The sequence below is a fragment of the Desulfosporosinus cupriresistens genome (assembly GCF_001707885.1).
Classification (GTDB): domain Bacteria; phylum Bacillota; class Desulfitobacteriia; order Desulfitobacteriales; family Desulfitobacteriaceae; genus Desulfosporosinus.
Map to the genome: position 1 here is coordinate 57,529 of NZ_MASS01000010.1, position 44,744 is coordinate 102,272.

General features: G+C 42.8%; 39 protein-coding genes and 1 pseudogene (1 of these 40 running past the window's edge). 6 read left to right on the forward strand and 34 right to left on the reverse strand.

Features of this window, described 5'->3' with window-relative positions; all coding sequences use genetic code 11:
• The 20 genes and pseudogenes from DSBG_RS06010 to speD all read right to left on the reverse strand — a co-directional run.
• Positions 1 to 355: the 5' portion of a precorrin-2 dehydrogenase/sirohydrochlorin ferrochelatase family protein gene (locus DSBG_RS06010; RefSeq protein WP_068963284.1), read on the reverse strand. It extends 284 nt beyond the left edge of the window; the window shows 355 of its 639 coding nt (coding positions 1-355); it begins with the start codon at positions 353 to 355; the stop codon falls past the left edge of the window.
• 132 nt (positions 356 to 487) lie between these two features.
• Positions 488 to 1,340, reverse strand: a pseudogene (gene ccsB / locus DSBG_RS06015) (c-type cytochrome biogenesis protein CcsB).
• Positions 1,341 to 1,355: 15 nt separating this feature from the next.
• Positions 1,356 to 2,669 carry a cytochrome c biogenesis ResB family protein gene (locus DSBG_RS06020; protein ID WP_068963285.1) on the reverse strand — a complete coding sequence of 438 codons (1,314 nt, stop codon included), beginning with the start codon at positions 2,667 to 2,669 and terminating at the stop codon, positions 1,356 to 1,358.
• 93 nt (positions 2,670 to 2,762) lie between these two features.
• Complete coding sequence (locus tag DSBG_RS06025; RefSeq protein ID WP_068963286.1) at positions 2,763 to 3,356, reverse strand: TetR/AcrR family transcriptional regulator; 594 nt, start codon at positions 3,354 to 3,356, stop codon at positions 2,763 to 2,765.
• Between the two features lie 291 nt (positions 3,357 to 3,647).
• Positions 3,648 to 5,426, reverse strand: coding sequence for an Ig-like domain-containing protein (locus tag DSBG_RS06030; RefSeq protein ID WP_068963287.1), 1,779 nt, complete (start codon positions 5,424 to 5,426; stop codon positions 3,648 to 3,650).
• Between the two features lie 64 nt (positions 5,427 to 5,490).
• Positions 5,491 to 6,765: a cytochrome c3 family protein gene (locus tag DSBG_RS06035; RefSeq protein WP_068963288.1), complete on the reverse strand. Its 1,275-nt coding sequence runs from the start codon at positions 6,763 to 6,765 to the stop codon at positions 5,491 to 5,493.
• A gap of 131 nt (positions 6,766 to 6,896) precedes the next feature.
• Positions 6,897 to 7,988: an NHL repeat-containing protein gene (locus DSBG_RS06040; protein WP_083236748.1), complete on the reverse strand. Its 1,092-nt coding sequence runs from the start codon at positions 7,986 to 7,988 to the stop codon at positions 6,897 to 6,899.
• Positions 7,989 to 8,156: 168 nt separating this feature from the next.
• Positions 8,157 to 9,896 (reverse strand): cytochrome c3 family protein, encoded by a 1,740-nt coding sequence (locus DSBG_RS06045; RefSeq protein WP_068963290.1) that lies wholly within the window; start codon positions 9,894 to 9,896, stop codon positions 8,157 to 8,159.
• 114 nt (positions 9,897 to 10,010) lie between these two features.
• Positions 10,011 to 10,994: a 6-bladed beta-propeller gene (locus DSBG_RS06050; RefSeq protein WP_242877428.1), complete on the reverse strand. Its 984-nt coding sequence runs from the start codon at positions 10,992 to 10,994 to the stop codon at positions 10,011 to 10,013.
• Positions 10,995 to 11,012: 18 nt separating this feature from the next.
• Positions 11,013 to 11,717, reverse strand: coding sequence for a tetratricopeptide repeat protein (locus DSBG_RS06055; RefSeq protein WP_068963291.1), 705 nt, complete (start codon positions 11,715 to 11,717; stop codon positions 11,013 to 11,015).
• Between the two features lie 33 nt (positions 11,718 to 11,750).
• Positions 11,751 to 12,884, reverse strand: coding sequence for a NapC/NirT family cytochrome c (locus DSBG_RS06060; protein WP_176716185.1), 1,134 nt, complete (start codon positions 12,882 to 12,884; stop codon positions 11,751 to 11,753).
• 263 nt (positions 12,885 to 13,147) lie between these two features.
• A complete protein-coding gene (locus tag DSBG_RS06065) occupies positions 13,148 to 14,401 on the reverse strand; it encodes a cytochrome c3 family protein (RefSeq protein WP_068963293.1) in 1,254 nt (417 codons plus the stop codon).
• Positions 14,402 to 14,625: 224 nt separating this feature from the next.
• Positions 14,626 to 15,594 (reverse strand): polyprenyl synthetase family protein, encoded by a 969-nt coding sequence (locus DSBG_RS06070; protein ID WP_068963321.1) that lies wholly within the window; start codon positions 15,592 to 15,594, stop codon positions 14,626 to 14,628.
• 7 nt (positions 15,595 to 15,601) lie between these two features.
• Complete coding sequence (locus DSBG_RS06075; protein WP_068963294.1) at positions 15,602 to 15,964, reverse strand: Sec-independent protein translocase subunit TatA/TatB; 363 nt, start codon at positions 15,962 to 15,964, stop codon at positions 15,602 to 15,604.
• Between the two features lie 12 nt (positions 15,965 to 15,976).
• A complete protein-coding gene (gene tatC, locus DSBG_RS06080) occupies positions 15,977 to 16,741 on the reverse strand; it encodes a twin-arginine translocase subunit TatC (protein ID WP_068963295.1) in 765 nt (254 codons plus the stop codon).
• 4 nt (positions 16,742 to 16,745) lie between these two features.
• Complete coding sequence (gene mqnC, locus DSBG_RS06085; protein ID WP_068963296.1) at positions 16,746 to 17,828, reverse strand: cyclic dehypoxanthinyl futalosine synthase; 1,083 nt, start codon at positions 17,826 to 17,828, stop codon at positions 16,746 to 16,748.
• A 16-nt stretch (positions 17,829 to 17,844) separates the two neighbouring features.
• The gene (locus DSBG_RS06090; RefSeq protein WP_068963297.1) at positions 17,845 to 18,522 is read right to left on the reverse strand and encodes an FO synthase; all 678 of its coding nucleotides are present in this window, start codon (positions 18,520 to 18,522) and stop codon (positions 17,845 to 17,847) included.
• 22 nt (positions 18,523 to 18,544) lie between these two features.
• Entirely contained in the window at positions 18,545 to 19,396 is an 852-nt protein-coding gene (locus DSBG_RS06095; protein ID WP_068963298.1) for a UbiA-like polyprenyltransferase, read from the reverse strand.
• A 21-nt stretch (positions 19,397 to 19,417) separates the two neighbouring features.
• Positions 19,418 to 20,185: a polyprenyl synthetase family protein gene (locus DSBG_RS06100; RefSeq protein ID WP_068963299.1), complete on the reverse strand. Its 768-nt coding sequence runs from the start codon at positions 20,183 to 20,185 to the stop codon at positions 19,418 to 19,420.
• Between the two features lie 254 nt (positions 20,186 to 20,439).
• Positions 20,440 to 20,817, reverse strand: a complete 378-nt coding sequence (speD, locus tag DSBG_RS06105) for an adenosylmethionine decarboxylase (RefSeq protein WP_009621183.1) — start codon at positions 20,815 to 20,817, stop codon at positions 20,440 to 20,442.
• A gap of 581 nt (positions 20,818 to 21,398) precedes the next feature.
• On the opposite strand from speD, the gene DSBG_RS06110 reads away from it, so the two are divergent.
• The 5 genes from DSBG_RS06110 to DSBG_RS06130 all read left to right on the forward strand — a co-directional run bounded on the left by DSBG_RS06110 (position 21,399) and on the right by DSBG_RS06130 (position 26,912).
• Positions 21,399 to 23,378, forward strand: coding sequence for a heterodisulfide reductase-related iron-sulfur binding cluster (locus DSBG_RS06110; protein WP_068963300.1), 1,980 nt, complete (start codon positions 21,399 to 21,401; stop codon positions 23,376 to 23,378).
• Between the two features lie 120 nt (positions 23,379 to 23,498).
• Positions 23,499 to 24,419, forward strand: a complete 921-nt coding sequence (locus tag DSBG_RS06115; RefSeq protein ID WP_068963301.1) for a helix-turn-helix transcriptional regulator — start codon at positions 23,499 to 23,501, stop codon at positions 24,417 to 24,419.
• Positions 24,420 to 24,511: 92 nt separating this feature from the next.
• Positions 24,512 to 25,420 carry an ABC transporter substrate-binding protein gene (locus tag DSBG_RS06120; RefSeq protein ID WP_068963302.1) on the forward strand — a complete coding sequence of 303 codons (909 nt, stop codon included), beginning with the start codon at positions 24,512 to 24,514 and terminating at the stop codon, positions 25,418 to 25,420.
• 51 nt (positions 25,421 to 25,471) lie between these two features.
• On the forward strand, positions 25,472 to 26,173 hold the full coding sequence (locus DSBG_RS06125; RefSeq protein ID WP_068963303.1) for an ABC transporter permease: 702 nt from the start codon (positions 25,472 to 25,474) through the stop codon (positions 26,171 to 26,173).
• A gap of 1 nt (position 26,174) precedes the next feature.
• Complete coding sequence (locus DSBG_RS06130) at positions 26,175 to 26,912, forward strand: energy-coupling factor ABC transporter ATP-binding protein (RefSeq protein WP_068963304.1); 738 nt, start codon at positions 26,175 to 26,177, stop codon at positions 26,910 to 26,912.
• Positions 26,913 to 27,225: 313 nt separating this feature from the next.
• Here DSBG_RS06130 and DSBG_RS06135 read toward each other — a convergent pair whose 3' ends face one another.
• The 13 genes from DSBG_RS06135 to DSBG_RS06190 all read right to left on the reverse strand — a co-directional run bounded on the left by DSBG_RS06135 (position 27,226) and on the right by DSBG_RS06190 (position 42,145).
• Entirely contained in the window at positions 27,226 to 28,389 is a 1,164-nt protein-coding gene (locus DSBG_RS06135; protein WP_068963305.1) for an iron-containing alcohol dehydrogenase, read from the reverse strand.
• An 80-nt stretch (positions 28,390 to 28,469) separates the two neighbouring features.
• A complete protein-coding gene (locus DSBG_RS23980; RefSeq protein ID WP_282434195.1) occupies positions 28,470 to 28,601 on the reverse strand; it encodes a hypothetical protein in 132 nt (43 codons plus the stop codon).
• Positions 28,602 to 28,892: 291 nt separating this feature from the next.
• A complete protein-coding gene (locus tag DSBG_RS06140; protein ID WP_068963306.1) occupies positions 28,893 to 29,165 on the reverse strand; it encodes a DUF4242 domain-containing protein in 273 nt (90 codons plus the stop codon).
• A gap of 345 nt (positions 29,166 to 29,510) precedes the next feature.
• Positions 29,511 to 30,131 (reverse strand): alpha-ribazole phosphatase, encoded by a 621-nt coding sequence (gene cobC, locus DSBG_RS06145; protein ID WP_068963307.1) that lies wholly within the window; start codon positions 30,129 to 30,131, stop codon positions 29,511 to 29,513.
• Positions 30,132 to 30,143: 12 nt separating this feature from the next.
• Positions 30,144 to 31,256 carry an XdhC family protein gene (locus tag DSBG_RS06150; protein ID WP_068963308.1) on the reverse strand — a complete coding sequence of 371 codons (1,113 nt, stop codon included), beginning with the start codon at positions 31,254 to 31,256 and terminating at the stop codon, positions 30,144 to 30,146.
• Complete coding sequence (locus DSBG_RS06155) at positions 31,256 to 32,410, reverse strand: DVU_1551 family NTP transferase (RefSeq protein ID WP_068963309.1); 1,155 nt, start codon at positions 32,408 to 32,410, stop codon at positions 31,256 to 31,258. Before DSBG_RS06155 ends, DSBG_RS06150 begins: the two co-directional genes overlap by 1 nt.
• Before the next feature lies 1 nt (position 32,411).
• Positions 32,412 to 33,755, reverse strand: a complete 1,344-nt coding sequence (locus DSBG_RS06160) for a DVU_1553 family AMP-dependent CoA ligase (RefSeq protein ID WP_068963310.1) — start codon at positions 33,753 to 33,755, stop codon at positions 32,412 to 32,414.
• A 3-nt stretch (positions 33,756 to 33,758) separates the two neighbouring features.
• Entirely contained in the window at positions 33,759 to 35,093 is a 1,335-nt protein-coding gene (gene trsS / locus DSBG_RS06165) for a radical SAM (seleno)protein TrsS (RefSeq protein WP_068963311.1), read from the reverse strand.
• 24 nt (positions 35,094 to 35,117) lie between these two features.
• Positions 35,118 to 35,846: a DVU_1556 family methyltransferase gene (gene trsM / locus DSBG_RS06170; RefSeq protein ID WP_068963312.1), complete on the reverse strand. Its 729-nt coding sequence runs from the start codon at positions 35,844 to 35,846 to the stop codon at positions 35,118 to 35,120.
• Positions 35,847 to 35,932: 86 nt separating this feature from the next.
• Entirely contained in the window at positions 35,933 to 36,379 is a 447-nt protein-coding gene (locus DSBG_RS06175) for a DVU_1555 family C-GCAxxG-C-C protein (RefSeq protein WP_068963313.1), read from the reverse strand.
• 12 nt (positions 36,380 to 36,391) lie between these two features.
• Positions 36,392 to 36,604: a DVU_1557 family redox protein gene (locus tag DSBG_RS06180; protein ID WP_068963314.1), complete on the reverse strand. Its 213-nt coding sequence runs from the start codon at positions 36,602 to 36,604 to the stop codon at positions 36,392 to 36,394.
• Entirely contained in the window at positions 36,597 to 38,900 is a 2,304-nt protein-coding gene (locus tag DSBG_RS06185) for a pyridine nucleotide-disulfide oxidoreductase/dicluster-binding protein (protein ID WP_068963315.1), read from the reverse strand. The genes DSBG_RS06180 and DSBG_RS06185 overlap by 8 nt, the downstream gene beginning before the upstream one ends.
• Positions 38,901 to 39,424: 524 nt before the next feature.
• On the reverse strand, positions 39,425 to 42,145 hold the full coding sequence (locus DSBG_RS06190; RefSeq protein WP_068963316.1) for a molybdopterin-dependent aldehyde oxidoreductase: 2,721 nt from the start codon (positions 42,143 to 42,145) through the stop codon (positions 39,425 to 39,427).
• Between the two features lie 501 nt (positions 42,146 to 42,646).
• Here DSBG_RS06190 and DSBG_RS06195 point away from each other — a divergent pair.
• A complete protein-coding gene (locus tag DSBG_RS06195) occupies positions 42,647 to 43,669 on the forward strand; it encodes a molybdopterin-binding protein (protein WP_068963317.1) in 1,023 nt (340 codons plus the stop codon).
• A 93-nt stretch (positions 43,670 to 43,762) separates the two neighbouring features.
• Here the strand turns inward: DSBG_RS06195 and DSBG_RS06200 are convergent.
• Positions 43,763 to 44,744 (reverse strand): substrate-binding domain-containing protein (locus DSBG_RS06200; protein WP_282434196.1); only part of this gene is annotated, 982 nt, incomplete at its 5' end.

Sequence of the window (44,744 nt, forward strand, 5' to 3'; positions counted from 1 at the left end):
CCATGATTGACGGAACAATAAAACTACATTTTTCAGGATCATCAACGACATTGACTGGTCGATGGTGGGCTTTAGCATCGCTGGACACTTTAGCATTAACTTCCTCTTTTTCAGTACATGAAAAAACTAAGATAGCCTCTTGAATATCATCTGTCGAGTATGCCTTTTCTGACCAAAGACAAGAATTATCATTGATCAGGGCCTTCAATTCCGGAATGAGCTGTGGGGAGACAATATGAACTTTGGCCCCATGATCCATGAGGGTCTGAACTTTTCTTAAAGCTATACTTCCACCCCCAACAACCAAAACCGGCTGAGCTTCAACGTCCATAAATAATGGATAATACTTTGGCATGAAAAACAGTCACCTTCTCCAACTTTCATACTTGTTTAGCTTCTATTCTAACATTTTCCCTTTCATAAAAAATGAAATTTCTTGTTAATTACAAATTAAATAAGTCAATTCTCTCTATTCTGACAAATACAATTATGAGGCATAAGAGTGCAATCCTGGTAGAAAATAGTTAACTCCAAAGAACGTAAATAATACCGCTACGAAACCAAAGACAGCCATCCATGCTGCTCTTCTTCCTTTCCAGCCATACATTAACCGAGCATGCAAGTAACCTGCATAAATAATCCAAGTAATCAAAGACCACGTTTCTTTGGGGTCCCAAGACCAGTAAGTTCCCCAAGCATAATTTGCCCATATTGCGCCCGTAATAATGCAGAGCGTCAAAAGCGGAAAGGCAAAGCCAACAACTTTATAGGCCAGTTCATCTAGTACTTCTAACGCAGGGAAACGCGAGACAATCCCCTGCGGGCTGCCTTTTTTTTCCGGTGTCTTCTTTACTAAGTTTAAGCAGATACATAATCCCCAACCCGAAAGATACGGCAAAAGCACCATAGGCAAACATTGCTGTAATTACGTGGAATGTGAGCCATTGGCTCTTCAGTGCTGGAGGTACGGCTTGAGCAATTCTTTCTTCAGGCCCCATGCTCATAATAATGAACATCAAAAGCAGGAAAGGAATAGGCATAACAAAGGCGCCAAGGGACCTGAGTTTATAGCGAAATTCAGCATATAGATAAACCGCCATAATTCCCAAACAAAACGTCAAGAGGAATTCATAGCCATTGGAAAGTGGTGGATGACCTGACGTGATCATCCTGAGGATGATGGCAACAGTGCTGGCGATTACTCCAATGATCGTAAGAGACGTTGCTAAACGCCCAACAAATTCTTTTTTGGTACCTAACCAAACCCAGTACAACACCATACATAAGGTACAAGCCATTACCAAAATATAAAACATACTTGTTTCGAGGCTTTCTAACATACTGTGCCCTCCTCGTTATCCCAACATTTTTGTGACAGAACTAACAAATTGTTCTAAAGCTTCGCGGGTACTAACTGTCGTCTTACGAGATAACACTCCCACTGTTAAGGTCCCTTTTATTTCATTTTCGGATTGTAGAATCCCTGAAAGAACCACAGGTTGCCAGTAAAAGGAAAGCAGTAATCCTCCCAGCAACAGCCCACAACCTAGCCAAATAACAGCGACCCCTGGATCCTTCTTGACTTGTAACCCGGTAAATCCGGCTAAGCCATTAAACGTTAATTTATATTTTCCTTGAACATCAATCGTTTGACCGGACGTAAGCTTTCCAGATTGAACCGGATCCGCTCCGTTACCTTTATATACTTGAAAAAGAACGTCTGGTTTCTGTGACGACGAATTCCGATCAATTGCTGTTACGAGATAGAGATCAGTTCCTGGAGCTTGATAATAACTTTGTCCCTGATCCTGCAAAACGACCGGAGTTTTTTGACCGTTCATATCTGCCGTAAAGCTGGTACCATTGGCAAAATTTGCTTGATAGAAGGTAACTCCCTTATACTCAAAGGGATGGTTTACCGACAAGGTCTTTCTAGCCACTTCTTGTCCATTTTCTAGAATGCTCATATCCGTATACCAATTATCTCGTTCACCATTGGGTAACATCCGATCCTCAGCAGAATTAATGCGAACGCTAAACGTATCTGTGACCTGCCCTTTAGAGAGCTGAATTGTTTGTATGGGAAGGGTATTTCCAGCCCCAGCCATAAAGTATCCTTTAAATCCTAAGACGGAACCTAATAAAGCTCCGATGACTAAAACTACAAACGAAAGGTGGGTGATAAACGATCCCCAGTTTCCTAAGCGGCGCTTTATAGCTAAAAAACTCCACTGATCAGATTGGTCGCTAAGCTTAAAATGATATCCTTTTTGCTTCAAAACCTCCTGGACTGATTCCCGCAACGGAGCCAGCTCTCCTTTAACCACTTTTCTAGTCTTCTGTGGAACTCTGTTAAGATCAGTTGGAGGCGTTAGGTTAAACGTGCGACGATAAATACCACCCAGTCGCTGAAGACTACACACAATGAGGTTGATGCACAAAAAACCCAGCAGCAAGCGAAACCAAAAAGTATTATAAAGATGTGTAAACCCCATCATTTGCCAAAGTTGGCCCACAGTTTTAGCTTTTTCGGGATCCTGCGCTGTTTGTGGTATTAATGTGCCTATTCCTGCCACAAAAGCAATAATACCCAACAGGGCTAGTCCAAGTTTCATTGAACTAAAGGCTCCCCAAATTCGGTCAGTTAAACCCTTTGAATTTTCAACCATTAAATTGCCCTCCTAAGTCTAAGACCTGTCGTTGTATTATTTGCACAACTTTATTGATATATGCGATATTCAATCAATAGCCTTACTTGCCCCTTACTTCTTAATAACACCTTCTAAAAGCATAGAAAGTTTATATTGAATGTTTTCCATAAAAGGAAGTTCCAGGTTGCTGCACATCGTGGACTGAAGAATACCGGAAAACATCTCATTAATAATATCGGGGGGAATATCTCTTCTAAGCTCATTATTATCTTGTCCTTCTAAAATGATACTGGATAGAACCTCTTTAAATCTAAGACCATGAGGTGCCTTCCTATCGACGTTTTCGTTATTTCGGTAAAAGTTCATATATAATCCTATTAATGGCTGGTTTTCTTCATAGGTTTTTCCTACAACTTGCAGCATTTGGGATATTTTTTGGGCTGCATTAAACGAGGATGTTCGTATATCTTCAATAGTTTGTTGAGCACTGGTTATTCTTTCAGCAAGGCAGTATTTAAGTATTGCTTCCTTGGAGTCGAAGTAATTATAAAAAGTGCCCGTTCCGAGGTCTACTTCCTCCATTATTTCGGCAACAGTAGTTTCATTCAGTCCCTTTTTATAAAATAATTTTAAAGACATTTCGGATATTGTCTTTTTAGTCTGTAGTTTTTTCCTCTCACGCCTGCTAATTTTTTCTTGCTGCATTTCTACCACCTCCCGAAAGATTTTAACCTCCTTAAAAATGAATGCTCTCAATTATTGAACTTGTTCATTTTTATTATATTTGTAAGTCTTGAGGCTGTCAACAGATGAATGCACTCATCTTGAGATTTCATTCAGCAATTTTGAACACCAAAAAGAAAGGGCTACTCTAGGGTAAAAGTAGCCCTTATAATGATCAAAATAACTCATTCAAAGCTGATATCGCTATTTTCAACCACTTTGTCCCATGAATTATTTTTCCTATGAGGACCTTTGGCGAGAGGGACTTATATCTCATGCTCCTGAATCAGGTAGGGGCACAGGTTCTGGAGTGTGACAAGACGTTGTACATGAGGAATGCTGCCACAGACCGGTCTCTGCTCCGCTATCAATAGATGTAATCTTGTTACCTACACCAACTAAGGGGTTATTATCATTGGTAACGCCGAGCAACCCTTTTCGGAAATATCCATGGGATACTGATATATGACATGAAGAACAATCAAGCCCTACATGCCCCCCCGAGCTGTCCGAAAAATTATGCAGGTTTGGTTGCAAAGCGTTGGAGAAACCAGAAGTAGTGTTATCTGCTTGACTTGGAGTTCCATATTGTGATGAGGCATGACATTTAAAACACAACTCATTGCCTGAACTTAACGTAATATTGCCTGATTTAAGCGTATGAGGGTCATGACAATTGGCACACTCTGCCTGGTGGCGATACGTTTGTGAAAAGTCAGTTTTGACAGTTGTATGGCAACTTAAACATTGATTATTAACTGGTTGAACGTTCAAATTTTGGTTCGCTGAACTGTGGGGGGCATGACAAGAACTACAATCTATTCCCTCATCGAAATGAATTGATGACTTATAAGCAGATTTATCCCATCCCTTGGGATCTTTTGAGTTATGACAGACGATACAGAAGTCGACCCCTTGATAAGCGGTCGTCGTGCCATCTGAAGCACGAAGCAAGTTCGGATAATACTGTCCCTGCCCATCTTTATCTCCATGAGGGTTATGGCAATCTGTACATTGCAGTATGCTTGTAACGTTAGGGTTACCGGTATCCATGATCGGGTGATAACTTTGAGTCACACCTGTTTGATTCATAATTTGCTTTAAGTTAGTACTGCTTCCAGAACCGTCATGACAGGTATAGCATACTTGGGTCTGAGCACTTTTGCTTAGGAGCCCCTTTCCTTCAGCAGTATGGGTTTGATGACAAGATTTACAGGCAGAACTATTTAAGATGTAGTTACCATGGGGATCAAAATTAGGTTTCGTACCTGTTGTGAATGACCACTCGAAATCTTGGGCTAGCGGTATTTCATTACCATTTATATCTTTATTTGTTTCTTTAACATCTTTGGTAATCGTCACTTGATAGTTTTCATTGGGTTTTAAATTTGTTGTTGGTGTAAATTTAGCCGTTCGAGTTTGCAGGTCATACGAAATGCTTTGTGCAGATACTGGATTGCCTGCTGAATCGTTAAGGACAAAGGTAGAGTTAGTAATGGTACTGGGGTCCATATCATGATTAAAACTAGCTTGAATGAGCTTGCTCAAGCCAACCATCGAATCCCCAGGCAATGGTGTCGTCAAAATAACGGAAGGAACTACAGCTTGCGGAGAATCAGCCGTTTTAAAGGACCAGGTATAATCTTGAACCAAAGAAGTATTATTGCTATCCTGTACACCCGTTGTTATAACGACCTGATAATCTGTCGATAACTTGAGTGGAGCTGCTGGAATCAGCACAGCTATAGGATTCGACGGGTTAGTATTCGTAGGGTTTGTAGCCTCATAGTGAATACTTAATAGATTAACTTCTTGTGTAGAATTTTTCACTGTTAACTTGCAATTTGCCGGTGTAAAGGTTGCTGGATTCATGGCCAGGTCAAACGTAACATAAATAGCGCTCTCAGGGTCTACCTGCGTTTGTCCAGAGGCTGGGAGAGTGGAGATTACGGTTGCTGTTCCCGATGTCGCATAGACAGGAGAAGGTAAGTTAAATAGAATAATTATTAGAGTTGTAATTAAGGTAATGCTAAAATAATTTTTAGCGCTCACTTCATTCCCTCCTCCCACTAACAGGGCCAGTATTTTTGCTTCATAATTGCTCTTATATTAATCCTCATTTTTTATGGCAGTCTTCACACACTTTCATGCCATCCATTCTTTTTAAATCTGTTGATACAGTCGTTTGAAGACTAGTTCCATCCCCTGCCACTACGGTGGAAGCATTAGCATCTTTAACCGTTGAGCCGTGGGAATAGTGACAGGTAAGACACGTTATTTTATCCGTATTATCCCTAGCTATCCCTTCAAGAGGCAGAGTAGTCGTTAAGGATTTGTCAGCCGGAGCAATATTTACAGGATGGCGATACATTCCTGGCGTATTATACTGTGACGCGGTCGGTGCCCCTGGTCCACTCCCGCCAGCGCCAGCAGCAGCAGCAGTATAGTCAGCGTGGCAACCCTGGCAAAGACTTTCGACCCCTGAGATATACACTGGAGTCTCACCCGAACTTGGATCGTTAGCCTTGGCACCCGCAACCACGTTGACATCGACCGGGGTCAAGGTATTTGGCGCTGTAGGAACAGAAATAGTATTCTTTAACATCCGGTAATTACCGGTAGCGTGCCCACTGTGACAAGAAGTACAACCCATGGTCTGGCTGGCGTTCATCCCACCGGGTGCTGCTACAGCCGTAGTCTCATCGAAGATATGGGCAGACGTAGTAGAATCACCATTCCAAACATCCCCATCAACTCCATTATGCCCAAACGCTCCACCTAAAGAACGCGCAATACCATCCACTGTCTTAGTATAACCATTGACCACATCATATTTGGAATTTGTTAATCCCTCATGGCAAGTAAGACATAAGGCCGAAGCCGTCGGTACATTAAGGAGTTGAGCCGTTTCCCCATTATGAGTGATATGACAGGTCTTACAAAGATTAGTATTACTCATATAGTTGTCATGGACATTTATATCTGGAGGAAAGACATTAACGGGCCTGCTGAAAGGACTATCGGTAGTTGTCGTACCGACGGTCTCTTTGCTCCTGAGATGGTAAATGACGTTGGTATAATTCGCGACTGCGCTATCAGTCCAAGTTAAAGTAGTCGTATTGGTTAAAGGCACAAATGTTAGACCACCGTCGGTACTCTTCTCTATATCATAGCTGATCGTACCACCGCTTGCGGGTGGTACTGATTCCCAGGTAAGTGAGACCTGGCTGGTATTAGGAGGCTGGTTTTCAGGCGCTGCTATGTCAACCGAGACTTCGTTGATGCCCTGTAATATGTCTGCTTTAACCACTTGATCAGGCCAAAAGAAAGACAGGCACATGATAACACCAAAGAAGAGAAGCAATAAATAGCGTTTAGAGAAGATCACCATTATTCACCCCGCCCTTCTTAATAAATAGTACCCCTTGGGCGCATATGTTCCTCTTTCGCTCAGGAGCTGATTACATTACGACTTAAGAAGCTTTTTTCATAATTATTATAGAAAGGTGCAGGATTTCCATGTTAGTAGCCGTAAACCTGCACCCTGTTATTTTCTCGATCAGTCACATAAATTCTTCCTTCGTTATCAAGGCAGAGTCCGTTTGGGAAGTTGAACTGGCCATTACCACTACCATTACCGCCGAAGGTCCATAACTCATAACCGGCCTCGTCAAAAGCCCGGACGCTATGCAAAAAAACATCGACAACAAAAATAAACCCTGAATCAGTGACCGCCAGGCCTCTTGGCAGAGCAAGCGGGCCATTTTTTCCCTGTGATCCAGTAATCTTATACAGAAACTGCCCCTTCTGATCAAAGATCTGAATCCGGCCGTTATTAGAGTCTGACACATAAACCTTGCCGTTTTTCCCAACGTCTAAGGCATTAGGATATTGAAATTTACCATCCGTTGTTCCTGATCCACCAAAATATCGTAAAATTTTGCCACTAGCATCCATAACTATAACCACCTGATTGCCTACATCAGCCACATATATAAGGTTATCCATCCCGACCTGAACCGCTGTCGGGCGAATAATTTCTCCTTGTTTACCAGTCGTTAAGGTCAGCCTCTGTTTATTGAGAAGCGGCTTTTGCTCATTACCTTTGGCATCAAAAACAAATAATTCCATTAAGTTGGAATCAGCAACATAAAGCATATTATTACTGAAAGTGAGTGCAAAGGGATAGTTTAACTTTCCCTTCCCCCAAGTAGCGGCCCATTTACCATTACGACTATACACCTGAACCTGGGAGTGTCCTGTATCAGCTACAAAGACACGGTCAGCGGAAACTGCGACAGCTAACGGACCCTTTAGTGAATTGCCTGAGTTGGCGGGATTATACGAATTATTTCTCCCATCGATTGTGTATAGATAGTGAGGTAGACCCGCTTTGACAGTTTCGGCGGTCAAGGGAGCAACCGAGGGTCCAGAATGAACTTTCCACCAGTATCCTCCGATTCCGATAACAGCCAACAATATTAAAACAGCAATTAAGCGGTTTTTCTTAAAAAAAATTTTCCGTTCGAAGCGGGCGAATCGTGAAAAAACCATATCTTTAACCTTCTTCCCCAGTACAAGGCGGTCAATTTTCCGTAAGCGGCCCGCGTGCATCTGGTGTACTTTCAGATTAGTTTATCCATTACATAACCCCTCCATGTAAATTATTTAACTGAATAAGAGGTCTGATTCAAATCTAGTTAGGGGGTTTTAGAGAAACCACCTGCCCTAGGCAGGTGGTTTCTGTTGGTTTAGACGTTTGTTTCTACTTCTTGGTTATAATTATTTAGTACCATAAGGGAGAGTAGTTGCATTAGGATCTACCCAACCAGTAGGAAGGCTTGTACCACCAGTGTTATACTCAGTAGAAGCATTAACACCGGAGCTGACGCCTCCTTGTACCCATTCGTTGTTGATAAAGTCTCCGGAGTGGGAGCTGGTATGGCACTTCCAGCAAACTGACATGTTCGTGTACCGTTTGAGAGCTGAAGATGGGTTCACATCGAGCAAGTAGTTTGTTGCGCCTGCCACATCACCGGCAAATTGTCCTCCTGGAGCACTCAATGTTGCAACTGATTGATCTTTAGAATCGAGCATTACAGTAACGTCTGTACCATGTGCGAAGTGACACTTCAAGCAAGTATAGGTGTCGCTAGTTGTGGTGTGACGGAATGCTTGAGACCATACACCCGTTTGGGTTCCAGATTTAGCAAGGTAATCAGTGTGGCAGGCGGCACAGAAATTAGCAATTTGCACACCATACCCAGCCTTAGCGTAGCTATTGATATCGACTTGTTTAACTGGAATACCATTAAAGTTTCCTTCATCAATTGAGCTGAAGTCAAATTTAACAACAACTGCACGAGAAATGTCTACGGTTGCAACTTTAGTAAGACCGGTTGCAAGACCGTCTTTCACATATGCATATCCAAGCTTAAGGATTAGATCAGTGGTTGTGGTGGGATTTGGAGAGTATGAAAGTTTCGCTTTGCTAGCATCATAGAAGTTGGTAAATGTCGTATACTTACCACTACCCGCGGAGTCATTAATCCATGGAGTTATATCACGAACCCAAGTTGTACCACTTTTTTTCATCAAAACAATAACTGGAACGCTTGAAGCTTCCTGGGAAACAGGATTTGCTCCCAAAGTAGCATCTCCGGCCGTCGTTCTATAGGCAATGACGTCAACGGGTACGGCAGTAGTCGCTGGCAAAGTAGTGTATACTGTTGCTCCAACTACTTTCAAACCACCACTTTTTACTGGTACATTGCCAGTAGATGTAGTTCCGTCTGCATTTAAATAAGTTCCAACTGTTTTTTCGAAGTACATATCAGTGCTACCGATACCGTTCGGGTTGTAGTTAAGCAAACGGTCACTGTACGAACCGTGTGGAGAATGGCAGCTTGCGCAGTTAAATTCTGAGTTCCAGCCTGTTCCTCCATCGACATTTGAGCTTGTATTCTGATGGTTACCACCAGGTGCCGCTTTGGTTTCCATAGCACCTGTCGATAGATGCATAGATGCGTTTCCGGCCTTGTTGCCACCAAAGGTACCAGCTGTGGAACCTTGGAAGACGTTCAAGACGCCAAGGGTACCATCATGACAGGCAATACAGGTATCATACACTCCGTCTTTGAAGGTTAAGTTATCGCCAGCCGCGGTGTGTGTTTGGTGACAACTTGCACAGGAGTCGGTGTTGTTTTGGTACTCCCCGTGAACTCTCTCTTTAGGTTTGACTTTAGCTACTGAAGTGGCTGTTGTACCATCATTAGTTCCTACACCTACCCCAGTTTGGTTGGCATTAATTAGACCATTGTCATGAGCAGCGTCTGTCGTGGAAATAGTAGTTGTAAGATCATTTCCCGGTACCTGATCACCAACAGGATATTGAATAGGATAAGTTCCTCCAGCGGTGTTAGTGCCATCACCACTAGTATTGGCTGCGAAAGCTACGCCTACTATCGATAATGATAATACCATAGTAAGTCCCAGTACCGAGCCTAAAAATCTTTTCTTCATCTAATCGGTTACCCTCCTTCTTTTTACGCAGAACAATTTCCTTCTTCCTATATGCCTTATCTAGCCTTGCCTATAGGACCCCCCCCCTCAATAATCCCCATTGATGAATCCGTATTACTTATACACAGCAACTCTCTGGTTTGAAGAATCGGTAATGTAGACATTGTCATTTTCGTCTACAAAGAGTCCGTTGGGCAGAGAAAACTGTGTATTGGATTCCCCGTTGCCACCAAAACTGAAAAGTTTCTTTCCTGTCTTATCACTTAGGTCAAACCCATTAACGAGATGCGTAAGATTGCTTACAACGTAGAGAATACCGCGAGAATCAACCCCAATACCTCTTGGGTTCACGAATATAGAATCACCAGCACCATTTGCAGATCCGTTAATGGAGCGTACATATTTGTAATCTTTATCAAAGACTTGCACTCTTTGATTGCCCGTATCCACTACATAGAGGTTTCCGTCTTTATCGACCGTGAGCGCGTTTGGTGCCTGGAACTGCCCTGCCTTCTGGCCTAGCCCGCCAATTTCCTTGACAAGCTTTCCTTCCATATTGAAGACTAGAACCTTACTTTTCTTGATATCCGTGACATAAAGTTTGTCTCCAGAAATTCGCAGACTCCCTGGTGCTTCAATCAGCTTTTCATTGGGATCTTTCTCAGCAAAATACTTTATGAATTTACCTTTGCTATCAAAAATAGAGATACAGCCATTGTAGAGATCGGAAACATAAACTTGGCCTTGTTTATCCCCAGCAATCCCATAAGGAAATTTAAATTCTCCTTTTCCTGTCCCTTCTTTGCCAAACTTGAAGAAAGGGGTTCCCCCTAGGTCAAAGACCTGAACTCGTTTATTATTAGTGTCTGTTACATAGACAAATTGGTCTATTACAGCAACGTCCATGGGCTTGTTGAGGGCGTCGTCACCGAAACCGCCGTAGATCATCTCGCTAAAGACTGGTTGAGCCTTACTATTAACGACCTTCTGAACTTGCGCCGATAAGTTGGTGTCTTTCCATAAGAAGAAATAACAAAACACTGTCGTTACTAGAACAAATGTTGCTAACATACTAAGATACACTTTATTTTTTTTCATTATCTCACTCCATCCCTATTACTTGAGACGCTCTAAAGCTACGATGGCGGGTTTGTAAAGAGGATCGTACGAGAGAACTTGTTTGTAGATCTGGGTAGCTTCATCTTTTTGCCCTTGAGCTTCTGCTACCATACCAATCTCATAGATAATATCGGTATTTGCCGGCATCAGCACATTAGCTTGACTTAACGAATCTGTCGCTTCTTTATACATTTTTAGGTTTCGATAGACTATCCCCTTTTGGAAAGGCACCTTGTAATCTCGGGGCGAAAGTTCACCTGCTTTACTCAACTTTTGTAAGGCCTCGTTGTATCTTTTTTCTTTAATCAAAACCAAGCTTAAGTTGTAATAGGCATCGAAATCCTTAGGATCAATAACTAATACTTGGTTAAATTCTTGAATTGCCTGACCATCGTTTCCCTTAAGGAAGTAGGTGTATCCGAGATTTACTCTTGCTTCGGTGTTATTTGGTTCAGTCTGCACCTTTTGTTTGTAAAATTCCAACTGGGCATTGACTCTCTTCATGTCAAGATCGCTCCAGAAGAAATATTTTCCGACACCGTACCATCCTCCTACACTTACTACCAGAGTTAAGAGAATTAAAATTGCGCTGGTCAAAGGTGTGAAGCTATCCTTTCGAGATTTAGGAGACTTAATTGAAGGCGGCTGTTGTACCTTGATGGTTCCAACTTTATTATTTAAAACCAATTTATTTTCAATCATTTTGATTCCCTCCCAATTTAAAAGGTATAATTTTTATTTTTTACTTGATGAATGACATTTCCCGCACGTATTTTCGCTGTGACAGTTATAACAAAACTCAGTTACTTGCGGTTTTTCCGGTAAGGGAACTGGATGGCTCCGTTGCCAGGGAATTTTATTGTGAATCGACGGGTGACAAGTTGCACAAGTAACCTTCGTTACCGGGGAATCCCCTCGTGGATTATTGTCATGACAGGTAAAGCATCTATCTTTATTTTGCTCAGCCAAACCCCCATGAGTCTGATTGAAATTCTCAATATGACTTGGAGGACGTTTTTGGTGACAATCCTTACAGAACGTGTTAGCTTTGGCATAGTCACTTGCTGATATGATTGACGACTTTCCATTGTCCTTAGCAAGAAACTGTTGAAATGCACCATCATTCTCTTTGGAAACTGCCACTGGCTCCTTACTCATATAGGAGTGACATGAATCGCAGCTCTTAATATCCTTGCTTGCTAGTTCTCCATGTCCCCCGTTAATAAAGGTTTCAGCCTTATGCGAACTCGGGGTCATCGAGGTTGTGTGACAAGCACTACAATTTAGGGGTTCATTTCGTACTTTATGGCAATTTATACAGACATCCATGTTTGGTCGAATACTCGACACATCTGACATGAAGTTTTTTCCTGTTGATTCGTCCCATTTTCCGTAATCTGTTACGAAGGTCGCCCGTTTCTCTGCTATATTTCCGTGAGCAACCCCAGTATGGCATTCAGTACAACTGACCCCCGCTTGGGTGTGGCTGCTATGCGGGATAATGAGATCTCCGGAAGGGGTCACCTTCCGTGTATTCATGTCATGACATTGAGTACATGTTGCATCTGGGATCGGTGTTGTCGATGTAATCGCAATCCCATAATTACCCGTAAGAGTGGCAAAAAGCTCCTCTACGGTAATAAGCTTATACTTTACTTTGGTCAGGATACCCGGCTCAACATGGCAGGCAACGCATTCTAACTGACTGTGCGATGAAGCTTGCAATGTATAAAATTCAGGTTTCATTAGATGACACGATGAACAATAAGAAGTCTCGGATGTCTTCTGAAATGTTCCCCAGAAGAGGGCCGCTAAGCCGACTAGTATAAAAAGAACAATTAGTAAAAATTTCTTCTTGGTTTTAAACAATTTGACGCTTATGACGTAGCCCTCCTCTCCATACTTCTGGGGTATATAACATTACTCCGGTCAGACGCATTGTTGCAAACTTCACAATCTGGCACGCAAAAAACATTTCGTAGTATTCGTAGTACAGGAGAAAATATGGCAGTGTAAGCAGACCTCATTACGAACCGGATATCTGATCTCGACCGGTAGAAGATAGTGGCCTCTTACACTGCCCATTAATAATCTTTAGAGGGTTTTAACCCATTTAACGTTATAATCCAACTTTATTTAACCTTATTGTTTTTGAACCAGTGACATTGATCACAGTAAACCGGGTTAGGACTAGGAAGAGCTTGCCCAGTAAACTGGTTTTGTGACGATTGAGGCTGAGGGGTTGGTTTGTCAATATCATGACACGTTAGACAGCCGTCAGATCCTTTTGACTGTATGACCGCAGGATGGGCCGGTAACCATTCTTCTTTGCCGGCTAAGTGTCCTTCAGGCCGTTTGGCATGACAATCTGCGCAAAATGTGTTGCTACGAGCATAATCTTGTACCTTGGTATTCTTGGTCACCAGAACACGCTCTTTTTCCCGTGAATGGCAAGATGCACAATAAGTGACATCTTGGCTGGCAGTAATTCCGTGAGTTGCTTTCCAATCCTCCTTTTGATGAGAATCAGGGGTCTTGATTGCTGTGTGACACGCACTGCAATTCATGGGGGGATGCAATCCGCTATCATTGGTGGGCGTTACGGATTGGGCGGGCTCAGAAAGCTTACCGGTAGCATTTGCTGCTACTTGTTTCAGTTGTCCCTGTTCCTCCGCTCTCTGCTTTTCCGTTTGCCCTTGGCCTTGATTCTCTAACCAGGGCTTCTTCCCTTCGTTTACTTGTTCATGACAGTTAAGACATACTTCCATTGCCAGTTTGGTGTCATCAAAGGTGCTTACTGTTTCGGCCTTAGTTGCCGTCCAAGTCGAATCATCTTTTTTCGCCGTTAAGCCCCGTTCGACAACATAACCGTGAACCACACCAGCGTGACAGGCTACACAAGCAATCCCTTGTTGGAGATGTTTGTCATGAGGAATGATGATATCCCCCGATGCCGTCACTTTACGCGCAGTACTATGACATTCTTCGCACACTTCATTTTTTATCGGGTCAGGCATAACGATTGTTTCTGGGATTTTCCCCGTAAGGTGTAAATATAATTGTTTAAGCGAACTCATCTTATGCGTAACCAAACTCACGGCACCCGGTTCTATGTGACAAGTGACACATGCAATCTTAGAATGAGAACTGGTTTCCCAAGTAGCGTATTCTGGGGACATTTCATGGCAGCTGCTACAGAATTGTGGCGTCGATGTTACCTTTAAAGCCACCCCAGTTAGCAGAGAAATCGCTACAACACCGCCTAAACCAACTAACAACAGTTGTTTGCGGTTAAAGCTTAACAACTTCTTCTTGCCGCCGGTAATAAAGCGCCCTACCTTAGCGAACGATTGTTTGACCCTGCTCCCCATTCTCGTGAAAATCATTAGGTTGACCTCCGTCTTTCTAGGCGTTGATACGATATTATTCGACATTATATTGTTTTTATTTCATTATTTTCACAAATTGTTCACAAATTCGACTTCATTTTAACATAAGTCATTCGATTTGAATACAATTTCAATTACCCAATATATGGAACAGAAAAGGAACCTTGTAATTCATGTAATTACAAGGTTCCTTTTAATTGTTTAAATCTTCAAATGGGAACTTAAAACTTACGAACTCTGATAAACTCAGCTAACTCTTCTAAAGCTTTACGTGTTGGAACCAAGGGGAGTTCTTGAAGATGTTTTTTAGCTTTCTTCACATATAAGTCGACCAGATTCATAGATTCATCGATAGCTCCGGTGCTCTTGATAAGTTCAATAGTCTCGGACACTTCATCATCCGTTTTTTCCATTTTTCCTAGCAATACCTTTAAGCGCGAGGGCTCCTGTGATAATTGAAGGGCTAGAATCATGGGTAACGTCATAATACCTTGACGTAAATCTCCGCCGATCGGTTTTCCGAATTCAGAAGCCTTGGCCGTTATATCCAAAACATCATCGACAATCTGAAAGGCCATTCCCAGTGAATGCCCATAAGCACCCAATGCCCAAACCTGACGCTGGGGAGCTCCCGTAACCAATGCCCCTATTCTGCAACAAGCAGAGATCAACAAGGCAGTTTTACGTTTTATACGGTAGTAATACTGCTTTAGATTTTGTTCTACATCGAAGGAGGATTTAATCTGCTGAATTTCTCCCTGGCACATTTCAACACTAATTTCTGCTAAGATACGCGAAACTTCTGGATGATCTATCTTAGCTATAAGTACCAATGATTTAGCAAATAAATAGTCTCCCGTCTCCACGGAAACTATATTACCCCAGTTAGCCTTAACTGTTGGTCGCCCTCTTCTAGTCATTGATGCATCCACGACATCATCATGGACTAGTGAAGACATATGAATGAGCTCTAAGGCCATAGCCACGGGCATTAACTTTTCCAAGGAATAACCGTAGAACTTTCCAGCTAAGAGCGTAAATGCCGGACGCAATCGTTTCCCACCAGCAGTCAATAAATGGACAGCCGAATCATGGAGAATCGGATAATCCGTCTCCACGAATTTTGTCAGTTCCTTTTCAACCCGTTGTAGATCTGAATTTATCTGATTGAAGAGCCAGAGTTGTTTCAAAAGCGGTTCACCTGCTTGCACCCTTTTCTTCATAAGATACCATATCTAATGGTAGTTCCGCCAGTGGATCATCCGGTTTTTCGTCCTCATACGTCAACAATTTCTCGTCATTACTAATATCTTCCGCTTCTTTTGGTGGGATGACTGTTTCCTGCTCAGAAGTTTTTGACGAAATCGTCTGTTCAAATGCTTTATTTAGAACATTTGCTGGGGTATCTAAAGAACTTTGAAACTCTTTGGTTAACTCATTAGTTGCTTTGCGAATTTCAAAAACTACTTTACCCAACGTCCGAGCGATATCCGGCAGATCCTCTGGCCCAAATAAAATAAGAGCAATAACCAAAATTAAGATGATTTCTGTCAAACCCATGTCTTCGCCCCCTTATTTCAACGCTAGGTCAGTTTCTCTTCTCCGAGCGACCAAATACCCCAGCCAAATGCTAATTTCATAGAGGAGATACATTGGTCCTGCCATGAGGAGTTGGGTAGGCAAATCTGGTGTCGGGGAAACCACAGCAGCCATAATGATGATCGCTAATACTGCCCAACGCCTTTTTTGGGCTAAGGTCTTGGGGGACAGTATTCCTATGCGAATTAAGATCAACAAAACAATCGGCAGTTGAAATACCAATCCAAACGTTAAGAGAAAGGTTAGCAGAAAACTTAAGTAAGACGTTTTCGTCACAAATGGCGTCGATTGAACACCCCCGCCACCTGGAAACATTAAAAACTTAATTCCGACAGGAAGTACCAGGTAAAAACATAAAGCAGCCCCGCCAATAAAGAGAAGTACCGAGCTAGGAACAATAATATATAAATACTTCCGTTCATTTTGCTTCAATGCTGGTAGCACAAAACCCCATATCTGCCACATAATGATCGGAAGCGAAAGCGCAACACCAATAAACAGAGAAACTTTCAGCTTAACCAACATTGGTTCCATTGGAGTTGTAGTGATGAAATTAATAGTTTTTAACTGGGTCACCGGACGTGCTAAATAGGCAAAAGCTTGATCACTAATGAACCATCCAATAATGGTTCCAAGCGCAATGGAATAAGCTGCTATAACTAGTACTTTGCGTAGGGCTTTAATATGTTCCATCAACGGCAAATTGCCCTCATCGAGCTGTCGCTTACGCCTGCGCATTCACCTACACTTCCTTCCCGTACTCCTTTAACCACTCATAGTGCGTATTGCGTTGGACAGCTTGATAACCGGCATCTTCAATACAACGTATAATTTCTTGTAACGGGACACGCGTTTGCACACCAGCAGCCCGAACTACATTCTCTTCTAACATAGTACTCCCGAAATCATTAGCCCCAAAACGCAAGGCCACCTGTGCCATTTTTGCTCCTTGGGTAACCCAGGATGCTTGGATATTGGGCACATTATCGAGCATCAGACGTGCTACAGCGAGTGTTCGCAAGTACTCAACCCCTGTACTTCCCTCGCCTCCAAGTTCTGTGTTCGTTGGTGCGAAACTCCAAGGGATGAAAGCTGTAAATCCACTCGTTTGATCCTGGGCCTCACGCACACGAATCATGTGCAGAACCCGTTCTTCAAACGTCTCAACATGCCCAAACATCATTGTCGCGGTGGATTTCATACCTAACTTATGTGCTGTGGTCATTACATCCATCCATTGTTGCCAACTTATTTTATTGGGGCTAATTAGATGACGTACACGATCATCAAGGATTTCAGCCCCTCCCCCGGGAATAGAATCTAAGCCTGCATCTCTGAGACGACGAATGACTTCCTCAAGACTCAGCTGGGATTTGTTTGCTAGATCCCATATTTCTGGAGGACTAAAGGAGTGAACGTGGATGCTGTAATGGGCTTTAATATCGCGCAGGAGATTCTCAAAGTATACTATATCCAAATCAGGATGCAATCCCCCTTGAATCAAGAGCTGAGTTCCCCCCACCGAAATTGTTTCTTCAATCTTAGCATGTAATTCATTGCTTGACAAAATATATCCCTCTGGATCTTCGGGCTTACAGTAAAAGGCACAAAACTTACATTGACATGAACAAACATTGGTATAGTTAATATTCCGGTCAATCACAAACGTGACGACTTTTTCCGGATGCATCTGACCTCGAACGAGATCCGCTCCTTGGCCTAAAGAAAGAAGATCGGCATCTTGTAATAGTTTTACCCCATCCGCGAGGGATAAACGTTCGCCGGATAACCGTCGCTCGATAATTTTCAAGGTATCTGGTTGCATATACTTCCCCCCTGTCCTAATGAGTCCTAAGGACACGATAGAGAATATCTCGTTCCACCGCATCTCGTCCGGCTGTTTTAATCATGTGGATCAAGGCCCGTTTACTCATTCCTAAATTCGTTTCAGCCTCGGCTGAGGTAAAAATTGCTTCCTCCACCACGATACCATCTAAATCATCCACCCCAAAAGCCTGCGAAACTTGAGCTAATTTGGGGCCGAGCATCATCCAAAACGCTTTAATATGATCAAAATTATCGAGAAGAATCCGTGAAAGTGCAAGCATTTTCAGGTCTTCAAATCCCGTTGTATTTTTCACACCCATTATTCCCTCAAATTGCGTGTTCTTGGGGTCACAGGGAAGTGGAATGAACGCTAGAAACTCGCTCTGCCTGTCCTGAAGCGCTCGTAGCTGTATCAAATGGTCAATTCGTTCCTCGGGCCTTGCAATATGCCCGTAGATCATCGTCGCATTTAAGCGATCAGTACCAACATTTGAATGGTTAATAGGATTATTGACCATAAAATAGGTATTGTTGCCGTTTTTTCGTTCACGAACAACATTAGCCATATACCCAAGGGCCAAGAGGTCTTGACTGTTCATCATGCGAACACCGGCATCAAAACCTAATCGTTCGTCATTCTCTACTTTCTCCACTAGGTCACTGAGTTCGCTTTGAGCAAACAGTGCGTGCATAATGTCCCCCTCCTCCACTTTATCATAATAAGACTAAATCCAAGACGGAGAATACAAATAGTAAGATACTCAAATACCCATTAAGGTCGAAAAAGGCAACGCCAATCTTAGAAAAGTCATCGGCAGTGACAAGGCGATGCTGGCGAAAGAGTAGAACAATGGCAATGGCAACACCAAAATAAAAAAGCCAACTCATAGACATAACCACTCCAACGGCAATAAAGAACAGTGGTGCGAGTATATGCAGAAACGACGAAATTTCCAAACCTCTTTGCACCCCAAAAATTGCTGGAATCGAGTGCAGCCCTTCTTTGCGGTCGAATTCTACATCTTGGCAAGCATAAACGACATCAAAACCTGCAACCCAAGTCATGACCCCAAACCCTAAAAGAATAGGTGCTAAAGCCCAATGACCCGTTACTCCGATCCAAGCCCCTGCCGGGGCTAAGCCCAAGGAAATCCCTAAGGTAAGATGGCATGCCCATGTAAACCGTTTGGTATACGAATATAAAACAAGGAAGAAAACGGCAATTGGCATTAACCACAAAGCCAAAAGATTGAGTTTGTACGCCGAATAGCCAAGTAACAGAAAAGAAAGGACCGTATAAAGGTAAACTTCATTTACCTTAAGCTGGCCTGCCGGCAGTGCCCTTTGAGCCGTCCGAGGGTTACGCGCATCAATATGCCGATCAATCAATCGGTTCAAAGACATGGCCGCTGTCCTGGCTCCTATCATGGCTAAGGTAATCCAGAAAAGCTTCGATCCTGACGGAACACCATTTGATGCTAAGAAAGCGCCTAAATATGCAAAAGGCAGGGCAAAAAGCGTGTGCTCAAATTTAATCATTTCAAAGAAAACTTTTAGTTTATGCATACTCTAACTCTACTCCGTTCATCACGATCCTGCCTCAAGAGGATTATAATCTGTGTTTAGCTGCTTGGCTATGTAATGCAACACCTCAAGGAGAGGTTGTAACTGAAGCTGTGATCCAGACGAAATTTCATCTAGGATATTGTTAGCCCGCTGAAGGATCGATTGCACTAATGTCTTCTCTAAACGTTCCTTCCATACACCCCATGCTAATCCCAATTCCCAGCCAAACGCTTCAAGGCGACGCTGTAGAGGCAGAGAAACGCCAGCAAGTTCAGCACTAAGACGGGCCGCTAAGGCGGTTAGTGACGCACTTTCCATTTCAATTATTTGAAGCCATTCATCCTTATTAAGTTTTGAGTCCCGGGAAAGCCATCGAGATATCCCCCCCTCGCTCATTGTTCCTATAACCTGAGCCAGAGGGTCTAGAAAGGGTAGTAGTTTCTCACGGCAGAGCTCTAAAAAGAACTTTCCATATAATAAATCTCCAACAAGCACCGGAAACTGTCGGAGGTCCTCCGCGATATCCAGATCATCTTTCATTAATTCATGAACCCTATTAGCCATAAAAACAAATTGTACAATGGTCGCCAAGGCCTCAGGTTTTTGCCCATTATCGCCACAGGCCCCACTTACGGCTAAAACAATCGCCGGAAAAACCGTTCGATCAAGTTCATCCATATCCAGCTTAACCAATTCTTCAAAATCTGCTGGCTTAAAATTCATTTCTGTGCGCAAACGCGCCTGTACCATGTTCAGTTTCTCTGTGAAGCTGAAATCTACCGGAACCATCTTATCGCTCCTTGTCATCCATTCAGACATTAACCTATTATATATTCGATATACTTACTCAAAGTCCTGCACTTTTTATATAATCTACTCTGATAATATGACATTATTATTGCAATAGTATGTAAACAACCTGAAATACAATAGACCCTGCAACTTCTTCAGTCACAAGGTCTATCAAGTACAGTTTAAAAAGTATAACCCTTGGATTTCTTTTTCCGCACTTGTCTTAGTCCGGAGTAAAATAAATATCCCTCCTAAATATTTACCGCTTCCTTTGGATCCTCAACAATTCCCCGCTTTATTTCCGTTGCGGTCATATGACCTGCTTTGAAATGATCCGTTAAATAGTTACAGGCATCCCAGGGATTGACACGGTCCCCGCAAGTAAAGACGTCTACAGCTGCATATCCGAGTTCTGGCCACGTGTGGATGGCTAGGTGCGATTCAGAAATTACAACTACACCACTCACCCCTTGAGGACTAAACTTATGAAAAACTACCTCACGTACCTCGGCACCAGCTTCTAAAGCTGCATTGACCATAAGCATTTCGACTTTTTCACGATCGTTTAAAATGTCGAAACTACACCCATAAATTTCAGCCAACACATGACGTCCAAGAGAATTTGCCAATTGTGATCGTTGCCCCCTTTTCTACTCAAAAAATAGGAAAGAATCTGAGCCGGTCGTCTCTGCCTCCGGTTAACCCCAAATTTCCATCAGGTTAAATTTTAGCACAAAGTTTAGTGTTGTCAATAAAAAAATTTATTTTTCCTTGATATCCTTGGATAGTTTGTAATTTTACTAGGATGAGGTATGCTTAGGTCCGTTTTCCTCTAAATTACTTATCTATTCACCTCGTTATAACAATTATATGAAAAAAACGGTTCGTTTGAACTTAGTCCACACTCTTATCTGGCCCTCTATGATGTATCTGCGGTTTCTGATAAAGGCTATTGTTTGTCTTAAGAAACTATCCTTTTTCTAGAAATCTGTTCAAGCCCTATGTTATAATTCAAAACGATTAATGCGTTAGAAAAGAAAATATCGAAAAACCTTCTTTTGCTAAGAGTAGCGCCTAGGTTTTTGAAAATCTTCAAACTTCTAAGGGATTTAAACTGAAAATACCGCTTCAGATGATACAATGACGTGTGGATTCTGCGACAGCAAATCTGATTCAAGGGAACTATGGGATAATAAATGGAGGTTTTTCAATGGAGGCAACTAGGCAGTTATTTTGGAATGCCAATGGTAAGAGCATTATGTATTTCTTCGCCCTAATATCATTCGTTGTCTTTATAATAGGTTTCTGTACGAGAATTTGGAGCTGGCAGCAAGGACGGCATTTCTATTATGATAGCTTGGGTTGGAGAATAAAAATGTTTTTTTCATCGATAATCCGCCATGATAAAGAAATTTTCAAAGGGACCTTCCGTCGATATATGCACCTCGGTGTATTTTATGGGTTTATCATTTTAACAATAGGGACTTTGGTTATAGCCATTCAAGATCATTTTGGTATTCAGCTATTCTATGGAAAGAAGTACTTAATACTTAGCCTGTTGATGGATCTGTTTGGTCTAATAACCATGATTGGAATAGGAATGGCCACCTATAAACGATATATTAGTAAACCGGACCATGAAGATTACACGTTCGATGATTCTTTTTTACTTATTCTCGTTTTTATAATTCCTTTTACTGGGTTCATATTAGAGGGCTTACGGATTTACATCACTGGTGATCTTTGGGCACGCTGGACACCAGTTGGTCTATTTTTCGCGATCCTAACTCAAAAAACGGGTTTGTCAGTTGTAACAGCCCTAACTGTTCATGCCGTTATATGGTACTTTCATATGTTGTTGGCCTTTGGGTTTATTGCCTATATCCCTTATTCTAAGTTATTTCATATGGTTGCATCAGGACTAAATATTTTTTTAAGGTCTTTTTCATCTATAGGCGGATTAACTCCAGTGGATATAACCTCCAAAGAACTAAGTAATATTGGGGTTGCTCGTCTCGAAGACTTTAGTAAGAAACAGCTTCTGGAATTAGATGCTTGTATCTCCTGCAAAAGGTGTCAAAAAGGCTGCCCTGCCTATATGAGTGGAGCTCCCTTATCGCCCATAGCAGTAATTCGAAGCTTGAAAAGGCACTCAATCGAGAAGAATTCTTTTTTCAAAGACAGACGTCAGGTATTTGACCACTCTATACTTGACAAGATAATATCTAAAGAGACATTATGGTCTTGTACGACGTGTGGACTTTGCGAAGACAAATGCCCAATCCATATTGAACATGTTAAACGAATCGTCGATATGAGACGAAGCGTGTCTTCCGCTTCGAGCTATCCTCTTGAAATTCAAAAGGTATTCAAAAATATCTCAGATAAGGGGAATCCAAGGGGCCTAAGTTTAGATAGTAAGTTTTATTTGGCAAAAGAATTGCATGTACCTCTTATAAGTGAGAAAAATCAGACAGATATCCTGTATTGGGTAGGATGTCATGGTTCTTATGAATCTCGTAATAAGAATGCCTCACTGGTAATTCTTAAGCTATTTGAAAAGGCGGGTGTTGATTACGCCCTATTGGGTATGGACGAAAAATGTTGTGGGAACTCTGTAAGACGTCTCGGTAATGAAAAACTCTTTCAGCAGTTAGCACATGAAAATGTTAAGACTTTAAACCATTATGATTTCAAGACAATAGTGACTAATTGTCCTCACTGTTACGATACTCTTAAAAATGAGTATCCTCAGTTCGGAGGGCACTATCATGTTTTGCACCATTCTGAGTATATTTTAGAACTTATCAGATCCTCTAAAATTAAACCAAAGGCAGCAACTAATTTCAAAGTCACTTTTCACGATCCATGTTATTTGGGAAGATATAACTCTGTTTATGATGCCCCAAGAGATGTTCTGACCTCAATCCCAGGACTCGAGTTGATAGAGATGAAAAATAATCGATCAAGAGCCTTTTGTTGTGGAGCTGGTGGCGGGCGAATATGGATGGAAGATATTGGACAAACAAAAATTAATAGCATTCTACTAAGTAAAGCCCTTAAAACTGAGTCAGAAATTCTTGCCAGCGCCTGCTCATTGTGCCTAACAACGTTATCGGAAGCCGTAAACAATTCGGACACAAACATAAGAAGCATGGACATTGCAGAAATTGTTTACAATAGTCTATAGTATAGAGGTCGGTTAATTATATTCCCTAATCCAGTCGTTGCAAAGCTTACTTTGACTTGAATGATCCTGATTCTATCCTCCTCACTAAGTGTGCAAAAAATGGAATGGAGGTGAAACTACTTGAGCTTAACCTTGACTGCTGCGGAGGCAGCGAAAATCTTAAAGATTTCAAAATATACCTTTTATGAACTTGTAAAACGAGGAGAAATTCCAGCTAACCACATTGGTAGACAGCTTCGCATTGACCCAGCTGTCCTAGAGCAATATCTCCATGGAACTCTTAGTGTCAAAAACAACACCACTCCTTCAATTATGCCCTCTTACCCTTCGGGGTTGCGAGTTCTTCGCTTCATTGGGAGCCACGATCCTGTTGTAGAGCTTCTATTCGAATTTCTTAGGCATGCAAAGACGCCTGTCGAGTCCTCGATTTCTTTTAAAGGAAGCATGGATGGACTCATTGCGCTTTATCGCCAGGAAGCAGATATTTCAGGAGTGCACCTTTGGGATAACGTGTCTAAAGACTATAACATTTCTTACGTCCAACATGTTATTCCTGAAGAATCTGTTTGTATAATCAATTTAGTCCAACGAGAACAGGGTTTCATTGTAGCACCGGCCAACCCTCTTCATCTACATGCCTGGGAGGATATCACTAAAGAAGGTGTGCGTTTTATCAATCGCCAGAAAGGTTCTGGCACCCGCCTGCGGCTTGATGCCTACCTCCAAGCGGAAAATATTTCTCACCAGCACATCTTAGGCTATACAAATGAAGAAACCACACACTCAGGCGTCGCTTGCCTCGTAGCTAACGGACAAGCCGATGTTGGAATCGGAGTAAAAGCTGCAGCCCAACGACTTGGTCTTGGTTTTGTTCCTCTGTTCCAAGAAAGATATGATTTAGTTTGTTTAGGGCAAACTGCGAAAACCCCTGCTTGGCAACAACTTGTAGATATTTTAAGGTCACCAGGATTTATTCAAGCCATTAATCAACAAGATGGTTATGATACTTCTCTGACCGGAAAAATTCTGCTGAATTCCTAAGACGGGTTTATGAACTGGCTTGATCACGTTACTGAGCGTAAGAACGCTATATAAAGCGTTTTTATATAAAAAATATTAGGAGGAAAAAAGAAATGAAAAAGAAACTGAGACTTCGCCTTAATTTTGGGTTCGCGCTCCTGATGATCGCCGTTATGGCGATTGTTGTTGGGTGTGGAACTACTGCAGCTCCAACAACTCCTACGCCGCAGACAACCGAAGCTCCGAAGCCCACAAATCCTGACCTGATTTTAGCGACCACCACAAGTACACAAGACAGCGGTTTACTCGATGTACTTATCCCAGATTTCGAGAAGAAAACAGGTTATAAGGTCAAAACAGTAGCCGTTGGCACAGGGGCTGCTTTAGCTATGGGAGAAAAAGGCGAAGCTGATGTTCTGCTAGTACACGCTCCAGCCTCAGAGAAAAAGTTAGTTGATAACCAAACCGGGATAAACTATCAACTTGTAATGCATAACGATTTCATCCTTGTAGGACCATCAGCTGATCCGGCTAAAGTCAAAGCAACCAAAACATCCGTTGATGCCTTAAAGGCCATTTATGCCAGCCCTGCAATATTCGTTTCCCGCGGAGATGATTCGGGAACAGATAAAATGGAAAAAGCATTATGGAAGAAAGCTAATCTCACCCCTACTGGAAGTAAGTATCAGGAGAGTGGTCAGGGCATGGGACAAACACTCACCATTGCTTCAGACAAAGAAGGGTATACCCTGACAGACCGCGCCACCTACCTGGCTACGAAGAAAAACTTAAAACTGGATATCGTTCTTGAAGGAGATGCTTCCCTCTTAAACATTTATCATGTAATGCAAGTAAACCCAGAAAAATTCCCTAAAGTCAATGCAGATGGCGCCAAAGCCTTTGTCGACTTTATGATTAATGCTGACACTCAAAAACTCATTGGATCATTCGGCAAAGACAAGTTCGGCCAGGCTCTCTTCTTCCCAGATGCAGGCAAAAAGATGGAAGACCTGGGCAAGTAATTTAGTCTTAAAATTGCTTGAAATCCCATATCTAAAAGGGCAGGTAACTGTATGGAAATGATCTGGCAAGGAGTCCTAGCCGCCATTCACCTCCTTATAACTGGTGATCCCGAGGTAATTGATATTACGCTCCTTACGCTTAAAATATCCGTTACAGGAACGCTAATAAGCCTACTTATTGGGATTCCGTTCGGTACACTCTTGGCTCTCAAACCTTTCCCAGGGCGTCGATTGGTCTTAAGCGTTGTTAATACAGGAATGGGGTTACCCCCTGTGGTAGTGGGGCTTTGGGTCTCAATCTTTCTTTGGCGCTCTGGCCCTTTTGGCTTCTTAAACATTATGTATACACCAACAGCTATTATCATTGCCCAAGCAATCATTGCCTCTCCTATTATCGCAGCTTTAACTTGTGCCGCTCTTCAACAAACCAATCCCAAACTTAGGCTTCAAATCCGAGCACTAGGTGCAACTCGCCTTCAGTATACTTGGCTACTTCTTAAAGAAGTCCGTTTTTCCCTACTTGCCGCAATTATTGCGGGTTTTGGGGCCATCGTTTCGGAGATTGGGGCGTCTATGGCGGTAGGGGGAAATATTAAAGGACAGACTCGTGTTCTAACAACTGCTACTGTCTTGGAAGTTTCCAAAGGTAACTTCGACATCGCTATTGCTTTAAGCGTTATTTTATGTTTACTCGCCTATGGAGCTACATTAGGCCTAACCATCCTCCAACAGAAACAGCAAGGAGGGGCATAAGGTGCTTGAAGCTCAGGGGATAACCTGGATAAAGGAACATAAAACTATATTGCAAAATATACACTTTCATCTGTTACCTAGAGAATGCGTCGGGCTGATCGGACCGAACGGATCCGGTAAAAGCAGTTTGTTAAAAATCCTCTCTTTTTTAGAAGTTCCAACATTAGGTCAGCTGTATTTCCAGGGACAACCCATGCCAAAGACTGTTCCGCTTCCTATTCGTCGTAGAATCGCTATTGTATTTCAGGAACCTCTTTTATTAAACACCCGAGTTTTTGACAATGTTGCCATCGGATTAAAAATCCGAGGCATCACTAAGGGGAAAATACGGGAACGGGTGAACTATTGGCTGGAACAACTCGGAGTAATTCATCTTTCCAAACAATTGGCACTATCACTCTCCGGAGGAGAAGCTCAACGCGTAAGCCTAGCACGAGCCTTTGCCCTGGAACCGGACGTTCTGTTTTTGGATGAGCCGTTTTCAGCCCTAGATGCTCCAACCAAAGAGGGCCTACGTACTGACCTAGCTCATGTTTTCAAATCTACTCATACGACAACTGTGCTCGTTAGCCATGATTTTAAGGATATCGAACATTTAACAAACCGAGCCTTGATTCTCCTTAATGGTCGAGTAGTGGCTGATGGATCTCCATCCGATCTACTGAGAAACCCTCCAAAAGGAGAGGTCGAACGTTTTATCGCCCACTTTGCCTCTAACCCCTACAATTGTCCAACCTAGACCCCTTAGGGCCTATGTTTTCTTTTGCGACGCAAGAAGAACCTTCCCTGCTAGCATGCACCACAAATGTAAGCAGGGACGGTTCTTTCTTATATACCCTTCAAAGGCCGTATGTGAGTCAAGAACTGTTCCTTCTCTCACTTATACTCCAAGTTAATAAAAACCCTCCAAGTGCCTTTTCTGACTCTCCTGACATCCTTACCTACTAAAGTACATGCAAGGAATGTTCTCCGAGTCAAAAAAACCGAAAAGGCTCTTGAGGGTACCCCCCCAAGAGCCTTTTCTTTGTATATCTATTCAGCAAAGAATTAGATTACATTGCGTTCTTATAGATTTGGATAACTTGTTCAAGTGTTGCAGTACGAGGATTGGTGAATTGACAAGCATCTAATTTAGCATTTCCAGCCATTAGCGCGAAGTCTTCTTCTTTTACATTCAGCTGATTTAACCCGGAAGGAATTCCGACATCAGCTGACAAGGTAGCAATTGCGGTTAAGCATTTTTCAGCAGCCTCTCTGACAGAAAGACCATCAATGTTTTCTCCCATTGCTACAGCGATCTCTGCAAAACGATCGAGGTTACCAATCATGTTAAAGCGACAAACGTGTGGGAGGAGGATAGCGTTACATACGCCATGAGGCAAGTTGTAGAAGCCACCTAATTGGTGAGCCATTGCATGAACATAACCTAAGCTAGCGTTATTAAAGGCCATACCAGCTAATAATTGAGCATAGGCCATTTGCTCACGCGCTTCAAAATCATCGCCATTAGCTACAGCACGACGCAGATATCTAGGAATTATTTTAAAAGCCATTAAGGCAGCCGAATCTGTCACAGGTGTAGCAATCGTGGAAACATAAGCCTCGACAGCATGGGTAAGGGCATCCATTCCTGTAGCAGCAGTTAAGCTAGGAGGTTGTTTCATCATCAACAAGGGATCATTGATGGAGACATTTGGGGTTACATGCCAGTCAACAATAGCCATTTTAATATGACGTGCCTCGTCTGTGATGATACAGAATCTTGTCATTTCAGCAGCTGTACCAGCGGTGGTGTTAATAGCAATCATCGGAGCCATCGGCAATGGAGATTTATCTACGCCTTCATAGTCGTTAATTCTTCCGCCATTACCTGCAACAAGTCCAATTCCTTTTGCGCAGTCATGTGAAGATCCTCCGCCCATGGATACAATCAGGTCACAACCTTCTTTAGTATAGATGTCAAAGCCATCATGTACGTTTTTATCAGTTGGGTTTGGTTCAGCACCGCCATAAATTACGACTGGGATGCCCTCTTTTGAGATAATGTCAGCAATTTCCTGGGCCATGCCAATTTTTTCGAGATAGGCATCGGTCACCAATAGTACTTTTTTTCCACCCAGTAATTTAGCTTGTTTCCCTGTTTCTTGAGCTGCACCGGCTCCCATGAGGTTTACTGTTGGCATAAAATACCCATATACTTGATGAATAACTGACATTTTTGTTTCCTCCCATTTCTTGGCGCTAGCCTTAATTTGTTTTTCAATAGTGACACAATATTTTCTCTTAATCAGCCTTGTCACTTTTGGTTATCTTTATACATTGCAAGAATCACGCCAACAATTAGAATATTTAAATATTCTTTAATATTTTCAAATATATTTAAATATTTCTCAAATTTTTCGCTTAAACTGCTTACTAGCTCGCTCAAAGAGACCCTCTCTGTGTTATATTTTAACTCTTTGTTTCCTATGAATTCGTTTTACTGCCCTAGTTTGACGCACTCTGCTCGGAACAGCGTTTCATTTCGGAACACTTCCCTTGTAATAATTAGTACAATATAGACAAAAAAAGGGTGATAATGTAATAAAAACACTATCCGACCTGATATTAACCCCACAATCTTGATAATGCTTGCTTAAACAATATTTAGGACCAGAGCTTAAACTGCCCTGGTCCTCGGTTGATCGTGCTTAACCTACTTGTGTGATATTCCGCGACACTATTCAGCACTGGTTGGGTCAATTATAGATTTTACTTCTTCGACGCTGTCAGCTGGGAATCCCCCCATCCGAGCATGTTCTCGAATGATTTCCGCATTAGGAGCGATATAGACGCAATAAATTTTCTCGCCAGTAACATAACTCTGTAGCCACTGGATCTCCGGGCCTAATTTGCTTAAAACTTCTCGGGATCTTTGCGATATACCCTGCAATTCGGTCTGGGATAGTGCACCAGCCCCTGGTATAGCTCGCTCAATAACATATTTAGGCATAAACATTCCCCTTTCAACCTTACATTCAACTATTCCAACTAGAAATTCGAATTTACCCAGCAAAAATTGCTAGCTCTAAATTTGATGTGCAATAATTGCGCCATTAACTGACTATTCTGGATTACCGCAAAAAATTGTCTAAACTTAAACAGGGATAGGCTAGAAAACTTTGCTTAAGTTTATACTTTTTGATAGTACGAAAAAGGCTCTGGATAATCCCAAGAGCCTTTTTCTATTCCCTTAATAATCAGAGAAAAAAATTTGTGAACAGGTCTATTGTTGAATTTCTTTCGTGTAGTGGCGCGGGGAGTTGGGAAGGTAGGAGAAGGTTGCGTTAAAAGCAACTCATTGGTCTAGGATACCTCTGGTGGCTGTATGGTTTAGATATTTCAGGCGGTAATTGGAACCTTCTCTACAAATTAAATTTAAACAACCATAACTTTGTTCGAAACGAAAGACGTTTACCAAAGGAATCCCTAGGATATGACATAAAATCACTCTGTTTGCACCCGCATGCCCGATAATTAGAATAGTTGTCCCATCGGATTGGGCCAGGCTTTCAAATACCGGAATCACTCTTTTGTAACAGTCTGAAAAGCTTTCCCCATTCGGTGGGCTGTAATTGGCAATATCTTCACCACGCAGTTTAAATTCCATAGGATACTTCGTTTTAATACTAGAAAACAATTCACCATCCCAATCACCCATATTTAATTCTCGTAGACCCACATGGGCTGCGGGAACAATTTGGTGGACAGAAGCAATGATGTGTGCTGTTTGTTGCGATCTCTTTAAATCACTGCAATATATATTGTCTAAGGGCACTTGACAAAAGAAATTCTTCAACGCCTTAGCCTGCTCTTCTCCTTGAGTACTTAACGGAAGGTCCAACCGACCAATGTAGCGTTTCTCTTTACCTAGACCAATGTCGCCGTGTCTAGCTAAATAAATTAACTTCTTATCCATTATACTTGAGGATCATTTCGTCTTGCCGTTCTGATCCAACTCCCTTTGCACTTTAATCAACTCACTCAGAATGCTTACGGCTATTTCTTCAGGTGTTTCTGCCCCAATTTTAAGACCGATCGGCGAATACAATTTCTCTAACAGTTCACTCGAAACTCCTTCTTCCTCTAATTCGGCGATTAATGCTTTAACCCTTTTGCGACTCCCGATCATGCCAATATATGAAGCTGGTCGGTCAATTACTTTCCGCAGGCATGCTTTATCATAACGATGCCCTCTAGTAATAATCACAACAAATGTTTGCGGATTAATATTTATGGCATCTATGGCGTGTTCAAAATCATTGCATATTACTGTATCTGCTGTGCTAAAACGAGCAGAATTAGCGAAGGAGGGGCGATCATCGACTACAGTAACCTCATAGCCAACCATTTTGGCCATAGAGGCTAGCGGGCGGGCAATATGTCCTGCCCCTAAAATCAACAATTGTACCACTGTTGTTGGAGGCTCTATCAGCAATCGGTAAGCCGCTTTCGCCGCTGAAGAGATGCATGACTCAAACTCAAAATCTAAGCTAACTAGAGAAGGTTTGCATCGTTTCCCCTCTGTTTCGGCACTCTCTCGCGCAACTCTATTAAGTTCATCTAAACCAAGATCCCCTACGAGTTCTTCGTTATTTTTTATAAACAGCTTCTTGCCTATTAATTCTTCCTCAGTTGCTTCAATCACAGTTACTAGTATGGGGTTATTATACCTTTCTAAAGCAGACAGATATTCTTTGGTAAGATCTGTCTGTTCCACAGCGCTTTGAGAACCTAAATAATCAATAAATAATCCCATAATACCTCCGCAAACCATTCCTTCCTCTTGAGCAACGTCTGCGGTCATATTCAAGAAATGAATCTTAGGAGTGTGCGATAATAAAACATTGAGCGCCTCTCGTCTTGCCTCAGCCTCGCCGCATCCACCGCCGATGGTTCCAACGGTTGTTCCATCAGCAAAAACTAGCATTTTAGCTCCAGGTTTACGGGGAACAGACCCTAGCACACTCGTTACAGTAATTAGAGCCGCCTCCAAGTTTTGATCATATACCTTTTTTAGTCCTAGGTATACTTCATTATCCATTAGCTTTGCCCCCCTAGATCTGCCTTCAGTATTTCCTGTAAAGGCATTTTAATTATTTGTTCTATTTTTGTCTGAATTTTTTCAGCGTTACAAAATCGTTGCATAATCTTTGTGAAGACCTCTTGATTATTTTTATGTTGCTCAAGGGGACCTGCAAATCTGTCCTGTAGTGGAACAGTCTGATTGTTCATGACTAGTTTATCTGCTAGATAGACAATTTCTTTTTCCGTTATAGGCTGATCAGGTGCCAGACAAATATCCATGTGTTCGGCTACAATCTCCGCTACTTCTGGATAATTCACAAGCATTTGGGCTCCAACTAGGGCATGTTGGGATTGACCTTTGGCCAAATCATGCAACAACGCAGCCGTTCTGATTAATTGCAGGTTTAATTGGCAGCCAAACCTGATCAAATGGCTACCTAACGCACAGCTTAACCGGGCAACCTGTTCACAGTGCTTAATCACCCTTACTGACGTGTTGGCACGTTTGATTATAGCATAACATTCTTCATCCGAGGGTACCTGAATATCACCACAATACTTCAGCATCTGATGATAGTCCTCTGGTGTATCCATATCGAGCAAAATACCCGGATCAACAACCTCAACTTCGCTCACATCATATTCATACTGTTCCAGTAAAGCTCTCATTCCTCCAGGTTTGTTCCAATTCAATACATTTTTCACATACTGATAAGAAATTAAGGGGGGGTGTCCCCTCATTCCCTGATAAGTTGGATATACAATCCCGAATTCCGTAGAAAAAAAAGTCGTCTGAAGTTTATCCAAGGTATCTCGTTTAACGATTGGATTATCAACTGGCAATAGAAAAAAACCAGTTGTCTCTGGCCCTAGGCTCTTAACCCCTGCGACAACTGAGGAGAACATTCCTTCGGAAAAATTTGTATTAAGTATACTCTTAACCCCTAGTCTTTCTAAGACAGGTAACAATTCGCTCGCTCGATGCCCAACCACCACCCGGATATCTCTGATTCCGGCATTCTTAAAACTGTGGACAGCCTTTTCTAATACTGTGCTTCCACCCAACGCTAAAAGTGGCTTAAAACGTTTCATTCGAAAAGAGTATCCTGCGGCAACGATAATTGCTGCAAGGGAATCCGTCCCCTGATTCTTCTCTGTTCCAGCAAACACTTTAGGCACTCCCTCTCTTGTCTTGAATCTGTCTTTTAGCTGTACCTTTTCTAGATATCACTCCAGAACCTGCTTCAAGATAAAAGAACGCCCTCAAGCTACCGTTCTGTTTAGCATCCTTTACGAGCGTAATCTTATCTAAGGCCTGTATCACATTTCTTTTCGCTTCCCAAGTAACATGTCCCTTTAATTGAACATCAAGTTGTAGATAGTTTTCATTTTCTTGCATACCATCGGTTAGGGTTACCTGAAAATCAAGAATATCGTCAAGCTCAAACAAAACCTCATCGAAGTCCGCCATCGTTAGGTAATCAGTCTGCGTCAGATAGACTCGGTCTCTGGATTTTATCAGATCCAGTCGTTTCAATACGGTATTGCACGCACAGAGTCCTGGAATAAACCGTGACCTATCACCCGTGCGATAACGAATTAAAGGCATAGCGGATCGGGTCAACGTCGTTATTACTACTTCCCCTGATTGCCCTTCCAAAACGGGCCGTTCTGAAGTAGGATCGATGATTTCGAAATAGAGATCTGCTTCCCGGAGGTGGTACCCACAAAAACCCTCGCATTCTAGTCCACCGCCCAACCCCATCTCAGTCATGCCATAGTGATTAAACACCTTACAGCTCCACGCTCTTTCAAGTTCTTGCACAATGGCCAGGGGTACATAATCAGTACTTAATAAAACACTTCTCATGTTCAGGGAGACAGAGAGGCCCTTAGAATCTTTAAACCGAGCTAAACTCAAGACTTGAGTAGGTATTCCGACTAAGACGTTGATGTTTTCCCGTTTAATTTGCTCCAGAGTTGCCTCTGGGTCGGTAACCAAACCATGGACAACCCCAGTTGCGCCTGCACGTTCTAGACCTAAGCGCAGTAAATCCCCTACGCTTCCCGGTATTTCCCCAGGTAACATTATCAAGACTCTATCTTTGGGCCGTATCAAGGTTAACATTCCATGATGAAAAAAATCAATGGTCAATTCTTGATCTGCCTCAGTAAAGAACAGGCGCTTAGGCTTTCCCGTTGTGCCGGAACTCTGTAATGTGACGATTCTGCTGATATCATTTTGGGAAACACACAAAAAATCCATTGGGTTATTTTTTAAATCTTCGGGCGTAGTAAAAGGCAGTTTCAAGAAATCTTGGAAACTAGCTATCTTACAATCGATTCCTGAGTAGAGACGTTTATAGAAGCGACTTTGGCTAGTTACCAAGTTAATGGTTTCCTGAATTTTGGTTAACTGATGATCCTCTATCTGCTTTCTGGTTAAGCCTCCTGAACTATCTGTGCCAATTTTGCTCTTTATCCAAGGCTCAAGCGAGGTGGTTGCGATACCCAAACCCTATCTCTCCCTCCGATAAATTGAGTGCCCTTGTTTGTCAGTGAGGTTATAAGCACAGAAAGGAATTAACTTACCTTCAGGACTTACGACATGAATACAACAGTTTTTTAACCGTTCGATATCGACATTCCACACGTCTTGAAAAGCCATGCCGCTGATCGAGAAAGCATAGGTCTTTAACTGTTGGATTAGATTATCCCAGGAGTTCGAACAGGGAGCCTGAATACTTAACTTTTCTGCCCCTGACCACTGCCGAGCCACAAAAGTTCGCGTTTTTCTAGCTAACTCATCCGCTCGCTCCGGTCCGTTACAACACGAACTGTTGACAATAGGCTTCAGACTTCCATCCAGTTGTCTATTAAAATTGCCACTAAAAGAGCAGCGACCATTGTGAGGTTTCAAGTTGTCCGCTTTGATCAGGCCATCCGTTTGTTCCTCGATCGCTTGAATAACTTCTGGGAGAGTAATCCGATCTTGATCCGAGGGTTCTTGAGGAATTCTTCCAAAATAACTTACGGGTTGAAAGTGAACCCCTCTGACGGTCGGATTATTTTCTAAGGCAAACTTAATGATCCCTCCGATATTATGAGTGTTTATGCCTGGGATCAGGGTTGGTACTAAGACAACTCCGATTCCATGTTCACCACAGTTTCTTATCGCTTTAACCTTAAGATCAAAGAGACTTCGTCCTCTGATTGACTGATAAATTTGGTCCTCAGTACCATCAAATTGTAAAAACACGGAACTAAGTCCCGCCTCTTTCAACTGACTCAAAAAGATAGGATCTTCAGCCAATCGCAGGCCATTTGTATTAAGTTGGATAAACTTAATACCTAGTTTTCTCCCCATATCCAAGATTTCAGGCAGGTCGTTCCTGAGGGTTGGCTCACCGCCTGATAACTGGATATTAACAGGCCCACTAGCTACCAGTACGTTTTTGTACCACCCTTCGATGACCTCTAAGGAAGGTTCGTCAAGCTCGGATCCTGCATTGGCAAAACAATACCGACAGTTTAGATTACAACGCTGGGTAACCTCAAGCAGAGCCGTACAAGTCGTCTTGTAATGGTCTTCACATAAACCACAATCAAAGGGACACCCTTTCTCAACATGGGTGAAACACTCCTTAGGAGGCGTCGGAATTGTAGGCCTGACCCATGAATCCCATTGAGGGTTTCCCCTCCAAAGCAGGGTTCGATATTCACCATGTTCGGGGCAATGTTTCACAAGATAGACCTTGTCATCTTTAACCACTCTCTGAGCCGAAGTGAGTCTCAAACATTCCGGACACAAGCTCTGTGTCTCAGAAAGTAATGTTGCGTCTATTATTTCCATTTATTTTCCCTCTCTAACTGCAAGTTAGCAACCTTTTCGGGCAATTAGTTGGAAATATCCCATCTTCGCTTGCTTAATCGCAGCTTGAGCAAGGATGGGATCAACTGAGCACGAAGAAGATTTAAGCCAAAACTCGGTCATTGAGCCATGAGTCATGATCAGGTTAACCGTTAGTTGGGTTAGTAGATTGGTATGATCACTCCAATGAACAATTTCAAACCCTTGTCCGCTAAGTTTATTAATTAATTGCTCTTTGGGCAGCGCTCTACGTATGCATGAATCAAAATTAAGTTCTTGGAGGGATTTCAGACCCTCAGGATTTCTAGCATAGACATCATTAATGACCAACCTTCCACCCGGTTTGAGCACCCTGAAAATCTCTTTTATCACCTGATCAGGGTCAAACATTACGGACAATGCACACTCAACGAAGACCCCATCCACGTGGTTAATCGGCAAGGGCAGACCTTCACCGCGTCCTTGAATCAGGTTTAGTCCTGGATTCTTCTTTCTTCCAATCTCCAATAACACCTCTGAGGGGTCTACACCGATAGCTTGGAGCTGATAATGCGAAACTAAACGCTCTACCGTTGCGCCACTGCCGCATCCTACATCTAAGATCACTGAACCTGGGAGGAAATCACAACTTTTAACTCCCAAGTCTGTTAAAAAGTATCCCCCGGGTCGCAAAGTATCGCCGGTGGATTGCCTGAGAAGGTCGCCCTCATATAATTTGAAAACATCGTTTTTCACAATTTATCCACGTCCAAGACTCCCAGCGGTTTCTAATTTTTGAATACTGACTTATAACTTCAGACTTCCAGCTTTTGACCTCTGTACTAGTCCTCATCCGTTAACTCAGAGTCTTCTGAATAAGTTGCTAAAATCTCTTGCACTTTGCTTAAGGTTGCTGAAACAATATTGCCACACTGTACAGGATACTCGTTGCCTTCATCCAAGGAGTGATCTAAGATCCCCTCACAATCGATACTACCATGAGTGTTTTCAAACCATTCCATCAAGTCATTGATCATGAGGTTGATCTTGGGATGACCAAATTCGCTGGGTGTTCCTTTCCCAACATTTAAACCAATTAGACATGCCCCGCCGGTAAGGGCTCCACAGGTTTTTCCTGATCGTCCTATGCCTCCACAGAGACCTTGCATTGCTTTTATTAAGTCCGGGTTTTCTTTTCCTAGTTCATCTAAGCCTAGAATTAAGATAATTTGGCTGCAGCAAAACCCCTGAGTGGCCAATTGAAACATTCGAAAAGCATCGGCGGCCATTTTTCTCCTCCTCTATTTATCCTCAAGACTTTGTTCTACTTCGAACATTTTCCCTAAAGCCAGTTCCTCATCAATTAACACCAAACCACAGTTAAGACATTTTAGTTCTTCTACCTCGAAATCATTGCCCAAATATGACGCCTTAACCGTACCACGCTTAAGTTCTCCCCCACATTTTCCGCACTTCCAAAGGGGCTTCGGGGTCTGTTTCAGTGTGTTACTCATGGCTTTCCTCCACAATTTCCATTCGATGGCTATAAACATTTAGAACCACAAAACCCTGCTCTTGTGCTTGATATTCAACCCAATAGGTTACCTTAACAGGGCGGAAATGAGCTAAACTGTGTCCATTGTCCGGATTGATGAACTTTCTTCCTGTTCGCTCGGCAAATTCTATGACCTGTTGAATATCTTCGATAAGAATACGCCGTTCCTCCATAATCTCCAGTACTTTTTCGTTTAATAGAAGGTTAATGTTACGATACGCTCCTTCCCTTTCCGGTGGAGTTTCTTTCCACAGTGATTCTAATAACTTTCTTTTTAGTTTAGCACGATTCTCTTGACGATAAGAAAATCCAGCACTAGGCCTGACAGAGGCCTCTTCGAGGTTAACTCCAAATAGTAAATCTAATAAATGAAACGTACGCTTGCCTTTAGATGCAAAGTTATCTCTGCACATAGCACAGTAAGCTGCATAGTCTGTTGTGCTTTCACTGATTCGATCTTCGACGATCTTCTTTGCCAACTCAGGATTGGCAAAGGAGGTCAGCCCTCCAAAACCACAACACTTGGTCCGTTCTTTACTGTAGGGCAATTCTTCAATGTCAAAACCCTGCCTGGTTAAAATGTTTCGTACAGCGTCCTGGATTTCCGGTTCATGTCGCGCAGTGCAAGCATCCTGCACCGCGACTTGTTTACCCCTCACGCTGATTGCTTGACTAGGAAGATCTAAATCAGCCATCAACTCCCACAAAGAGACTAGCTCAGGGAACTTATCTCGGAACATGCTGTGACAAGTTGGACAGGCGACGATGATCCTCGGTTTGCCTAGGCTTTCCCATTCCCGAACCAAATCGTCCAAATTGCTGCGGTATAAGTTTTGTTCTCCTGCCCAATCTGCCGGAGCACCACAACAACGTAACATGAGAGCTACTCCTCCAGAAAGCTTTTCAGTTAAATAAGCATAAACCATTTCCACCTGCTCAGGTGACGAAGCGCTTAATTGACACCCCGGAAAGAAAACATACTTACTGGAATTATTGCCTGGTTGATGTCTGGACAAAACAAAGGCATCACTGTTACTAAAAGCCATATCTCTTAGTGCAAAATCATGGGCTGAAGGGGGCATTTTTCCTTTGTTCACCATGCTCTCCCGAGTTGCTTTACAAGTCTCTCCAAGGTCTAGTCCTTGAGGACAAACTTCTGCACACAATCCACAGAGAGAACAGGAATTGATCATTTTATTTCCGTGGCGCATACCCATCACGATCGAATCATTATTGTATATTTGTCGTAGATATTTTTTGGGGTAACTACCGTAGTTTTCTAAGTATTTGCAGGCCTTCACACATTCGAGACATTGACAATCTAGGCACCTACTTGCTTCCTGAAGAGCTTCCTCAGCAGTATAACCTCCAAGCTCGTCACTTATTGGCACTACTGGCAAAGGGGTAATCCCTTTAGTATTGACAAATAACTTGGTGCCGTGAGCCCCTTCACCTTCCCGTGAAGCTGTTAAGGAAACACCCTGTAAATATCTATCTATAGAGACTGCCGCCTTACGGCCATCAGCAACAGCCATAATGGGCGAGTCATTGCCTAAAAGGGATCCGCTAAATATTCCTGTGATCGGAGTGGCACAGGTTACAGGGTCAACCTCGTCTTGTTGGCCTAAGAGTTCTAAAACTTCTTTTGATTGATCTGCAAAACCAAGATACACTACATTGAATTCTTTTTGAAGTGTATCTAGATCCTGCTGGTTTATTGCCTTGTTTAGCTCTATTTGAACGTTAAGTCGGTTTAAAACGGACAGTTCCTCGGCTATAACCTCTGGGGGTAGCTGGTGTTCAGAAAAACTCCATAGGTTTCCGCCAAGACGATCTGCTTTCTCAAACAGACTAACCTTATATCCTTTTTTAGCCAAGTCATAAGCTGCAGTTAGGCCTCGAAGACCAGAACCAACTACCGCAACGGTCTGACTTTTTGGGGGGACTTTCATTACTTTTGCTATTTTTACAGATTGGTCTTGCACACAATATCTCTCTAGAGCCGAAATAGCGATAGGCGATCCTACATCTTGGCGTTTACAGACATTCTCACAAGGATGGTCGCAAATTCTCCCAATTATTCCAGGAAAAGGCTGTTTTTTCTGCAGCGTTGCTAAGGCGCTTTTTAAGTCCTGATTCTTAATGTCCCGCATCAATTTCCGAGCATCTACGTGGATTGGACAACCAGCAGTACAGGCAGGGGGATTCTCTTGAGTACATTTATCTTCTTGTCTTTTTAGTTCGTCCTGTTCCATCTACACACCCACTTCCCTAAAGTTATTGCCTGCGAGTAAAGAAAACTTAGCTAGCGCACACACACACGAAGACACTGTCTTCGCATGTATTAACCCTTCTTGCAGACACTGTCTTCGCATGTATTAGTCATTCTGTCAGCCTGCGAAGGCGATTGCCAAGTTGAACTTCTGCGCTGGCCATGACTCGGACAGGACGTCCGAGGTTAAAAACCGACTTTGATGGCAATGCGCCGCGATGGCGAGAAGGAACCGCTGACCATGACTCGAACAAGGATGTTCGAGGTTAGAACACCGCCATGACTGGGTGGGTCCCTTCTCACCATCCATGGCTACAGGGACACTCGGCCATCACGACACCATGCCAATCCACACTGCACGAGTATGCGTAATGAGTTGCAGTGTGGCGATAAGCTCGTCCGCTTATCGTGACGCGGTATAAACAAACGTAGGGAACCTAAAATTGGCTTTAACCAATTTTAGGTTCCGGTTTTCGATTCTGTAGGGCAAAAGTGGAATTATTATTCCTAAGCTTTAAGTCCAGCAAGTACTTTTTCCGGACGAGCTGGTAAGTGAGTGATCCGTACTCCGCAAGCATTGTAAATTGCATTAATGATCGAAGCATGAGGAGATGTCAATGGCAATTCTCCTGAACCAGCAGCACCGTAAGGACCTTCAGGTCTTGGTGTTTCAACATATAGGAGTTCCATATCGTCTGGGGCATCTTTGATGAATGGAAGTCCGCAGCCGATTAAATCGGTATGTTTCTTCAGATCTTCAAAATCTTCGCTCAGAGCTAAACCGAGACCTTGAATCAAACCACCATAGAGTTGTCCGTCGACAACTAATTTGTTGATAATTGTACCAACATCGGCAACCATTGTCATTTTGGCAACTTCAGTTTTACCCGTTGTGATATCAACTTCAACTTGAGACAAGAAGGCTCCATACATATAGACAGCAAACGGATTCCCTTGTCCGGTCGTTACATCGCACTCTTTAGCAGGTGCAGTCCAAGAACCTTCGAAATAGGTCGGTATTTTTTCTGCAACCATTTCTTCGTAGGTGCGGTAGGTTCCATCCGCTTTCGTGACAGCTTTTAATAACATTTCACAAGCAACCCGAGTGGCATTACCACACATAACATTCGAACGACTTCCACCTGCAGGTCCGCTGTTAGGGGTTAAGGCCATATCGCACATCACCAGTTTAATATCTTCTGGTTTAATTCCTAGTGGACGTAAGGTCTCATGAGCAATGGTTAAGGTTCCCATGTCAGCGCCTTGACCATGATCTTCCCAGGAAGAATAAATCGTAACGCCGGTTGCAGTTAGTTCAGCATTGACCGCAGAACTGTCCGCTCCGTCTAAGCCTGAGCCATAAATACCAATGGACATTCCAAATCCGCGTTTCTTGTCAGGACCTGATGCTGGTTGTTTAGCCCATTCTTTGGCTTTTTCGTAAGCAGGCTTGAGTTTATCCATGATGTCAACCATACAGTAAACTTCTGGTTCACAGCCAGTTGGTGTGGTATCACCAGGTCTGTAAACATTTTTGTAACGCAGTTCAAATGGATCCATACCTAGTTTTTCAGCGAGTTCATCCATCAGTACTTCAGAGGAGAAAGTACTTTGCGGAGATCCGTAGCCGCGGAAAGCAGAACCCCAAGCGTGGTTGGTACATACAGTACGTCCTTCACCGCGAATATTGGGGATGTTATAGCCGCAGCCAATGAACTGGGTGCCCCGCATGGTGAGCAAATCACCAAATTCAGAGTAGGGACCATGGTCTACTGACCAATCGGATTCCATCGCAAGTAATTTACCTTCCTTAGTAGCCCCAAATTTAAGATTAATAAAGAAAGGTGAGCGCTTTCCTGTATACGTCGTTTGTTGGAAATAATCAAACTCGAGGTATACAGGTCTCCCTGTTGCCACAGCAGCTACCCCTAATAAGGCTTCAATCGTTGGACTAAATTTATAACCAAAGGTTCCGCCGGTTGGATTTTGGACCAAAATTAGTTTATCTGATTCAATCCCAATCCCTGCGCAAATCATAGCCTGATGGAGGTGAATTCCAATACTCTTAGAATGAATAATCAATTTTCCTTCTTCATCAAAGAAAGCAAAACCGACATCTGGCTCAATTGGTAGATGAGGCTGACGTCCAACATAGAAATCGTCTTGGACTACGACATCTGCTTTTTCCATTATTGGGGCAGTATCGTCACCCTTGACAACCTGAGTTTCAAAATAAACGTTGGGAGTTCCTGGATGAATTTCAATGGCGTCATCTGCCATAGCTGCAGGTGCACTCATATATTCAGGCAATAATTCAAGTTCCACTTTTACTTTTTCCACGGCAGCTTGAGCATGCGCAGCTGTATCGGCTGCAACAATGGCTATGGCATCCCCAAATTGGAACACTTTTTTCTCACAAAGGATCGGACGATCCCAGCCATCCCCTTTGTTTGTCGGGAAAGTAATTAAACCAGTGATTTGGTTTTTGCCAACAACATCTTTATATGTGATGATTTTGTAGACACCAGGCATTTTTTCAGCCTCAGATGTGTCGATCGAAAGGATATTCGCATGCGAAACCTTTGCTTGAACCAGTTTAAGTTGCAAAGTTTCTTCAGGCATTTTAAGTCCTAAATCAGCACCAAATTCCCAGGTACCGGTAACTTTAGCAGTAGCGGACGGACGAATGTATTCGCTACCAAGGATTTTGCCATCAGCAGGTAATTTTGCAAATAATTCTTCAACCGTAACCTCGCCCCGAATCAGCCTTGCTGCTTCCATGACCGAGTCAACTAAAGGTTTATACCCCGTGCAACGGCAGGCATTCCTGTGTTTTTGGAACCAATCCCGGACATCTTCTCTAGTAGGATTTACATTTTCTTCTAACAGTTGTTTCGCTGAAACGATGAATCCTGGAGTACAGAAACCACATTGAGCGGCTCCATGGATCATCCAAGCGAGTTGCAAAGGATGTAAATGTTCCTTGGTGCCTACTCCTTCGATGGTCGTTATATTTGCATTATCGGCAACCCGTTTCATTTTCGTAACGCAGGAACGGATGACTTTTCCATTTATAATGACGGAACACGCACCGCATTGAGCCTTTCCACATCCTACTTTAGTTCCTGTCATGTGTAGTTGTCCTCGTAACACATTGGATAAGATAGCTTCCCCATCGACAAGTAACGTTTGGGGAACACCGTTGATTACTACATTTTTCTTAATCAATTTGTTCTCGCTCCTTTTTGATTAATTTGCTAAGGCTTTGATCTTGGTCGCCAGTAAAGCAATTTCCCCGCCTATCGTAAAATGAACAACTGGCAAATTTGTTCCTCCCATTCTTCTTTGTGATTGCCAGAATTGGCTTTACTATAATTAAGTTTTGTTTACTTTGATTGGCTTTGCTTTACTTGGCTTGTAGTAATACTACTGCAAGTTTCATGCCAATAATTCACACTATTTGAATTTTACTAATCAACTCAAAATTCCTGACATAAACAGCATTTTCATTTTAAGATATTTTTATCCATAATTTCGTTAGAAAGTCTATTCAAATCTTCTACGCGGAGAGTGACCAAGATCTTGACCTCTTGTTTAGAATACGATACCATGCAAGAAGGAGCAGATTGTTTTCCCCCCGCAGTCTGTCCATGAACCGCTGGCAGTTTTCAATCCCGCCGGGGTGTGAGAATGGAACACACCTTACATGATGTATTGGAGGCTATTCCCATGGAAAAAATCAAAGTGAAGGATTCTGTCGGTGCAGTATTAATCCATGACATGACACAAATCATTCCAGGTGTCATTAAAGGTCCCCGATTTCGCAAGGGGCATATTGTCCGAGAAGAAGATATTCCGGTTCTCCTGAGTATGGGAAAAGAACATGTTTACGTATGGGACCCAACGCCTGGCCAGATTCATGAAAATGAAGCTGCGGAGCGCCTTGCTCAAGCTGTGTCCGGTTCTGGGCTAAGCTTTGACGAACCAAAAGAAGGAAAAGTCACCATAACTGCTGCCCACGATGGACTTCTCTATGCCTCAGAAGACGGTATCTGGGCCTTAAATGATTTAGAAAATATTATTTTAGCCACACTTCACAATTATTACCCTGTCAAAAAAGGAGATAAGGTCGCCGGCACCCGTGTTGTGCCTCTCATGATTGATGAAAAAGTGATCCTCGACGCTGAACGAATTGCCCAAACGTTTTCTAAACCCATTCTGGATGTGCGGCCTCTCAAGCAGTTGAAGGTTGGGATCGTTACAACAGGAAGTGAAGTCTATCATGGACGAATCAAGGATAAATTCGGCCCCGTTCTACGCACCAAAATTACGGACTGGGGTTCTGTAGTTATAGGCCAATCGTTTGCCAACGATGAGATATCCCTGATTCAAACCTGCATTCAAGATCATCTGAATCAGGGAGCTGAAATGATCTTAGTTAGTGGCGGCATGTCCGTAGACCCCGACGACGTCACCCCCACGGCCATCAAAGAGATGGGAGCTAAACTCATCACTTACGGAGCACCGGTTTTACCTGGAGCAATGTTTTTGTTAGCCTACATTGGGGATGTTCCTATTATGGGGTTACCAGGGTGCGTCATGTATTCTAAAACCACTGTATTTGATCTAATAGTCCCGCGCCTGCTTACAGGCGAACAACTAACGCGACGAGATATTACTAAATTAGGGCTTGGTGGTCTTTGCCTCGATTGCCCGGTCTGCACTTACCCTCGTTGCTCTTTTGGCAAATAAATGATTCATTCGCATAATAAAATAATAAGACAAATAGAAAAAGCACCTCCCCGTTATTTGGGCAGGTGCATTTCTATTTAAGACCCTTCCTCCCTAAGCATAAAACATCCCTGTCTCGCGGACATCATACCCACCAAGGGCCAGAACATCCTCCTGGAAGGCCTTACTTTGAATGACAGAAATCATAGCTTTCATCCGAGGTTCCTCCAGATATTCTCGCGGAATCGCCAAATCGTAACGTTCTTCGCCTATAAAAATAAAATCCAGTCCCAGAGCCTCCGCTGCACTTTGAATACCCAGCCCTACATCCGCTGATCCCGAGGCGACCGCTACTGCGATGCCTAAGTGCGTAAATTCTTCCCGACCATAACCTAATATCTGCTCTTTACCCAGATTTTGCTTTTGGAGCAAATAATCCAGAAGTACTCTTGTTCCAGACCCGCCCTGACGATTTATGAATCGTATCCCTGACCGAGTTAAATCTACAAGAGTTTTAATATTAAGTGGGTTCCCTTTCGTTACAAGAAGACCTTGTGTTCTATAGACTAAATTCATCAGAGCGATATCTCTTTCCGGCAGAAAACGTTGTAAATACGAGTGATTGTACTCCCCTGTATCGGGATCGAGTAAGTGAATCCCAGCGAAATGGGCTTCCTTTTTGCGCAAGGACAGAATTCCAGCTAGACTTCCGACATGAGCTGAAGCAATGCCCCCATGCCCACCTCTGGCCTTCATATGGCTGCTTAAAACATCCAACGTCAAATCATGAGATCCAATACATACTAAGGTTTCTTCTAACTCTGAAACAGGCCTTAAGAGTTCAACCGGAACCGTTTCTCCCTCATGGAATCCTTCCTGGAGGCGCGGAACTCGCAACATCCCATCGGCTCTAACCAAGCTCATCGTCACGCCAGCGCCGCGGCTCAAAGGGGCCGCAACCCAACGCTCTCCAACTTTGCCCACTTTTACCCGGACAAATTCTTCACTTCCTAACGAGGAAAAGACTTTCTTGCTAATTACGGCTTCTAGTGTATTCGGTAATCCATTACTTAAACCTTGCAACGTTCGGACCCAA

Bases quoted from the DNA above. Each gene is read 5' to 3' on its own strand.
- DSBG_RS06050 (WP_242877428.1), bottom strand. From the start codon at position 10,994: ATGAAAAAAAATAAAGTGTATCTTAGTATGTTAGCAACATTTGTTCTA.
- DSBG_RS06125 (WP_068963303.1), top strand. From the start codon at position 25,472: ATGGAAATGATCTGGCAAGGAGTCCTAGCCGCCATTCACCTCCTTATA.
- DSBG_RS06065 (WP_068963293.1), bottom strand. From the start codon at position 14,401: ATGATTTTCACGAGAATGGGGAGCAGGGTCAAACAATCGTTCGCTAAG.
- DSBG_RS06055 (WP_068963291.1), bottom strand. From the start codon at position 11,717: ATGATTGAAAATAAATTGGTTTTAAATAATAAAGTTGGAACCATCAAG.
- cobC (WP_068963307.1), bottom strand. From the start codon at position 30,131: ATGGATAAGAAGTTAATTTATTTAGCTAGACACGGCGACATTGGTCTA.
- DSBG_RS06035 (WP_068963288.1), bottom strand. From the start codon at position 6,765: ATGGTGATCTTCTCTAAACGCTATTTATTGCTTCTCTTCTTTGGTGTT.
- DSBG_RS06020 (WP_068963285.1), bottom strand. From the start codon at position 2,669: ATGGTTGAAAATTCAAAGGGTTTAACTGACCGAATTTGGGGAGCCTTT.
- DSBG_RS06175 (WP_068963313.1), bottom strand. From the start codon at position 36,379: ATGGCCGCCGATGCTTTTCGAATGTTTCAATTGGCCACTCAGGGGTTT.
- DSBG_RS06075 (WP_068963294.1), bottom strand. From the start codon at position 15,964: ATGGGTTTGACAGAAATCATCTTAATTTTGGTTATTGCTCTTATTTTA.
- DSBG_RS06110 (WP_068963300.1), top strand. From the start codon at position 21,399: ATGGAGGCAACTAGGCAGTTATTTTGGAATGCCAATGGTAAGAGCATT.
- DSBG_RS06195 (WP_068963317.1), top strand. From the start codon at position 42,647: ATGGAAAAAATCAAAGTGAAGGATTCTGTCGGTGCAGTATTAATCCAT.
- DSBG_RS06100 (WP_068963299.1), bottom strand. From the start codon at position 20,185: ATGGTTCCGGTAGATTTCAGCTTCACAGAGAAACTGAACATGGTACAG.
- DSBG_RS06135 (WP_068963305.1), bottom strand. From the start codon at position 28,389: ATGTCAGTTATTCATCAAGTATATGGGTATTTTATGCCAACAGTAAAC.
- DSBG_RS06150 (WP_068963308.1), bottom strand. From the start codon at position 31,256: ATGGATAATGAAGTATACCTAGGACTAAAAAAGGTATATGATCAAAAC.
- DSBG_RS06025 (WP_068963286.1), bottom strand. From the start codon at position 3,356: ATGCAGCAAGAAAAAATTAGCAGGCGTGAGAGGAAAAAACTACAGACT.
- DSBG_RS06045 (WP_068963290.1), bottom strand. From the start codon at position 9,896: ATGAAGAAAAGATTTTTAGGCTCGGTACTGGGACTTACTATGGTATTA.
- tatC (WP_068963295.1), bottom strand. From the start codon at position 16,741: ATGCGCAGGCGTAAGCGACAGCTCGATGAGGGCAATTTGCCGTTGATG.
- mqnC (WP_068963296.1), bottom strand. From the start codon at position 17,828: ATGCAACCAGATACCTTGAAAATTATCGAGCGACGGTTATCCGGCGAA.
- DSBG_RS06095 (WP_068963298.1), bottom strand. From the start codon at position 19,396: ATGCATAAACTAAAAGTTTTCTTTGAAATGATTAAATTTGAGCACACG.
- DSBG_RS06140 (WP_068963306.1), bottom strand. From the start codon at position 29,165: ATGCCTAAATATGTTATTGAGCGAGCTATACCAGGGGCTGGTGCACTA.
- DSBG_RS06180 (WP_068963314.1), bottom strand. From the start codon at position 36,604: ATGAGTAACACACTGAAACAGACCCCGAAGCCCCTTTGGAAGTGCGGA.
- DSBG_RS06090 (WP_068963297.1), bottom strand. From the start codon at position 18,522: ATGCACGCACTGTTTGCTCAAAGCGAACTCAGTGACCTAGTGGAGAAA.
- DSBG_RS06120 (WP_068963302.1), top strand. From the start codon at position 24,512: ATGAAAAAGAAACTGAGACTTCGCCTTAATTTTGGGTTCGCGCTCCTG.
- DSBG_RS06185 (WP_068963315.1), bottom strand. From the start codon at position 38,900: ATGGAACAGGACGAACTAAAAAGACAAGAAGATAAATGTACTCAAGAG.
- DSBG_RS06040 (WP_083236748.1), bottom strand. From the start codon at position 7,988: ATGCACGCGGGCCGCTTACGGAAAATTGACCGCCTTGTACTGGGGAAG.
- trsS (WP_068963311.1), bottom strand. From the start codon at position 35,093: ATGGAAATAATAGACGCAACATTACTTTCTGAGACACAGAGCTTGTGT.